The 57,128-nt window shown below is 71.8% G+C and carries 48 protein-coding genes (1 of these 48 running past the window's edge); 22 read left to right on the top strand and 26 right to left on the bottom strand.

The window, feature by feature from the left end; all coding sequences use genetic code 11:
- Window positions 1-174: the 3' portion of a zf-TFIIB domain-containing protein gene (locus ABZX61_RS06855; RefSeq protein ID WP_350726654.1), read on the top strand. 87 nt of this gene lie to the left of the window's left edge; 174 of the gene's 261 nt are visible here — the last part of the coding sequence; its start codon lies beyond the left edge, outside the window; the stop codon is at window positions 172-174.
- Between the two features lie 68 nt (window positions 175-242).
- On the opposite strand, the gene ABZX61_RS06850 is transcribed toward ABZX61_RS06855, so the two are convergent.
- The 3 genes from ABZX61_RS06850 to ABZX61_RS06840 form a co-directional block, all read right to left on the bottom strand.
- A complete protein-coding gene (locus ABZX61_RS06850; RefSeq protein ID WP_355192128.1) occupies window positions 243-1,226 on the bottom strand; it encodes a hypothetical protein in 984 nt (327 codons plus the stop codon).
- A gap of 37 nt (window positions 1,227-1,263) precedes the next feature.
- Entirely contained in the window at window positions 1,264-2,928 is a 1,665-nt protein-coding gene (locus tag ABZX61_RS06845) for an ABC-F family ATP-binding cassette domain-containing protein (RefSeq protein ID WP_355192126.1), read from the bottom strand.
- Window positions 2,929-3,157: 229 nt separating this feature from the next.
- Window positions 3,158-3,679, bottom strand: coding sequence for a CGNR zinc finger domain-containing protein (locus tag ABZX61_RS06840; RefSeq protein ID WP_350726648.1), 522 nt, complete (start codon window positions 3,677-3,679; stop codon window positions 3,158-3,160).
- A 25-nt stretch (window positions 3,680-3,704) separates the two neighbouring features.
- On the opposite strand from ABZX61_RS06840, the gene ABZX61_RS06835 reads away from it, so the two are divergent.
- Entirely contained in the window at window positions 3,705-3,872 is a 168-nt protein-coding gene (locus ABZX61_RS06835; protein WP_355192124.1) for a hypothetical protein, read from the top strand.
- Here the strand turns inward: ABZX61_RS06835 and ABZX61_RS06830 are convergent.
- Window positions 3,851-6,001 (bottom strand): CehA/McbA family metallohydrolase, encoded by a 2,151-nt coding sequence (locus tag ABZX61_RS06830; protein WP_355192122.1) that lies wholly within the window; start codon window positions 5,999-6,001, stop codon window positions 3,851-3,853. The two genes, ABZX61_RS06835 and ABZX61_RS06830, sit on opposite strands and share 22 nt — an antisense overlap.
- A 299-nt stretch (window positions 6,002-6,300) precedes the next feature.
- Between ABZX61_RS06830 and ABZX61_RS06825 the strand changes: the two genes are divergently transcribed.
- A complete protein-coding gene (locus tag ABZX61_RS06825) occupies window positions 6,301-6,921 on the top strand; it encodes a TetR/AcrR family transcriptional regulator (RefSeq protein WP_350726638.1) in 621 nt (206 codons plus the stop codon).
- A 116-nt stretch (window positions 6,922-7,037) separates the two neighbouring features.
- Here the strand turns inward: ABZX61_RS06825 and ABZX61_RS06820 are convergent, their stop codons facing one another.
- On the bottom strand, window positions 7,038-8,144 hold the full coding sequence (locus tag ABZX61_RS06820) for an RNA-guided endonuclease TnpB family protein (protein ID WP_355192120.1): 1,107 nt from the start codon (window positions 8,142-8,144) through the stop codon (window positions 7,038-7,040).
- A gap of 146 nt (window positions 8,145-8,290) precedes the next feature.
- Here ABZX61_RS06820 and ABZX61_RS06815 point away from each other — a divergent pair, with 146 nt between their 5' ends.
- Window positions 8,291-9,364, top strand: a complete 1,074-nt coding sequence (locus tag ABZX61_RS06815; RefSeq protein ID WP_355192118.1) for an acyltransferase family protein — start codon at window positions 8,291-8,293, stop codon at window positions 9,362-9,364.
- Here ABZX61_RS06815 and ABZX61_RS06810 read toward each other — a convergent pair.
- The 3 genes from ABZX61_RS06810 to meaB form a co-directional block, all read right to left on the bottom strand.
- Entirely contained in the window at window positions 9,282-9,734 is a 453-nt protein-coding gene (locus tag ABZX61_RS06810; RefSeq protein WP_355192116.1) for a thioesterase family protein, read from the bottom strand. The genes ABZX61_RS06815 and ABZX61_RS06810 overlap by 83 nt on opposite strands.
- A complete protein-coding gene (locus ABZX61_RS06805; RefSeq protein ID WP_355192114.1) occupies window positions 9,731-11,497 on the bottom strand; it encodes a long-chain fatty acid--CoA ligase in 1,767 nt (588 codons plus the stop codon). Before ABZX61_RS06805 ends, ABZX61_RS06810 begins: the two co-directional genes overlap by 4 nt.
- An 86-nt stretch (window positions 11,498-11,583) precedes the next feature.
- Window positions 11,584-12,543, bottom strand: a complete 960-nt coding sequence (meaB, locus tag ABZX61_RS06800; protein WP_350726632.1) for a methylmalonyl Co-A mutase-associated GTPase MeaB — start codon at window positions 12,541-12,543, stop codon at window positions 11,584-11,586.
- 110 nt (window positions 12,544-12,653) lie between these two features.
- Here meaB and ABZX61_RS06795 point away from each other — a divergent pair, with 110 nt between their 5' ends.
- On the top strand, window positions 12,654-14,774 hold the full coding sequence (locus ABZX61_RS06795) for a protein kinase (protein WP_355192112.1): 2,121 nt from the start codon (window positions 12,654-12,656) through the stop codon (window positions 14,772-14,774).
- On the opposite strand, the gene scpA is transcribed toward ABZX61_RS06795, so the two are convergent.
- The 5 genes from scpA to ABZX61_RS06770 all read right to left on the bottom strand — a co-directional run bounded on the left by scpA (window position 14,768) and on the right by ABZX61_RS06770 (window position 23,364).
- On the bottom strand, window positions 14,768-16,915 hold the full coding sequence (gene scpA / locus ABZX61_RS06790) for a methylmalonyl-CoA mutase (protein ID WP_355192110.1): 2,148 nt from the start codon (window positions 16,913-16,915) through the stop codon (window positions 14,768-14,770). The genes ABZX61_RS06795 and scpA overlap by 7 nt on opposite strands.
- Window positions 16,912-18,642: a methylmalonyl-CoA mutase subunit beta gene (locus ABZX61_RS06785; protein ID WP_355192108.1), complete on the bottom strand. Its 1,731-nt coding sequence runs from the start codon at window positions 18,640-18,642 to the stop codon at window positions 16,912-16,914. The genes scpA and ABZX61_RS06785 overlap by 4 nt, the downstream gene beginning before the upstream one ends.
- A gap of 114 nt (window positions 18,643-18,756) precedes the next feature.
- Entirely contained in the window at window positions 18,757-20,460 is a 1,704-nt protein-coding gene (locus ABZX61_RS06780; RefSeq protein ID WP_355192106.1) for a peptidoglycan-binding protein, read from the bottom strand.
- Window positions 20,461-20,541: 81 nt separating this feature from the next.
- Entirely contained in the window at window positions 20,542-21,480 is a 939-nt protein-coding gene (gene mtnA / locus ABZX61_RS06775; RefSeq protein ID WP_350726623.1) for an S-methyl-5-thioribose-1-phosphate isomerase, read from the bottom strand.
- An 18-nt stretch (window positions 21,481-21,498) separates the two neighbouring features.
- A complete protein-coding gene (locus tag ABZX61_RS06770) occupies window positions 21,499-23,364 on the bottom strand; it encodes a potassium transporter TrkA (protein ID WP_355192104.1) in 1,866 nt (621 codons plus the stop codon).
- A 94-nt stretch (window positions 23,365-23,458) separates the two neighbouring features.
- On the opposite strand from ABZX61_RS06770, the gene ABZX61_RS06765 reads away from it, so the two are divergent.
- Window positions 23,459-24,913, top strand: a complete 1,455-nt coding sequence (locus tag ABZX61_RS06765; RefSeq protein WP_355192102.1) for a serine/threonine-protein kinase — start codon at window positions 23,459-23,461, stop codon at window positions 24,911-24,913.
- Between the two features lie 66 nt (window positions 24,914-24,979).
- On the top strand, window positions 24,980-26,089 hold the full coding sequence (locus tag ABZX61_RS06760; RefSeq protein WP_355192100.1) for a DUF5925 domain-containing protein: 1,110 nt from the start codon (window positions 24,980-24,982) through the stop codon (window positions 26,087-26,089).
- Between the two features lie 33 nt (window positions 26,090-26,122).
- Here the strand turns inward: ABZX61_RS06760 and ABZX61_RS06755 are convergent, their stop codons facing one another.
- Both ABZX61_RS06755 and ABZX61_RS06750 read right to left on the bottom strand, forming a co-directional pair.
- Window positions 26,123-28,855, bottom strand: a complete 2,733-nt coding sequence (locus ABZX61_RS06755; RefSeq protein ID WP_355192098.1) for a hypothetical protein — start codon at window positions 28,853-28,855, stop codon at window positions 26,123-26,125.
- Window positions 28,852-30,192 carry an SWIM zinc finger family protein gene (locus ABZX61_RS06750; protein WP_355192096.1) on the bottom strand — a complete coding sequence of 447 codons (1,341 nt, stop codon included), beginning with the start codon at window positions 30,190-30,192 and terminating at the stop codon, window positions 28,852-28,854. Before ABZX61_RS06750 ends, ABZX61_RS06755 begins: the two co-directional genes overlap by 4 nt.
- Before the next feature lie 93 nt (window positions 30,193-30,285).
- On the opposite strand from ABZX61_RS06750, the gene ABZX61_RS06745 reads away from it, so the two are divergent.
- The 3 genes from ABZX61_RS06745 to ABZX61_RS06735 are packed head-to-tail and all read left to right on the top strand — an operon-like array spanning window position 30,286 to window position 34,461.
- Window positions 30,286-31,338 (top strand): C39 family peptidase, encoded by a 1,053-nt coding sequence (locus ABZX61_RS06745; RefSeq protein WP_355192094.1) that lies wholly within the window; start codon window positions 30,286-30,288, stop codon window positions 31,336-31,338.
- Window positions 31,339-31,342: 4 nt separating this feature from the next.
- On the top strand, window positions 31,343-33,202 hold the full coding sequence (locus ABZX61_RS06740; protein WP_355192092.1) for a prolyl oligopeptidase family serine peptidase: 1,860 nt from the start codon (window positions 31,343-31,345) through the stop codon (window positions 33,200-33,202).
- Window positions 33,199-34,461, top strand: coding sequence for a M20/M25/M40 family metallo-hydrolase (locus tag ABZX61_RS06735; RefSeq protein WP_355192090.1), 1,263 nt, complete (start codon window positions 33,199-33,201; stop codon window positions 34,459-34,461). The genes ABZX61_RS06740 and ABZX61_RS06735 overlap by 4 nt, the downstream gene beginning before the upstream one ends.
- On the opposite strand, the gene ABZX61_RS06730 is transcribed toward ABZX61_RS06735, so the two are convergent.
- On the bottom strand, window positions 34,458-36,086 hold the full coding sequence (locus ABZX61_RS06730) for an FAD-dependent monooxygenase (protein ID WP_355192088.1): 1,629 nt from the start codon (window positions 36,084-36,086) through the stop codon (window positions 34,458-34,460). The genes ABZX61_RS06735 and ABZX61_RS06730 overlap by 4 nt on opposite strands.
- Window positions 36,087-36,173: 87 nt before the next feature.
- On the opposite strand from ABZX61_RS06730, the gene ABZX61_RS06725 reads away from it, so the two are divergent.
- Both ABZX61_RS06725 and ABZX61_RS06720 read left to right on the top strand, forming a co-directional pair.
- The gene (locus tag ABZX61_RS06725) at window positions 36,174-36,827 is read left to right on the top strand and encodes a TetR/AcrR family transcriptional regulator C-terminal domain-containing protein (RefSeq protein WP_355192086.1); all 654 of its coding nucleotides are present in this window, start codon (window positions 36,174-36,176) and stop codon (window positions 36,825-36,827) included.
- A 56-nt stretch (window positions 36,828-36,883) separates the two neighbouring features.
- Window positions 36,884-37,486 (top strand): TIGR03086 family metal-binding protein, encoded by a 603-nt coding sequence (locus tag ABZX61_RS06720; protein ID WP_355192084.1) that lies wholly within the window; start codon window positions 36,884-36,886, stop codon window positions 37,484-37,486.
- Window positions 37,487-37,496: 10 nt separating this feature from the next.
- Here ABZX61_RS06720 and ABZX61_RS06715 read toward each other — a convergent pair whose 3' ends face one another.
- The 3 genes from ABZX61_RS06715 to ABZX61_RS06705 all read right to left on the bottom strand — a co-directional run bounded on the left by ABZX61_RS06715 (window position 37,497) and on the right by ABZX61_RS06705 (window position 39,667).
- Window positions 37,497-38,240: a DUF427 domain-containing protein gene (locus ABZX61_RS06715; protein ID WP_350726602.1), complete on the bottom strand. Its 744-nt coding sequence runs from the start codon at window positions 38,238-38,240 to the stop codon at window positions 37,497-37,499.
- A 60-nt stretch (window positions 38,241-38,300) separates the two neighbouring features.
- Window positions 38,301-38,888: a hypothetical protein gene (locus tag ABZX61_RS06710; protein WP_350726600.1), complete on the bottom strand. Its 588-nt coding sequence runs from the start codon at window positions 38,886-38,888 to the stop codon at window positions 38,301-38,303.
- 353 nt (window positions 38,889-39,241) lie between these two features.
- The gene (locus ABZX61_RS06705; protein ID WP_355192716.1) at window positions 39,242-39,667 is read right to left on the bottom strand and encodes an adenylyltransferase/cytidyltransferase family protein; all 426 of its coding nucleotides are present in this window, start codon (window positions 39,665-39,667) and stop codon (window positions 39,242-39,244) included.
- 217 nt (window positions 39,668-39,884) lie between these two features.
- Between ABZX61_RS06705 and ABZX61_RS06700 the strand changes: the two genes are divergently transcribed.
- A complete protein-coding gene (locus tag ABZX61_RS06700; RefSeq protein WP_355192081.1) occupies window positions 39,885-40,328 on the top strand; it encodes an ATP-binding protein in 444 nt (147 codons plus the stop codon).
- Here ABZX61_RS06700 and ABZX61_RS06695 read toward each other — a convergent pair whose 3' ends face one another.
- Complete coding sequence (locus ABZX61_RS06695; RefSeq protein WP_350726594.1) at window positions 40,329-41,300, bottom strand: LuxR C-terminal-related transcriptional regulator; 972 nt, start codon at window positions 41,298-41,300, stop codon at window positions 40,329-40,331.
- 245 nt (window positions 41,301-41,545) lie between these two features.
- Between ABZX61_RS06695 and ABZX61_RS06690 the strand changes: the two genes are divergently transcribed.
- From ABZX61_RS06690 to ABZX61_RS06680, 3 genes are read left to right on the top strand one after another with little or no spacing between them, the layout of a single operon-like run.
- Entirely contained in the window at window positions 41,546-43,552 is a 2,007-nt protein-coding gene (locus tag ABZX61_RS06690) for a TRAP transporter fused permease subunit (RefSeq protein ID WP_355192079.1), read from the top strand.
- Window positions 43,549-44,496 (top strand): TAXI family TRAP transporter solute-binding subunit, encoded by a 948-nt coding sequence (locus tag ABZX61_RS06685; protein WP_355192077.1) that lies wholly within the window; start codon window positions 43,549-43,551, stop codon window positions 44,494-44,496. The genes ABZX61_RS06690 and ABZX61_RS06685 overlap by 4 nt, the downstream gene beginning before the upstream one ends.
- Before the next feature lie 35 nt (window positions 44,497-44,531).
- The gene (locus ABZX61_RS06680; protein ID WP_355192075.1) at window positions 44,532-45,014 is read left to right on the top strand and encodes a DUF1850 domain-containing protein; all 483 of its coding nucleotides are present in this window, start codon (window positions 44,532-44,534) and stop codon (window positions 45,012-45,014) included.
- On the opposite strand, the gene ABZX61_RS06675 is transcribed toward ABZX61_RS06680, so the two are convergent.
- Complete coding sequence (locus ABZX61_RS06675; RefSeq protein WP_355192714.1) at window positions 44,992-45,828, bottom strand: magnesium transporter CorA family protein; 837 nt, start codon at window positions 45,826-45,828, stop codon at window positions 44,992-44,994. The two genes, ABZX61_RS06680 and ABZX61_RS06675, sit on opposite strands and share 23 nt — an antisense overlap.
- A 134-nt stretch (window positions 45,829-45,962) precedes the next feature.
- Window positions 45,963-46,670 (bottom strand): DUF72 domain-containing protein, encoded by a 708-nt coding sequence (locus tag ABZX61_RS06670; RefSeq protein ID WP_355192073.1) that lies wholly within the window; start codon window positions 46,668-46,670, stop codon window positions 45,963-45,965.
- A 47-nt stretch (window positions 46,671-46,717) separates the two neighbouring features.
- On the opposite strand from ABZX61_RS06670, the gene ABZX61_RS06665 reads away from it, so the two are divergent.
- On the top strand, window positions 46,718-48,001 hold the full coding sequence (locus tag ABZX61_RS06665; protein WP_355192071.1) for a YibE/F family protein: 1,284 nt from the start codon (window positions 46,718-46,720) through the stop codon (window positions 47,999-48,001).
- Window positions 48,002-48,014: 13 nt separating this feature from the next.
- Here ABZX61_RS06665 and ABZX61_RS06660 read toward each other — a convergent pair whose 3' ends face one another.
- From ABZX61_RS06660 to ABZX61_RS06645, 4 genes are all read right to left on the bottom strand, one after another.
- Window positions 48,015-48,872, bottom strand: coding sequence for an NAD(+)/NADH kinase (locus ABZX61_RS06660; protein ID WP_355192069.1), 858 nt, complete (start codon window positions 48,870-48,872; stop codon window positions 48,015-48,017).
- A 56-nt stretch (window positions 48,873-48,928) separates the two neighbouring features.
- Complete coding sequence (locus tag ABZX61_RS06655; protein ID WP_355192067.1) at window positions 48,929-50,251, bottom strand: enolase C-terminal domain-like protein; 1,323 nt, start codon at window positions 50,249-50,251, stop codon at window positions 48,929-48,931.
- 6 nt (window positions 50,252-50,257) lie between these two features.
- Window positions 50,258-51,172: a 5-dehydro-4-deoxyglucarate dehydratase gene (gene kdgD / locus ABZX61_RS06650; RefSeq protein WP_355192065.1), complete on the bottom strand. Its 915-nt coding sequence runs from the start codon at window positions 51,170-51,172 to the stop codon at window positions 50,258-50,260.
- Between the two features lie 63 nt (window positions 51,173-51,235).
- Window positions 51,236-52,222, bottom strand: coding sequence for a LysR family transcriptional regulator (locus ABZX61_RS06645; protein ID WP_355192063.1), 987 nt, complete (start codon window positions 52,220-52,222; stop codon window positions 51,236-51,238).
- A gap of 135 nt (window positions 52,223-52,357) precedes the next feature.
- Between ABZX61_RS06645 and ABZX61_RS06640 the strand changes: the two genes are divergently transcribed.
- The 5 genes from ABZX61_RS06640 to ABZX61_RS06620 are packed head-to-tail and all read left to right on the top strand — an operon-like array spanning window position 52,358 to window position 57,084.
- A complete protein-coding gene (locus ABZX61_RS06640) occupies window positions 52,358-53,365 on the top strand; it encodes a tripartite tricarboxylate transporter substrate binding protein (RefSeq protein WP_355192061.1) in 1,008 nt (335 codons plus the stop codon).
- 22 nt (window positions 53,366-53,387) lie between these two features.
- The gene (locus ABZX61_RS06635; RefSeq protein WP_350726573.1) at window positions 53,388-53,894 is read left to right on the top strand and encodes a tripartite tricarboxylate transporter TctB family protein; all 507 of its coding nucleotides are present in this window, start codon (window positions 53,388-53,390) and stop codon (window positions 53,892-53,894) included.
- 9 nt (window positions 53,895-53,903) lie between these two features.
- The gene (locus tag ABZX61_RS06630; RefSeq protein WP_350726571.1) at window positions 53,904-55,424 is read left to right on the top strand and encodes a tripartite tricarboxylate transporter permease; all 1,521 of its coding nucleotides are present in this window, start codon (window positions 53,904-53,906) and stop codon (window positions 55,422-55,424) included.
- A complete protein-coding gene (locus ABZX61_RS06625) occupies window positions 55,421-55,816 on the top strand; it encodes a universal stress protein (RefSeq protein ID WP_350726569.1) in 396 nt (131 codons plus the stop codon). The genes ABZX61_RS06630 and ABZX61_RS06625 overlap by 4 nt, the downstream gene beginning before the upstream one ends.
- Window positions 55,813-57,084 carry a glucarate dehydratase family protein gene (locus tag ABZX61_RS06620; RefSeq protein WP_355192058.1) on the top strand — a complete coding sequence of 424 codons (1,272 nt, stop codon included), beginning with the start codon at window positions 55,813-55,815 and terminating at the stop codon, window positions 57,082-57,084. Before ABZX61_RS06625 ends, ABZX61_RS06620 begins: the two co-directional genes overlap by 4 nt.
- Window positions 57,085-57,128: the final 44 nt, after the last annotated feature.

Here is a 57,128-nt window from a genome sequence, read left to right as displayed (position 1 = left end):
TTCCTCGACTACGGCGAGCTCGAGACGCTGACCCGGATGGAGACTCAGTACCACACCTCTCCCCCGCCGCCCCCCGCCCCCGGCCCGGCCTGGGGCGCCCCGCACGGCGGCGGCCACTACGGCGGCCACCACCACCGGCAGCGCAGCTGGGTGGGCATGCTGTTCTCGACCTGACCGCGACGAGGGCCGCGCACCGGTGGGGGTGTGCGGCCCTCGCGCGTTCCGCGGTCCGGATCCGCGGGTCAGCCCGGGAAGTCGTCGGGGTCCACGGGCGAGGTGCGGGCGTTGCCGCCCGCGATCGCGTGCAGCGTGATCCGCCAGTCGTGCCAGCGGATCTGCGTGGCGGTGAACGTCGTCTTGAACTTCACCGACTTCTGGAACCTCTCGAAGCTGCAGTCACGCGTGAACGACTTGCTCTTGCCGTCCCAGTCCACGCCGTGCGTGAAGTAGACCTTGTAGCTGCCGTCGCGCACGCCCTTGACCTTGAACTTGGCGTTCTTGCGCACGTACACGCTGAAGGACTTGCTCCCGCCCTTCATGATGGTCACCACGGAGTCGCGGGTGCCGCCGTTGTCGATCTCCAGCGAACTGCGGCCGTTGAAGGTGGCCCTCTTGATGAACGAGCCGTTCTTCAGCCGCCTGGTCTGCTTCTTGCCGGCCTTCACGCTCACGACGTCGGCCGGGTAGTCGCCGGCGCTCTGCAGGGCCGCACCCGCCTTGTCGAGCGCGGCCAGCTTGGCGTCGAGGTCGATGAGGACGGCCGAGGACGTGCACAGGTTCCGCGCGCCGACCTTGCCCGCCGTGGAGCCGAGCTCGCCGGCGAAGTCGCGCAGGCTGGCCACGTACGCGTCGTGCTGGGTCCGTACGGCGTCGGGTGGGGTGATGGCGGCCAGCGCGTCCGCGGCCCCGCTCAGCGCCTGCTCAGCGCGGCCGACGCGCTGGTCCAGGGCCTTGACCCCGCGCGCGCCGGCCAGGGCGCTGATGGCGTCCGCCATCGACTTGTGCCTGCTCTGGAGCTCGCCCTTGTAGGCCTCGGCCGTGAGCGCGGCCGGGCTCGGGGTTTGCGCCGCCGTGCCGCCGCCGGCGGGCACGCCGCCGCCGTTGCCACCGGCCACCCCGCTGACCTTCGGCTCGCCTCCGGTCGGGGACGGTAACGCCGAGGAGCACGCGCTGAGCGTGAGGGTTGCCAGGGCGAGAACGCAGGAGATCAACCGGGGTCCAGCCACCTGTCACACTATCGTCCGGTTGATCCCTGCCCGTCAATCAGGATTCGGACAGTCCGGCATTGCGATCCTGTCGCAGCCACCGGGTGATCCCGATCGTCTCCAGGAACGGCACGTCGTGGCTGGCCACGACGAGCGCCCCCCGGTACGCGTTCAGCGCCTGGGAGAGCTCGCGGACGCTGGCCAAGTCCAGGTTGTTCGTCGGCTCGTCGAGCAGGAGCAGCTGGGGCGGCGGCTCGGCCGACAGGAGCGCGGCCAGCGTCGCCCTGAAGCGCTCGCCACCCGACAGCGTGCCGACGGCCTGGTTGGCCCGCTCGCCCCTGAACAGGAAGCGCGCCAGGCGGGCCCGGACGTCGTTCACGGAGGCGGACGGGGCCATGGCCCGCACGTTGTCCACCACGCTCAGCGCGTCGTCCAGGAGGTCGAGGCGCTGCGGCAGGTAGCGCACCGGGACGTGGGCGCCGTGCTCGACGATCCGCTTGAGCAGCGTGGTCTTGCCGGAGCCGTTGGGGCCCAGCAACGCGATCCGCTCGGGACCGCGGACCACCAGCGTCTCCAGCAGCACGCCGCGCCCATCGCCCGCCACTTCGTCCTCGCCGACCTCGTGGTCCTCCGGCACGCGACGCCGTTCGGAGGCACCGGCTTCGGGAGTGCCGTGGCCCGGGGGCGGGGCGAGGGGAAGGGTCAGGACCGTGCGGCCCGCCGGGACCTCGGTGCCCGGCAGCTGGATGCGGATCTCCGCGTCGTCCCGCACCGCCTGCTCGGCCTCCGTCAGCCGCCCCCGCGCCTCCTCCAGTTTCTCGATGGCGAGGTTGCGCTGCTTGCCCGCCGTCACCTGGGCCTTCCGTTTGAGCGCGTTGGCGACGATCTTCGGCGCCTTCTTGTTCTCGAACGCCTTCCGGCCGGCCCGCTGGCTGCGGTCGATCCGGATGCGGGCGTCGATGAGCTCCCGCTGCTGGCGGCGGATCTCGCCTTCCGCGGTCCGTACCATCCGCTGGGCGGCCTCCTGCTCGGCGGCGACCTGCTCCTCGTAGGCGCTCAGGTTGCCTCCGTACATGCGCACGGCGCCGTCGCGCAGTTCGGCGATCTGGTCCACCAGCTCCAGCAGCGCGCGGTCGTGGCTGACCACCACCAGCACGCCCGACCAGGCGGCGACCGCGGCGTAGAGCCGCTCTCGCGCGTCGAGGTCGAGGTTGTTGGTGGGCTCGTCGAGCAGCAGCACCTCGGGCCGTTTCAGCAGCTGGGCGGCGAGCGCGACCATGATGGTCTCGCCGCCGGACAGCGTGCCGACCGTGCGGTCCAGCCCCACGTGGTCCAGCCCGAGCCGGTCGAGTTCCGCGCGGGCGCGTTCCTCGACGTCCCAGTCGTCGCCGACGGCCGCGAAGTGCTCCTCGGCCACGTCCCCGCTCTCGATGGCGTGCAGCGCCGCCCGCGTCGCGCTGATCTCCAGCAGGTCCGACACGGTACGGCCGGCGCCCAGCGGGACGTTCTGCGGCAGGTATCCGATCTCGCCGGAGACGGACACGGATCCGGGCCGGGGGGCCAGCTCCCCCGCGATGACCTTCAGCAGGGTGGACTTGCCCGACCCGTTGGTCCCGATGAGCCCGGTGCGCCCCGCGGGGAACGCGGCGTCGAGCCCGTCGAGCACCTTGGTGCCGTCCGGCCAGCCGAAGGACACGTGATCTACAACAATGGAAAAAGACATAAGGCGGCTCCCGTCACAAAGATCGAAATTTCGTGACTTGGCGGGAAATCACCGCAAACGCGCGCAACACAAGCAGAGGATTCGGGACGACGAGGATCGCCACGAGGTCCAGGTGTGCGCGCATGCCCACGACAGGGCGGAACGGCGCGGTGCCCGCGACCTCAGATCCTCACGTCAGCTGCCCCCAGGGCTCGGCGATAAGACGTCCAAAGAGTATGCGACGCCTCGATCATCCCGCAAGGCCACGCGCCCGATGCGCCGCGACGTTGACCCGGTTGGCGCAGGCGGGAGAGCAGAACCGGCGCCGCCCGTTGCGGGAGGTGTCGACGAAGACGATCTCGCACCCGTCGCGGTCGCACCGCCCCAGCCGGTGCCTGCCCGCGAACGACATGGCCATGGCCAGCCCGCCGGCCGTGGTGTCCTTCGCCCTGGACACGACGTCCGCGCTGGGGTCGAAGAAGTGCAGGTGCGGCTCGCGCCCGTCGTGCGCGCTGACGTACGGCTTGGACGCGGTGACGTCGAGCAGATCGTTGATCAGCTTGATCTGCGTGTCCTGGTCCCGCTCCCCGAACACCGGCGACAGCCGCCCCGCCCACACCCGCAGCTCCTCGGCCTGCTCGGCCGTGACGACGGTGCGAACCAGGCGGTGCTCGGTCAGCATCGCCTCGACCGCCTCGGGGCTGAAGTCGGTCGCGTTCACCAGCTCCGCCGCGAGGGCCGCCCCGTTGCCACCGTAAGCGTTGAAATGCATAAGGCCATTACAGCAGATTGGAAGCATGCACTCCGGACACCTGCACGACCCCCTGGCCCTGGCCGTCGTCTCCTCCCACCGCACCTCCGAGGGCACGGTCTCCTACCTGCGGTGTGCCTGCGGCGTGTGGGAGGTGCGCACCTCGGGCACGGTCGCCACCGTCTCCATGCCTCACCTCAGCCGGGACCGGTAGACCGCCCTGGCCTGCTCCAGCAGGGACACGTGGTCGCCGAACTGGTAGGCGCCGGCCAGGCGGCCGTGCTGCCTGACGAGCCCCTCCAGCAGGTCGAGCCACTCCAGGCACCACACGACGTCCTCGCGCCGGGCGACCCGCCGCCCGTCCACCTCCACGTAGACGGGGCTGGTCAGGGCGTACCCGGTGGAGGCCAGGGTGCGGGGGTGCCGGTCGCACAGGACCTCGGCCACCAGGTACGTGGACGCGTCCATCGTGAGGTCGGCCGTCGCGATCAGCGGCTCGTCGGGGGCCCGCCCGGGTTCGTCCGTCAGCCGCGCGGCCCCGGCCCGCACGCCCTCCGCCGTGCGGATGCGCACGGCGGAGACCTCGGTGCCGACGGCGGTGGCCGTGACGCGGACGCGCTGCCCCTTACGGGCCTGGATCACGTGGCCCGGGCCGTGACCGGCCACCGACAGCTCCAGCCAGGGGCCGGTGGTGGCGAACGTCCGGCCCGCGCGTACGGCCGCCGCGAACGACCTGGCGGTCAGCGCGCCCTCGACCTGGGCGTAGACGCGGGCCCAGCCGGGCGGGTTCGACTGGTTGTCGGAACGGGTGAAGGAGATCATCGCGTCCGTGCCCGCGGTCACGGCGAGCCGGTTGCCCGCGCCGATCAGCCGCCGGTACACCGCCGCCGTGGACGGGATCGAGGCGTGCGTGAGCACGTCGAGGCTGTCCACGAGCCCGAGCGCGACGTCGGCGACCAATTCACGGGCGGCGCAGTTGCGCCACACGGGCGACACGATGCCCTTGGGCGGGTCGCCGTCGGCGATCGGCGTGCGGAAGGGATGGCTGTAGCCGACGAGCGCGCCGAGCCCGCGCAGCTCCCGCAGCCCGTCGGCGTTGGGCGGCCAGTCGGCGTCCCCCGCGAACCCGGTGTGGTAGCGGCCGGGCGCGGCGCGCGGCGCGAACGCGTAGACGTGGCCGAGCAGGTCGTTGCGGTACTCGACGCCCATCCTGGCCACGTGCGTGGCGTCGGACCACGGCAGGTCCACGTCCGTCCAGTGCTCCAGCGCCTCGCGGTCGTAGACGCGCCTGCCGGAGACGTTGCTGGCCAGGAGGTTGAGCACGTGCAGGTCCTCGCCGTGCTGTGCGGCGGCGGCGTCCGCGGGCGCGCCGACGAGGTCTCCCGCCCAGTTGAGGTGTACGTGCATGTCGCCGCCGTACCAGCCGCGCGCGGCCGCGTCGTAGATGCGCCGCGGGGCGAGCTCGACCAGGCGCTCCTCGCCCGGCCGCGGTTCGAGCTCCAGGCTGGCCTCGCCGTACTCCATGCCCCTGGCGACCGTGATCGTCAGGGGCACGCAGGGGATCTCCAGGACGATGTCGTCGCCGTGGAAGTAGGGGCGGCCGTGGTAGTCGTACCGGCTGGGGGTGTCGCGCGGGAACCAGCCGCTGCCGTCCTCGCTCGTCACGCTCCACCGGCACGGCATCCCCGCCACCAGCCGCAGCCTGGCCGCCTGGGTGGGGCGCAGGAGGGTGTCCAGCTCGATGCGCACGCCGTCCACCATGACCGAGCTGTCGTGATCCACCTCCACCAGCCAGGCGCCGCCGGGGTCGATCCGTCGATGCGTCTCGTTCACGCTGACCATGCAGGCCTCATCCCGCCTCGAGTCGATGAGCAGTGACATCCGCTCCTCGCCGCGTCCGGGCGGCGGCTCGGCGAGCGGGACGAACGGCAGCCTGCGCGTCCACCGCAGGCTGTTCCTCACGCGGCGGTTCGGGCGCGGCGGGAGCAGCACCATCCGCGGCGCCCCTTCGAGCCGGACCCCCTCGGGCCCGACCCGTACGGCGGCGAGGTGCCGGGGCAGCTCATCGCCGAGGGTGTCGCGCAGCACCCTGTCGTAGTCCGGCTCGGCCAGGTGGGCCCCGAGCCGGTCGTGCGGCTCGCCCGGATGGCTCTCGGCGACCGCCTCGACTACCAGCCGCCAGAACCGTTCGAACAGTGCGGACGGCAGCACCCTGCGCCTGGCGAAGAACTTCACGTAATGGATCTCCGGCTCACCCCAGGTGATGCCGTGCTCGGCCAGCAGCCGTCCGTACTCCTCCAACGCGCCCGCCACGCTTTCGGGCAGCACTGGCTCGGCACACATACGCGCCCCTCCCTGTCGCTCGCGCGTCATCGTGACATGGGTCACGAAAGGCAGTCCTTTGAGGCGAGTGCCAGGGATCGGAAACCTTGTCCTGGGGAGAAGATCTGTACTCCCGAGTATTCCCTTAGGCGCACTGAACACGGCAATAAGCGCCCCGACCACGATTTTCGCGCGCCTTGTCGGCTCGCCGGGCACGTGTCCCTGCTGGAACAGGCCAGGGCGGTCTATCGGTCCCGGCTGAGCTGAGGCGCGAAGCGCCGAGCGTCACCGTTTCTGGCCGCATGTGTTAAATTTTGGCCATGCGGTCAGAAATTGAACCGGACGGACAGAAGCGCCGTTCGTTCATCGAGGAGGCAAGGCGCGCGCAGATCGTGGCGTCGGCCGTGGAGGTGATCGCCGACGTCGGGTTCGCCCAGGCGTCCCTTGCGCGCATCGCCAAGCACGCGGGCATCAGCAAGGGCGTCATCTCCTACCACTTCGCCGGCAAGGACGAGCTGATGGAGGAGGTGGTCACCCGCGCCTACACGGAGGCCGCCGATCACGTGGTGGCGGCGATGGAGGGCGTGGAGGGGGCCGGCGCCCTGCTGCGGACGTACTTCGTCGCCAACGCCGCGCACATGCGCAAGCACCGCTCGAAGATCCTGGCGCTCGGCGAGATCTTCAACAACCTGCGTGGCGCCGACGGCAAACCCCGCTACGGCGTGCACACCAGCGAGGAGATCTACCGGGCAATCGAGATGATCTTCCAACTCGGGCAGCGCACCGGCGAGTTCAGGGACTTCGACCTCCGCGTCATGTCCGTCTCGGTGTCGGCCGCCATGGACAGCATGTTCGGCTACTGGGCCGCCTATCCCGACCACGACCTCGACGCGCACGCGCGCGAACTCGCCGACCTCTTCGAAAGGGCATGCAGGATTTGACTTCCTCCCTCGGTCGAGAGGGATTCTCACGGTCGCCCGTGAGGCTTCCTGTTTCACCGCCGGTTGCCCGCCCGAAAGGACTCTCGTTGAGGTCTTACACCAGCTCCGCAGGCGTTTTACTTGTCCGCCAGCCCGGCGGCCAAGACGTTTCTCGCGGCGTTGACGTCCCGGTCGTGGGAGGTGCCGCAGGCGCACGTCCAGGCGCGGACCTGCATCGGCATGCTTTCGGCGAGTGCCCCGCAGGCCGAGCACAGCTTGGAGGAAGGGAACCAGCGATCCACAACCACCAGTTCCCGCCCGTACCACGCTGTCTTGTACTCCAGCATCATCCGCAGGTCCCGCCAGGCCGCGTCCGAAATGGCTCGGGCGAGCCTGCTGTTCTTCACCATGTTGCGAACGGTGAGGTCCTCGATCACGACCGTTTGGTTCTCACGGACGAGCCGAGTCGAAAGCTTGTGCAGGAAGTCACGCCGCCGGTCGGCGATCCGCGCGTACACCTTGGCGACACGCAATCGGGCCTTGGCCCGGTTCGCGCTGCCCTTGACCTTGCGAGCCAGCGCCCGCTGCGCCTTGGTCAGACGCCGCCGGTCGGTCCGCGCGTGCCCCGGATTGGTGACCTTCTCACCGGTCGAGAGCGTGACCAGCGCGGTGATGCCCGCGTCCACCCCCACCTGAGTCTCCACCGGAGCAAGCGGGGAGATCCTCTCCTCGATGAGGAGGGACACGAACCAGCGTCCGGCCGCGTCTTGGGAGACGGTCACGGTGGACGGCTCGGCTCCCTCGGGGAGCGGGCGCGACCACACGATGTTCAGGGGCGCGTCCATCTTCGCCAGGGTGAGCCGTCCATCCCGCCAGCGGAAAGCCGAGCGGGTGTACTCCGCGGACGCGCGCGACTTCTTGCGGGACTTGAACGTCGGGTACTCGGCTCGGCGCGCGAAGAAGTTGCTGAAGGCCGCCTGAAGATGGCGAAGCGCCTGTTGCAACGGAACCGACGAAACCTCGCCCAGGAACGCCAGCTCGGGCGTCTTCTTCCACGCCGTCAGAGCGGCCGAGGACTCCACGTAGGAGACGCGCTTGCCTTCCAGGGTGTAGGCACGGGTCCGTTCCTCCAAGGCTTTGTTGTAGACCACGCGGACGCAGCCGAACGTCCGGGCGAGCTCTTCGGCCTGCCCGGGGATCGGGTGGAAGCGGTACTTGTAGGCCCGCTTCACGATCCGCGCCACGCCTCATTTTATCGCGAGATCAGTTAACGCCGCCCCTGATCTGGTGAACGGCGGTTCGCTCGATGGCGAAACGCCTGCCCCTGCTCTGCTCCCCAGAGGTCCGATTTCTCCCCCACCTCAAGGTGGGGTTTCCTTGGAGGTTCCTGATGAAGACCGAGCCGAGGACCCGGCTCCACTCGATCGACAACCTGCGGATCGTGCTGACCGCGCTGGTGGTGGCCCACCACGCCGCGGTCACGTACGGGAACATCCCCCTGTGGTTCTACATCGAGCCCGCCAAGGACCCGTCGGGGGTCGCGCTCGACATCCTGGTGGTGTTCAACCAGGCGTTCTTCATGGGGTTCTTCTTCCTCATCTCCGGCTTCTTCACCCCCGGCTCGTACGACCGCAAGGGCTCGCGCGCCTTCATGCGGGACCGGCTGGTGCGGCTGGGCATCCCGCTGCTCGTCTTCCTCGTCCTGCTGCGGCCGCTGGTGAACTTCGGCGGGCTCGCGCAGCGCCCGGAGCTGCCCTACTGGCAGTACTACCTGGGTTCGTGGGACCCGGGGCCCATGTGGTTCGCCGAGGTGCTGATCGTCTTCGCGCTGGTGTACGCGTGGTGGCGGAGCCGGCGGCCGGCGGCCGATCCGAGCCCCGAGCCGCTGCGGCTCCGGTCGGTCGTGCTGTTCGTCCTGGGCCTGTCCCTCGCCACGTTCCTGTGGCGCCTCCTGGTGCCGACCGGCACGTACGTGCCGGTGCTCGGGTTGCCGTCGCCGGACTTCCTGCCGCAGTACGTCGCCATGTTCGCGCTCGGGTGTGCGGCCTTCAGGCGCGGCTGGTTCGAGACGCTGCCCGCGCGGGCGGGGCACCTCGGGTTCGTCGTGGCGGGTGTGTCGAGCGCCGTGCTGCTGCCGCTCTCGCGGATGACCGGCGGGCCGCTCTCGTCGGCGCTGACGGCCACCTGGGAGTCGGCCTTCGCGGTCGGCATGATCATCGGGCTGTCAGTGCTCTTCAGGGAGCGCTTCGCCGGGCAGGGGCCGCGCGGGAGATTCCTGTCCGACCACGCCTTCACCGTCTACATCATCCACCCGCTCGTGCTGGTCGCCATCGGCTACGCGCTGCGCCCGCTGGAGGCGGTCGCGGTCGTCAAGTTCGCGATCATGCTGGTGGTGGCGCTGCCGCTGTGCTGGTCGCTGGCGTACCTGGTGCGGTCGCTGCCGGGGGCGAAGCGGGTCCTCTGAGGATTTCGGGCAGCGGGGCGGGGTGGCCGTCGCGGACGCACACGTACGTGACCGTGCCGACGGCCACCAGCTCGTCCCCGCGCCGCATCGTGAACGTCATCGTGATCGACGTGGTGCCGACCCTGGCCGGCGCGCTCTCCACGGCCAGCACGTCGCCGAGGCGGGCGGGCGCGTGGTGCTCGCACCCGCTCGCCTTGACCACCAGGTCCGCGCCCTCCCGCCGGAGCCGGTCGTAGCCGCCGCGGGCCCCGATCCAGTCGAGGAACGCGTCCTCGATGTACTCGTAATAGCGGGAGGCGTGCATCATGGCCTGGGCGTCGCAGTGCCTCGGCCGCACCGGCAGGTGGGAGATCACGACGGGATCGCTCACCCGTCGTAGAAGGAGTCGAGGGTCTTGCCGTGGCGCTCCTCGACGGCCTTGCGCTTGATCTTGAGGCTGGCCGTCAGCTCGCCCGTCTCCACGGTGAAGTCCTCCGCCAGGATCGCGAACTTCTTGACCGTGGCGTAGCTGGCCTGGTCGGCGTTGACCTGGTCGATGGCCCGCCCGACCTCCTCGCGCACGCGCGGGTGCTCGCGCAGCTCCTCGGGGTCGGACGGCAGCCCCTCGGCCTGGGCCCACGGCTTGACGACGTCCATGTCGAGCGTGACCAGCGCCGTGACGTAGTTGCGCCGGTCGCCGTGCACGAAGACGTGCGACGCGTACGGGCAGGCCGCCTTGATCCGGCCCTCCAGGTACGTGGGCGCGACGTACTTGCCGCCCGAGGTCTTGATCAGCTCCTTCTTGCGGTCGGTGATGCGCAGCCGTCCGGCCTCGTCGAGTTCGCCGATGTCACCGGTGTGCAACCAGCCCTCCTCCAGCGCCCCGGCCGTCTCCTCCGGCAGCCCGTGGTAGCCGCGCATGATGCCGCGCCCGCCGATGAGCACCTCGCCGTCGTCGGCGATGCGGACCTCGGTGCCGGGCAGCGGCGGCCCGACCGTGCCGAACTTCACCGACTCCGGCCGGTTGAGGAAGCTGCCCGCCGACGACTCGGTCAGCCCGTACCCCTCCATGATCGTCAGGCCCGCCGCGTCGAAGAACTCGGCGATGTCCTGCGAGAGCGGGGCGGCGCCGGAGATGAAGAAGCGGATCCGGCCGCCGAACCGGTCGCGGAGCTTGGCGAAGACCAGGCGGTCGGCCAGGGCGTGCTCGATCCGGGTGGTGACCGGGATGTCCGCCCCGCGCTGGCGGGCCCTGACGACCCGGATGCCGGTCCGCTTCGCCCAGTCGAAGATGCGCAGCTTGATCCCGCCCTCGCGGCGCACGGTGGCCACGACCGTGTTGTGGATCTTCTCGAAGATGCGCGGCGCGGCGGCCATGAACGTCGGCTTGACGACGCCGAGGTTCTCGGCGATCTTGTCGAGGCGGCCGTCGATCGCGGTCGGCACGCCGATGTCGATCATGACGACCTCCAGCAGCTTGCCGAACGAGTGCGACAGCGGCAGCCACAGGAAGTGCAGGTCGGACTCGGAGAGTATGCCGAGCCCGCGGACGGCCTCGGAGACGTAGAGCCAGTTGTCGTGGGTCAGCTCCACGCCCTTGGGGCGGCCGGTGGTGCCCGAGGTGTAGATGAGGGTGGCCAGGTCGTCCCGGGCGATGGCGTCCACCATGGCGTCGTAGTCGCCCCCGCCATCGACCGCGCCGCCGAGGGAGGCGAGCGTGACCACCCAGCCGTCGTCGCTGGGCGAGCCGTCGACGACCACGACGTGGGTGACGTCGGGCAGCTCCTTCTGGACGGACCTGAGCTTGGCCACCTGGTCGTCGTTCTCGGCGATGACGATCGTGCTGCCGGAGTCGGTGATGACGAACGCCGACTCGGCCGCCGTGTTGGACGGGTAGATCGTGGTCGTGGCCGCTCCGGTCGCCAGCACCGCGAGGTCGGCCAGGATCCACTCGACCCGGGTCGAGCAGAGGATCGACACCCGCTTGCCGGGCCCGGAGCCCAGCCCGGCCAGGCCCAGGGCCAGCCCGCGCACGCGGTCGCCCACCTCGCGCCACGACAGCGAGGCCCAGCCGTCGTCCGAGGGGAATCGGTACGCCTCCGCGTCGGGGGTCGCCGCGATCCGATCGCGCAGCAGGGACGGAATGCTGGACATGCCTGAACCTCCTGGACGGTGTTGACGCCGACTCTAAAAGCAATCCCACCATTTGGGATAGACCAGCGCGCCGTGTGCTTCCCGTCTCAGGGGCGTTTGAAGGCGGACAGGAGCCGGTCGGCCGCGAGCGCGGGCGTCAGCTCGCCCGCCAGGACCTCCCGCTCGATCTCCTCGGTGATCGCCGCCACCTCGGGGTCGTGGCGCAGCTCGGACAGCAGCCGGTCGCGCACCAGCGTCCACGTCCACCCGACCTGCTGCCCGCGGCGCTTGGCGGCCAGGTCGACCGACTCCTGGTGGGTCAGCACGTGCCGCCAGAGCTTGTCCAGCCCGTCGCCGGTGAGCCCGCTGCACGTGAGCACCGGCGGCGGCGTGGAGTCGGAGCGGAGCATGCGCAGCGCGCCGGCCAGCTCCCGCGCGGCCTTCCTGGCGGGCAGCTCGTGCTCGCCGTCGGCCTTGTTGACCGCGATGACGTCCGCGAGCTCCAGCACGCCCTTCTTGATGCCCTGGAGCTGGTCGCCGGTGCGGGCCAGCGTGAGCAGCAGGAACGTGTCCACCATGTCGGCCACCGCGGTCTCCGACTGGCCCACGCCGACGGTCTCGACCAGCACGACGTCGAAGCCGGCGGCCTCCACGACGACCATGGCCTCCCTGGTCGCCTTGGTGACGCCGCCCAGGGTGCCGGAGGTGGGCGAAGGACGGATGAACGCGGCGGGGTCGACCGACAGGCGGGCCATGCGGGTCTTGTCGCCGAGGATGCTGCCGCCCGTCCTGGTGGAGGAGGGGTCGACGGCCAGCACGGCCACCTTGTGGCCCTGCGCGGTCAGCATCGTGCCGAGCGCGTCGATGAACGTGGACTTCCCCACGCCGGGCACGCCGGAGATCCCGATCCGGCGCGCGTGGCCGGACAGCGGGGTGAGCTCGACGAGCAGGCGCTGCGCCAGGACGTTGTGGTCGGGCCTGGTCGACTCGACCAGCGTGATCGCGCGGGCGATCCACGTACGGGACCCGGCCCGTACGCCTCGGGCGTAGTCCTCCAGCGAGTGCACCCGGCTTACCCCTTTCTTCCCAGTTGATCAGCTAATCTCTGACAATTCTTGACTTTTGCCAGTAGGGTGCTGGAGTTCTGATCTCAGCCGTCACAGGAGTCACTCCCCTCATGCCCAACGTCGAACCCCTCCGCGAGGGCGACCCGGCAACGGTGGGACCCTACCGGCTGGTCGGTCGGCTCGGCGCGGGCGGCCACGGTGTCGTCTACCTCGGCCAGGCCCGCAACGGAACCCCGGTCGCCGTCAAGGTGCTGCGTGAGGGGCTCTCCGTCGACGGCCGCCTCGCCACGGAGATCGCCGCCGCGCGCAAGGTCGAGCCCTTCTGCCTCGCGCAGGTGCTCGACGCCTCGACCAGCGGCAGGCCGTACATCGTGTCCGAGTACGTGGACGGACCCTCGCTCGAGCAGGTCGGCCGGCTCGGCGGGGCGGAGCTGCAGCGGCTCGCCGTGGCGACCGCGACCGCGCTGGACGCCATCCACCAGGCCGGCGTCGTGCACGGGGACTTCAAGCCGGCGAACGTCCTGATCGGGCCCGACGGGCCGCGGGTGGTGGACTTCGGCATCGCCGGAGCGCTCGGCACCGGCGTGAAGGCGACCGGCACCTTCGTCGGCACGCCCGCGTTCATGGCGCCCGAGCAGCTCGCCGGGCAGGCGGGCGGGGCGGCGGCCGACGTGTTCGCATGGGGGTCGGTGATGGTCTCCGCGGCCACGGGGGTGCCGCCGTTCGGGGACGACTCGCTGCCCGCGGTGATCAACCGCATCCTGAAGGACGAGCCGCGCATGGGCGAGCTGCGCGGGCCGGTACGCGAGATCCTGCTGGCCTGCCTGGCCAAGGATCCCGGCTCCCGCCCCGCGATGCGTGACGTGCTGCTGCGGCTGACCGCGCCGTCCCGCCGGCAGACGGCCCCGTACCAGACCCAGCCGCACCGGCCCGATCCCCCGCTGGCGGCCTGGCACGACACGCCCGACGCCACCCTCGACCAGGACACGCCGCCGCGCCGGGCCCGCGCCCAGGAGCCGGCCGCGGAGCAGCCCGCGGCCCCGCTGCCGCGCCGGACCTCGCGCCAGAGCCACGGCACCGACCCCCAGTCCCTGGGCCAGCCCGTGGCGGGCCAGCCCTTGTCGGGACAGCCCGTGGTGGGACAGCCCGCTCCGCCCGCGCACCACGGCCAGGGCCCGCACTTCGGCCAGAACGCACCCGCACATCTGGACCAGGGCCAGCCCTTCGGCCAGGCCGCGCCCGCCCACGTCGATCAAGGCCCGCACTTCGGCCAGGGCGCGCCCGCGCACTTCGACCAAGGCGTGGCCGCGCACCACCAGGGTGCGACCGCGCCGCACGGCCAGGGGCCGGGGACGTTCCCGATGGCGGCTCCGGTCGAGGCCCCGGTTCCCCCCGCCTTCCAGCACCACGCGCCCGCCGAGCCGCCGCCGGGCTTCCCGCCCGCCGAAGGGCCGGGCGCCGGGCAGGTCGTGGCCGAGCCCTCGGTGGCCCAGCACTCGGCGCTGGTCGACCTCCTCGTGCCGGGCACGCCCCAGCCCCAGCCCCAGGCCCCGCCCCGGGCGCCCGAGCCGCCGCGGCGGTCCGGGCGGCGGCGGGTGAAGATCGTGCTCATCGCGGGCGTCGCCGGCGTGTCCGCGCTGGCGCTGGCCGGCGCCATCATGTGGCTCACCCCCACCACGCCCACCCCCAAGGCCAAGAACGTCTCCGACGTGACCACCGCGCCCACGACCGAACCCACCGCTGGGGCGGCGACCACGCCCACCACGCGCCCGAGGCGATCGCGTACCCCCAGGCCCAGCCCGCAGACCGTCGGCACCCCGAGCAATGTCCCGACGGCGGGATCGACGGCGGACCCGACCGGGGACCCGACCGGGGACCCGACCGGCGACCCGACGGCGAGTACCACGCCCGCCGCCGACCGGCTCAGGCTCGTCTACGTCCGCCCTGGCGGCGCCAAGAACGGCGACTGCTGGACCGGCGGCGAGGTCACGCTCCAGGCGATGGTGCAGCGCACGGGCCGGCCGCTGACCTTCCGCTACACCTGGTACATCGACAACGTCGCCGTGGGCCGCTCGTCGGCGCTGGTCACCGAGAACGGCCAGCGCTTCCTGACCTCGCCGCAGAGCCTCAAGAGCACGGGCGGCGTCCATCGCGTCACGCTCCGGATCACGTCCCCGGTCGCCACCCAGCGGACGATCTCCGTCACGATGTGCGACCGGGGAACTTACTGACGGTTCCTCAGCTGGTCGAGCAGGTCGAGGGCGGCGTCGGCGATCACCGTGCCGGGCGGGAAGATCGCGGCGGCGCCCGCGGCCCGCAGCTCGTCGTGGTCGCCGGGCGGGATGACGCCGCCGACCACGATCATGACGTCGCCGGCGTCGAGGTCGGCCAGCGCCCGGCGCAGCGCGGGCACCAGCGTCAGGTGCCCGGCGGCCAGCGACGACACGCCCACGATGTGCACGTCGGCCTCGACCGCCTGCCTGGCGACCTCTTCCGGCGTCTGGAACAGCGGGCCGACGTCCACGTCGAAGCCGAGGTCGGCGAACGCGGTGGCGATCACCTTCTGGCCGCGGTCGTGCCCGTCCTGGCCCATCTTGGCCACCAGGATGCGCGGGCGGCGGCCCTCGGCCCGCTCGAAGTCGGCGCACGCCCGGCGGACGCGCTCGATGTTGTCGGAGGGGCCTGACTCGTCGCGATACACCCCAGAGATGGTACGTACCTGCTCGGCGTGCCTGCCGAACACCCGCTCCAGGGCATCGGAGATCTCGCCCACGGTCGCCTTGGCCCGGGCGGCGTCCACGGCCAGCTTGAGCAGGTTGTGCTCCAGGCCGGGTGCGGGGTTGTCGGCGGCCTTGGTGAGCGCGTCGAGCGCGCGCTGCACGGCGCCGGGGTCGCGTTCGGCCCTGAGCCGGGCCAGCTTGTCGAGCTGCTGGGCGCGTACGGCGCTGTTGTCGACCTTGAGCACCTCGACGGCCTCGTCGCTCTCGGCGCGGTACTTGTTGACGCCGATCACCGGCTGGCGGCCCGAGTCGATGCGGGCCTGCGTACGGGCGGCCGCCTCCTCGATGCGGAGCTTGGGCAGGCCCGCCTCGATGGCCCTGGCCATGCCGCCGGCGGCCTCGACCTCCTGGATGTGGGCCCAGGCGCGTTCGGCGAGGTCGTGGGTGAGGCGCTCGACGTAGTAGGAGCCGCCCCACGGGTCGATCACCTTGGTGGTGCCCGACTCCTGCTGGATGAGCAGCTGGGTGTTGCGGGCGATGCGGGCGGAGAAGTCGGTGGGCAGCGCGAGCGCCTCGTCGAGGGCGTTGGTGTGCAGGGACTGCGTGTGGCCCTGGGTGGCGGCCATGGCCTCGACGCAGGTGCGGGCCACGTTGTTGAAGACGTCCTGCGCGGTCAGCGACCAGCCGGAGGTCTGGGAGTGCGTACGGAGGCTCAGCGATTTCGGATTTTTCGCGTTAAATCCAGAAACTAGGTTGGCCCACAGCAGCCGGGCGGCCCTGAGCTTGGCGACCTCCATGAAGAAGTTCATGCCGATGCACCAGAAGAACGACAGGCGCGGCGCGAACCGGTCGACGTCCATCCCGGCGCCGACCCCGGCCCGCAGGTATTCGACGCCGTCGGCCAGCGTGTAGGCCAGCTCCAGGTCGCACGTCGCCCCGGCCTCCTGGATGTGGTACCCGGAAATGCTGATGGAGTTGAATTTCGGCATCTTCTCGCTCGTATAAGCGAAAATATCCGAAATAATCCGCATCGACGGCGTCGGGGGATAAATGTAGGTGTTGCGGACCATGAACTCTTTGAGGATGTCGTTCTGGATGGTCCCCGCGAGCTGCTCCGGCGCGACCCCCTGCTCCTCCGCCGCCACGATGTAGAGCGCGAGGACGGGCAGCACGGCGCCGTTCATGGTCATCGACACGGACATGCGGTCGAGCGGGATGCCGTCGAACAGCTGCCGCATGTCGTAGATGGAGTCGATCGCCACGCCGGCCATGCCCACGTCGCCGGCCACGCGCGGGTGGTCGGAGTCGTAGCCCCGGTGCGTGGCCAGGTCGAAGGCCACCGACAGGCCCTTCTGCCCGGCGGCGAGGTTGCGCCGGTAGAAGGCGTTGGAGTCCTCGGCCGTGGAGAAGCCCGCGTACTGGCGGATGGTCCAGGGCTGGTTGACGTACATGGTGGGGTACGGGCCGCGCAGGTAGGGGGCCACGCCCGGGTAGGTGCGCAGGAAGTCGATGCCTTCGAGGTCGTGGGCCGTGTAGAGCGGCTTGACCCCGATGCCCTCCGGCGTCTCCCACACCTCACCGGCGTGCTTCGGCGCCTGCGGCCCGTCCTTGGGCAGGGCGTTGAGCGGGATGCCGGAGAAGTCCGGGATCATCGGGTCACCTCCAGGTCGTCGAAGGTCTCGCGGAGCACGGCCAGCGCGTCGCAGCCCGCGTAGAGGTTTCCGTCCACGCCTTCGTACTCCCCCTTCCCCGCCAGCCAGACTTTCCTCGCACCGGCCTTGCGCAGTGCGGTGGCGACGGCGGCGGCGTGCTGGGCGTAGAGCTTGTCGGTCGAGCACAGGCAGGCGACGGAGGCGCCGCTCACGGCGAACGCGGTGGCGATCTGCTCGGGATCGGCCCCGGGACCGGCGGTCTCGGTGTCCAGCCCGCCCGCCTGGAACAGGTTGGCGGCGAACGCGGCCCGCGCGGTGTGGGCGGCCACGGGCCCGATGGTCGCGAGGAACACCGTGGGCCGCTCGGGCCGCGCGTCGGCCAGGTCGCGCAGGGCCTCGAACTCCTCGGCGTAGCGGACCCGGGGCAGGCCGCCCATCTCGGAGGCGGCCTGCGCGGGCGTGGGCGGTCGTACCGGCTTCTCGTGCACGTTCGGGAACTCGCTCACGCCCGTGATGGGCAGGCGGCGGTGGGCGACGTCGTCGGCGCGGCGGGCGCGGGTGGCGGCGATCCGGTCCGCCACGAGCCCGGCGGCCCGGGTGATCCCGCCGGCCGCCTCGATGTCCTGGAACCAGGCCCACGCGCGTTCGGCGAGGTCGGCGGTGCGGCGCTCGACGTACCAGGAGCCGCCGGCGGGGTCGATGACGCGCCCGAGGCCCGACTCCTCCAGCAGCAGCGCCTGCGTGTTGCGGGCGATGCGCCGCGAGAAGGCGTCCGGCAGCCCGAGGCAGGCGTCGAACGGCTGCACCGTGACCGCCTCCGCGCCGCCGACGCCGGCGGCGAAGCAGGCCAGGGTGGTGCGCAGCATGTTCACCCAGGGGTCGCGGGCGGTCATCATGGCCGAGCCGGTCACCGCGTGCTGCCGCTGGCCGCCGTGCCCGGCGGCGCCACACACCTCGGCGACCCTGGCCCACAGCCGGCGGGCCGCGCGCAGCTTGGCGATGGTGGCGAACTGGTCGGCGGTGGCGGCGTACCGGAACTCGATCTGCCCTAGCGCTTGCTCGACAGAGAGCCCGCCGTCCGTGAGCGCCCGCAGCTCGGCGACTCCCTGGGCGATCGAGCAGCCCAGCTCCTCGGCGTCGCTGCCGCCCGCGTCGTGGTACGGGGTGGCGTCGACGGTGACGGCCCCGAGCCCCGGGAACCCGTCGACGCAGCGCCTGGCCAGCTCCAGCCCGGGACCTCCAACGGCGGAGGCGCCCAGGTTGCCCCGGACGGCGCTCCCGCGCCCGAACAGGACCTCGGCGGCCTCGCGTACCCGGTCCCCGGCCTCCAGCACGACCGGCGCCAGGTCGAGGTAGACGTCCTTGAGCACGGCGCCCAGCGCGTCCACCGGGATGGCGCCGTCCCCGACGACGAGCCACAGCGAGGTGACCCCGTTCTCCAGATCGGCCAGCACCGCCTCGGGGTCGGCCACGGCGTGCCGCTGGCGCACCTCCCAGCCGGGAGTGCCGCGGGCCCCGCGCACGTACGGCGCCTCGCCGGGCAGCCCGGGATCGCCGGGCAGGTCGTCCAGGTCGTAGAGCGGCGCGACCGTCACCCCGTCATAGGTGGCGGTGGACAGCGCCTCCTCCGGCGCCTCCGTCTCGATGCCCGACTTGCGGAGGACCTCGACCGCCAGCGCCCGCCAGCCGTCTCGCGAGATGGACTCGAACCCCGTGGCCAGTTCCATGGTCGGATACTAGGCGGAGCTCCGAAGGCGCGGTAACCCCGGGTCCACCCCAGGCTCGGTGTGTCGCCGACCCCGGTCCACCCCAGATTCAGGGCCCAGATTCAGGGCCCAGATTCAGGACGCCGGCGCCTCCCACGTCAGCCGCCACGTCAGGGGGCCCACGACGCCGTCGTCCTCGAGGCCCTGCCGCCGCTGGAACCTGCGGCACACCTCGCGCGACCCGGCGCCGTACGCCCCGTCCGCGGCCAGGTCGAAGCCGCGCTTCTTCATCTGCGCCTGCCAGGTGCGCACGTCCTCGCCGTGCATGACCGGCGGATACTTCAGCAGCCGCCCGGGGAACGGCGGCGCGGCCGGCTCCGCGGGCGGGGTCCCGCCCGGCCGGGGCGCGCCCCGGCGGATCCAGTCGTAGAGCGGGTCTCCGGGGCAGTCGGTCGAGTAGCCGTCGCGGTGCCCCTTGATCTCCTTGCCCGCGCGGCCCTTGTCGCGCAGGTACTGGATGGCGTCCAGGATCGCGTGCAGCACCCCGTCGGGCGGCTGGACGAGCCCCGCGTTGCCGACGAGCCCCAGCACCGCGTAGTGGCCGGCGTTGAGCCCCGGGCCGTTGGCGGCGGGCAGGTGGTGCAGACCCCGTCCCTCGAACACCTTGCGGTGCGGGCAGGCGACCACGGTGTTGCCGGTGAAGTAGACGGTCCCCTCCCGGCGGGCCAGCCAGCTCTGGTTCTCGGTCCGGGGACACCAGATCCGGCCGCGGTAGGTCTCCCTCCGGATCCTCAGGGCCGGTCGGGGCATGACGGAGTGCCGGCGCCGGATCGTGGTCAGCCACATGCCCGTCTCCGGCAGGCGGCTCATGGCCGCTCCCGACCCCGACAGCAGCGCGGCGAACATGAACGCCTCCGCCGCCGCCCGGTCCGCGCGGGCGAGCCTGTCGCGCCCGGCGTCGCCCGCCGTCAGGGAGGTCTCCAGGAACAGGGAGAGCTGGGCCCGGGTCAGCGACAGGAGGAATGCGTACCCCGGCACCCTGCCGGGCGCCACCTCGACCAGCTGCCGTCCGGCGTCGGCCGGGAGCCGGAACTCGACGAGATCGTCCTTGACCGTCTCCCTCCAGCGGGACGCGCCCGCGGCGGGAGGGCCGAAGACCCCGTGGAGCGCGGCGCGGACGCGCATGAGATGGGCCGGGTCCCGCCGCGACCGGTGGATCGCGACCCCGCTCGCGCTCGACGCGCCCTCGGCCGCGAACCACGCGACCAGCTCCACGAAGGCGTCCGACCACTTCGCCTCGGCCGGCAGGTCGGCGCAGGGCGCCGCGACCGGGATGCGGTCCCGGTGACCGATGGTCTCGGTGGTCACCCACAGCCGCCGCGTGTCCTCCCCCGCCTGGCGCTCCACGGGCCAGCGGTGATGGGGGGTGGTCAGGGAGGAGTGGGCGGGCCCCTCCATCCGGATCATCTCCCGCTCCGTCGCGGGGAACACGCACACCTCTTGCACGGGCTGCCACTCGGACATGCCCGTGTCGTGGTCGAGCGTGAGCGCGACGTCGCCCACACGCAGGTCCCGGTACGACTTCCAGCCCTGCCGGGTGAGGAGCTCGGTCTCCTCGTCGACGCAGTAGCCGATGTCGATCCAGCCGTTGTCGTCCATGTGGAACGCCTGGATCGACCGCACCAGCGAGACGCACCCGCTGTGGTCGGAGACGATGCCGGGGTCGACCCTGCCGCCCGTGTAGTGGACCTTTACTCCCTTGGTGGAGTCGAGCTGCGTGTAGTCGCCGCGCGGCGAGCGGGCGTTCCAGTCTTTGCGTAACACCAGGTCGATGGCCACGGTGAGCTCCGAGAGTCGCTGTCGAGACCACCGAGCGTAACGCGGAGCATGCGGACAGGTCCTGAAGTTGGGTGATTTTACCTAGGGTCTGATCACCCGTTTGTCCGTCACGATCGCGGTGATGAGATCGTGCGGCGTCACGTCGAAGGCCGGGTTCAACGCCCGGGTGCCCTCAGGCGCCACGCGTACACCTCTGACCGTCACGACCTCGTCCGCCCCTCTGTCCTCGATCTCGATGTGCTCGCCGGTGGGGGTGTTCTGGTCGATGGTGGACTCGGGCGCGACCACCACGAACGGCACCCCGGCGCGCTCCGCGCCGAGCGCGAGGGCGTACGAGCCGATCTTGTTGGCGGTGTCGCCGTTGGCGGCGATGCGGTCGGCGCCGATGAGCACCGCGTCCACCTCGCCCTTGGCCAGCAGGTACGGCCCCGCCGAGTCGGCGATGAGCCGGTGCGGCGCGCCCATCCTGGCCAGCTCCCAGGTGGTGAGCCGGGCGCCCTGCAGCAGCGGGCGGGTCTCCAGCGCGAGCACCTCGGTCAGCCGCCCGCGCTCGTGGAGCGTCTGCACGACGCCGAGCGCGGTGCCGCGTTCGACGGCGGCCAGCCCGCCGGTGTTGCACACGGTCATGATCCGCAGCCGGTCGCCTTCGAGCAGGTCGGCCCCGCGCTCCCCCATGGCCACGCAGGCGGCGATGTCGTCGTCGCGCACGCGCAGCGCGGCCGCGAGCACGGACGCGCGGCCTTCCCGCAGGTGGGCGGCGGCCCGGTCGACGCCCCACGCGAGGTTGACGGCGGTGGGCCGGGCGGCGCGGAGCCTGGCGATCTGCGCGGGGTCGCCGTCGGCCAGCACCACGCCGAGCGCCCCCGCCACGCCGAGCGCGGGCGCGCCGCGCACGGCCAGCCGCCGGATGGCGTCCACCAGTTCGTCCACGGTCTGGATGCGCAGCGTCACGCACTTGTCGGGCAGCAGTGTCTGGTCGACGAGCTCGACGGCGCCGTCCACCCAGTCAATGGTCCTCACACGGCAAACTGTACGTTTTTACCGCTCGGCGAGGACGATCACCGAGTCGCCTTTGTTCAGGACGATGGGCTCGGACTTGTCGGGGTTGAGGACGATGCCGTAGTGCGGCGGGTCGTTGCGCGCCAGGGCGTTGCGGTAGCCGATGGCGGTCTCGCCCCTGCGCCTGGCCGACTCCACGACCGTGGAGAAGTGCACGCGCGTCCCCGTCTTGACGTAGGAGCCGGCGGGCCTGGGGTAGATCTCCGAGCCGCTCGAGTCGAACAGGTAGCCGAACACGTCCGCCAGGTGCCGGTTCTCGGCGAGCTGGGCGAGCAGCAGGCCGATGACGGTGTCGCTGATCACGATGTCGTCGGCCTCGGTGACCTCGGCCAGGGCCCGGTTGTTCTCGTCGTGCATCTCGCTGACGATCGAGTAGTGCTCGCCGAGCGTGCTCTGCATGTCGCGGAGCTGGAGCAGCGTCATGAGCGTGCGGGTGTCGGCGTGGTGGGCGGCGAAGCGGTCGTCGGAGAGCACGATGACGTGCTGGAAGAGGCCGACGCCGAGCGACTCCAGCGCGTACCTGTCGGTGGTGTCGCAGTCCTTGACGTTCACGGTGAGGTGGCGCAGGCCCGCCAGGCCGGTGCCGGCCTTGGGGTGGTCTGCGGCGATCTCCAGCACCGAGCCGGGGGCCACGTAGCCGTCGAGATAGCGGACGATCTGCTCGGCCCGGCCGTTCCAGTTGAGCAGGAGCGTGCGCTCGGGCTCGGTGGGCGGCGCCTCCGCCTCGACCAAGGCGGACTCGTCCATGGACGGCTTGCCGGCGGCCAGGCGGATGTGGGAGTCGTCGTGGGCGATGACGATGACCTCGTCGTCGGCCTTGATGACGGTGTCCATGGGCGGGTTCAGCACGACGCCGGTCGGCCGGCGCAGGCCGATGACAGAGGCGGTCTGGTACGCGTGCAGCGCATCGCCGTACGTGACGCCGACGAGCTTCTTGGGCGTGCGCAGGTAGATCTCGCCGCCGTCGAAGTTCAGCAGGTCCATGCAGACGACGGACATGCCCGACTGGCGCGAGGACTGCACGATGAGCCGGGAGGCGGTGTCGTCGGAGTCGACGAGGTGCACGTCCTCGCCGCCGGCCAGGCGGGCGGCGGCGATGTTGCGGCTGGAGGTGAGCCCGGCGACCACCGGCGGGTGGACGCCGCGGCGCTTGGCCAGCGCGAGCAGGATCTTGATGACGTGCGCGTCCGGGTCCTCGCCCTCGGGCGAGAGCACGACGACGGAACGGGCGGTGGCCAGGTTCATCATCGCGAGGTCGCGCGGCTCCGTGGGCCGCCCGGTGCGGCAGACCAGCCGGGTCCTGCCGAGGTCCCCGACGGCCTCGCGGATGTCGTCCTCCATGGCCAGCTTGTCGCGGTCCGCCAGGACGGCGATGACCGAGCCCTTCTGGCTGGCGTGCGCCTTGACCAGCTCGGCCACGATCGTGAACACCTGGTCCGACCAGCCGAGCACCACCGTGTGGCCGGACTCGACGATCCGCGAGCGTCCCCTGCGCAGGCGGTCCACCTTCTGCTTGAGCCCGTTGGACAGCAGGCCGACGAGCATGCTGACGATGAACAGGCCGCCGATCGACCCGGCGAACATCACGGCCATGTACGCGGTCGTGCCCTTGTCACTGGCGAGCTTGCCCGGGTTCAGCGCGTGCATGAGCGCGATCCAGAGCACATGTCCGGGGCCGTTCACGCCGTCGGGCTCGTTCGGCGCCAGCCAGAGCGTGAGCCCGGCCACGACCACGATCAGCCCCACCGAGACCACGGCCAGCCAGCCGATCAACGAGGCGGTCCCCCTGGACATGGTGTTGTCGAACCAGTAACGCGCCTTTTCACGGAACGTCGCCTTCGACACTTCCCCGATACCTCCGCTTAAGGTGTGATTTGCCCAACGCCCTAAGGTACCGGTGGATCTTCACAAGCGCATGGCGACCGGTAACGTATCGGCCATGGCGAGCCCCCTGCTACCGGACGACCCGCCGTCCCTGGGCGGGTACATCCTGTCCGGCCGGCTCGGGGAGGGCGGGCAGGGTGTGGTCTATCTCGCCCACAACGCCGCCGGCGAACCGGTCGCGGTCAAGCTGCTGAGCACCGGCGACCAGCAGACGCGGGCCAGGCTGGCGCGCGAGCTGGACGCGCTGGAGGGCATCGCCTCCTTCTGCACCGCGCGCGTCCTCGACGTCTCGGCCGACGGGCCCCGGCCGTTCGTGGTGAGCGAGTTCGTGGACGGCCCCTCGCTGGCCGACCGGGTGCGCGAGCGCGGCCCGCTGCGCGGCGGCGACCTCGAACGCCTGGCGGTCGGCACGGCCACCGCCCTGGCCGCCATCCACGCGGCCGGGATCGTGCACCGCGACTTCAAGCCGGCCAACGTGCTGCTCGGGCCCGACGGCCCCAGGGTGGTGGACTTCGGCATCGCCCGGGCCGAGGGGGCGGCCACGATGACCTCCGGCCTGATCGGCACCCCCGCCTACCTGGCGCCCGAGCAGATCAGCGGCTCGCCCGCCTCGCCCGCCTCCGACGTGTTCGCGTGGGCCTCGTCGATGCTGTTCGCGGCCACGGGCACGAGCCCGTTCGGCGCGGACACCGTGCCCGCCGTGCTGCACCGGGTGCTCCACGCGGAGCCGGACCTGTCGCCGCTGCCGCCGCGCCTGCGCGGGGTGATCGCGTCCTGCCTGGCCAAGGACCCGTCACGGCGGCCCACGGCCCAGCACCTGATGATGTCCCTGGTCAACCCCAACGCCCCGCACGGCCCTCCGGCGGCCCCTCTCCCGCGGGACGCCGCCGTACCCGAGGGACTTCGCACGGGACCGCGCCCCCAGGCCGCGATCACCACCCAGGGGACGCGGCGCCCCCGCTCGCGGGGCGTGCTCGTCGGCGGGCTGGCGGGCCTGGTCGCCCTCGCCGCGACCGTCGTCACGATCCTCGCCGTGAACAGCACCCCGACCCCGCTCGCGGACCAGGACGACAGCTCCCCCTCGGCCACCCCTCCGGCCACCCCGCCCTCGACCCCACCGGCCACCCCGACGGCGTCCGCGGGCAGCGCGACGCCCACCGCCTCCGGCGGGAAGCTCAAGATCCCCGCCGCCTACGCGGGGACGTGGACGGGCCGGACGGAGAGCACGAACCCCATGGACACCGACGGGGCCGAGAACACCGTGGTGCTGAAGCCGGGCGCGTCCACCGCGCAGTGGAGCGAGAAGGACGCCGGCGCGAGCTGCCGCGGCATGATCATCCTGACCCAGGTGGAGGCGGCGCGGCTGACGTTCTCGCTGGAAGCGATGGACGGCGGCTGCATCCCGGGCACCGTCTGGCTCGCCAAACAGGGCGACGCCCTCTCCTACACCTGGCGGGACGAGCCCGGCCCCGGCATCGTCACCCAGACCGGCACTCTGAACAAGAGCTAACCGATACCACGAATTTTCCGCAAAACCCTTCGACATGTGACGGCTGGACGCTGGATCATTAACGTTATGTCTGTGATGAGGGAGGTGCCGTTCCCCAGCCGGGAGTCTTCCGAGCTCCCCATGAACATCTGGATCGACGATGCCGACTCCGCGATCGACGTCATCGACGCCTTGGCGCTGTCGCCGTTCGCGACGGGTGCGCAACCGTGGTCCCGCCTTGCCAATCTGGAGCGCGTACGCCCTGACGCCCCGCTGAGCCCGGCCGACGGCCGCCTGCTGCGCACGGCGCGGGTCGAGGACGGCTCGGAGTCGCGGCTCATCGCCGGCGAGGGCTGGACCCTGCGCGTCGTGCGTCACCGCAACCGCACGGCCACCGTCAGCGTCACGGCCGTGGACGAGGACCTGGCCAAGAGCGTGCTCGCGCAGAGCATCGAGGGCGCCGAAGAGGCCATGCCGGAGGTGGACCACGTCGAGATGGGCTTCTGGTGGCGCGGCATGCACGGCGGCACCCGCTCGGAGAAGCCGATCACCGCCCAGCCCTGGGACGAGATCAACAAGAACTACTCGGCCAAGGTCCGCCCCGCCCTCGACCGGCTGATGTCGATCACCCCCGCCGACGTCAACGGCCGCCTGATCCTGCTGCACGGCGAGCCGGGCACCGGCAAGACCACGCTGCTGCGCACGCTGGCCAAGCAGTGGCACGACTGGTGCCAGGTGGACTGCGTGCTCGACCCCGAGCGGCTGTTCAACGAGCCGGGCTACCTGATGGAGGTGGCCGTCGGCTACGACTCCGACGAGGACACGCAGCGCTGGCGGCTGCTCGTCCTGGAAGACTGCGACGAGCTGATCAGCTCGGGCGCCAAGGCCCAGGCGGGCCAGGGGCTCTCGCGCCTGCTCAACCTGACCGACGGCCTGCTCGGCCAGGGGCGGGACGTCCTGGTGGCGATCACCACCAACGAGGACCTCGCCCGTCTCCACCCGGCCGTCGTCCGCCCCGGCCGCTGCCTGGCGCAGGTGGAGGTCGGGCCGCTGACCAAGGACGAGGCCGTCACCTGGCTGGGCTCCGCCAACGGGGTGAGCCCGTCGGGCGCGACGCTGGCCCAGCTGTACGCCCTGCGCGCGGGCCGCGAGTTCACCCCGCAGCCGGGCGACGAGTCCACGGGTCTGTACCTCTGACCGGCGCGCCGGCCAGAGGCGGTCACGTGGCGGTCACGTCAGGTAGGTGTGCAGGCGGCGGGCCTCGCGGACGAAGTTGTTCGACGCCCGCCGCTCGGCGATCTCCGCCACGCAGGGCACCGGCCCCCGCGCTCCGGCCCACCGGGCGGCGCGCAGCGCGAACGCGAGCACCTGCGTGTGCCGGGTGTGCGGCCGTTCCTGCGGCCCCGGCAGGAACACCGGCAGGAACCCGGTCATGATCCGCCACACCTCCCACTGCGCTCCTTGCTCGGCCGCGCTCTCCAGGGTCTCCAGGACCGGGCCGGGCTTGAACCACGTCCTGCGCAACAGCAGTCCGAGCTGCCGGCCGATCCCTTCGGCGTCCTCGTCGCCGCGCGCCGCCAGGTCCACCACCAGGCGAGCCCGCACCACGGGCAGCTTCGACCAGGACGGGTCGGCCAGGAAGAACGCCACCACGAGCGCCATCCCCTCGCCCCACGGACCGTCGGCCAGCGCGAGGGCGTACGCCTCGGGCGGCCTCGCCCCCTCCACCGGCCACCCGTACATCAGGTGCGGGACGACGTGCTGCGCGACGACCTCCCGGTGGGACGGCAGCACGTACGGCCACCACGACAGCAGCCCACCCTGCCCTGCCCGCCGCCGGCCGGGCTCGGTGAACAACTCGTCGACCAACGGCAGCCCCGTCGGCGCCACCCGGATCCTGGGCTCCAGATCGGGGATCCGGGTGGCGGCCGGATCCCGGTCGTCGCGGTATTCGCCGCCGGGGTCCAGCCGCCCGGAGGCGAGCCAGCCGACCTCCGTGACCGGCTCGGGACGGCCGCCGTCCATCCACCGGGCCGCCGCCCGCCCCGCCTCCGAGGTGAGCAGCCGCGCCCGCGCCACCACCTCGGGCGCCACCTCGCGCGGCAGCCGCAGCAGCGCCTGCTGCAGGTCCGCCGGCAGGGCCTCGGCACCGCGTCGCTCGTAGCCCGCCAGCCGCGCCACGAGCTCCCCGGCGTCCACGTGCCCGGTGCCCTCGGTGGGCTCGGCCAGCAGATACGGAGGAAGGCTGCCGTCCTGGAGCGCCGAGTGGACCTCGGCCCACCGCCGCAGCAGGAACAGGTGCGGCGCCGACACCGCGCCGCTCAGGGGGCCGCTCAGGGGGCCGCCCCGGGGCAGCCCGTCAGCCGCGGAGCCGCCCGTCAGGATCAGCCGGGCGATCTCCTCGCACCATTGCCAGACGTCCAGCCACGGCCGTTCGTGCGAGCGGGCGCCCAGCCGCCACTCCGACAGCCTCGCCACGAGCCCGTCCCGGTCGTCGTGGAGCAGCCGCACGACGCCCGCCAGCCACAGCTCGGCGGACTCCCATCCGCCCCCGCACGGTCCCAGCTCCACGGGCGCGGTCACCGGCCCGGGGAACGCCTCGGCGAAGCGCGGCGCGGGCAGCGGGGCGGGTGTGAAGGGCTCCGGCGGCTCCTCGGCGGCCTCCCCGCCGAACACCGCCACGAGGGTCTCCCCGAGCTGGTGCGGCAGCAGCCCGAAGGAGTCACGCAGGGCCTGCGCCCCCACCGGCGTGAACCGTTTGGCGTGCTTGACCGCGATCCGCACCGCCCGCCCCTGCACGTCGGCGGACTCGCAGGCGAACGCCGACCCCAGCGCGGGCGCCAGCTCGTCGAGGTCGCCCGGCCAGGCGCGGGCGACGGCGTCGAGCCAGGTCAGCCCGGCCGTCACCAGCTTGCGCTCCGCCCTGAACAGCAGCGCCCGCACCGCCTCCGACACGTCCGCGCGGTCCAGGTGGTCGAGCCCGCGCAGGTGGCGCAGCGCCACCTCCGCGACTGGCCCCGGCGCGGCGGGCAGCAGCCGCAGGTAGTCGGCGGCGTGCTTGCTCACCTCGTCGGGGGTCGGCAGAAGCAGCTCGTGCAGGCGGACGAAGAAGCGCAGGTCGGCGGCCTCGCCACCGCGCAGGAACCGCCGTACGCACCCGTCGAGCAGCAGGTCGCGGCGGCCCTGACCGGCCAGCCTCTTGAGCGCGGCCAGCCAGGTGCCGCGCGTCAGCGGCTCCGCGCGCTCGCCCCGCAGCACCGCGCCCACGCCCTCCGCCTCGAAGAGCCGGGGAAGGAGGTGGTCGAGCAGCGGGTCCTCGCGGACGGGCGGCCGGCGTACCCAGGCCACCACGAGGGGGTCGTGCTCGGGCGGGACCACGCCGGTGCGGCACAGCATGGCCAGGGCGAGCGCGTCCATCTCGTCCGAGCGGCGGCGCCGGCGGGGCGCCGGGCGCAGCCGCAGCGCGGCGCGGGTGGCGAAGTCCTCCTGCCACGCGGCCGGGCGGGCGGACAGAACGCGTTCGAGGATCGCGGCGGTGGCGCCGCTCGCCTCCCCGCGGTCCTGGAACTCGCGGCGGTTGAGCCAGGCCACGACGGCCGCCGCGCCGCCGATGGTGGCCGCGCCCGCGACCCGCAGGGAGTCGGCCCAGTTCTCCTCACGCTCGAGCGGCCAGGGCGGGCTCCAGGGGGTGTTCCACTCCCAGCGCTCGTACTCGTGGACGGTGCGGCCGGCGCGCTCGGCCCGGCGCACGTGCTCGCGCCAGGCGGCCTCGCTCTCGCGCTCCCGCCTGGCGATGCGCTCCAGCTCCCGGCCATGGGCCCGCTCCTCGGCCACGGCGACGTGGGCGGGAAGCAGGGCGGCCACCTCACGGCGTTCGCGCTCGCCCAGGGCGAGGACGCGTTCGGCGACCCACTGCGGGTCCCCGGTGTCGATGGCCGCCACCACCGTCTCCCATGCGGTCACGGAGCGACCTCTACGGCGACGCGGGCGGCGATCCTGGCCGCCAGCACGTGCTTGCACGGCCCCCGCGAGCCCCGGTGGTCGAACCACCACGGGCACGTGCACTCGCCGTCGGCGATCCGCACCCGCCGCACCCCGCCGTCGGTCGTCACCTCGGCCGTCTCCCCGAGCAGCCGTACGGCGCCGGAGTCCACCAGCGCGCGGGCGGCCGTCAGCCGGGGGTTGAGCTCCGCCACCTGGTCCCTGTCGTAGGGCAGCTCGCGGTGGAAGTGGGCCGCCTCGTGCAGGTCGTAGCCGACGCGCCCGGCCGTGCCGAGCTGGGTGAGCGCGGCGCGTACGCGTTCGATCGCAAGCCCGGAACGGTCGGCGAGCAGCCCCAGCTCGACCGTGGGCTCGAAGTTGAGCAGCATGCCCACCACGTCGGCGTCGTCCGCGGCCTCGTCGGTCGCCAGGTCGGACAGCACCGCCCCCTCGCCGGAGAACCCGCGCCACGGCTCGGGCGAGACGGCCAGCGTGTAACGCATGCCGGGCAGCTCCAGCTCCCAGGCACTGGCCGTGGACGAGCCGTCGGCGGGCCCGTACACCCTCAGTGCCTTGGCGAACCTGAGCAGCGGCAGCAGCGTGGCCACCCGCCCGGTGCCCGACAGGCAGACCGCGCCGGTTTTCGGGCCGCGCGCAGGCCCTGAGGCCACGCGCAGGTCACGGCCCGAGGGGACGGCCCAGACGGTGGAGCGGGCGCCCTTCGGCAGGGAGCGCAGGAAGCGCACGGCGTGCGGCCCGGCCAGCTCGGCCCGCAGGTCCCAGCCGGACGCGATCACCTGCACCTCCGCGAACCCGCGCAGCCACCGCGACGGCAGCGGCACCTTCTTCTCCACGACCGCGCCGTCGAGCGTGGTGACCGTCAGCTCGTCGGGGCCGACGCCCAGGTGGAGCGGATCCCTGCCGCCCACCCTGGCCAGGGACTCGCGCAGCGGGCCGTTGACGTCGACGTTGGTGGTGCCCCGGTCGAGCACGTCGCCGTCGAGCTCCAGCACGTCGAGCCGGGCATAGACGCCGCCGCACGCCGAGAACGACTCGAACCGCAGCCGCCCGCCGTCACACGTCACCACCGGGTCGCGGGTCCAGCCCGGCCTGGGCTGGTGGTAGCGGGCGAGCGCCACGTCCGCCACCGCGAGCAGCCCGGCCGCGGCCGGAGCCGCGTGGGTGAGCAGCCCGCTGAAGAAGCGCGGGTGCGTCTGCGGCCCCGATAACGCCGTGCCACCGGAGGTCGAGAGACCGAGCCTGCCGTCGGTGAGCGTGGAGGGGCCCGCGTACGAATATGCCTGTACCGCCTGAGTCATGCCCCGAACCATAGAGATCACCACCGACACAAACGGGGCTGGTACGTAAACCATCCGATGTGCGACACAGGGTGCGAAACCACAATATGGCTGGTGCTCACCGTCGACCTGGCCCGCGTCGCCTTCACCCGCTTCGCCGTACCCGCGGGTTCGCCGCAGGCGGGCTCGTGGACGAGCGCGGAGCAGCGGATCGGGTTCGCGGCGACCCAGCTCATCCCCTCGTGGACCGCGCGCACCCCGCCGGGCTCGTGGATCGAGGTGGCGCTCCGGGCCAGGACCGAGCGGGGCGATCTCACCAAGTGGTACGTCATGGGCCGCTGGTCGGAACACGGCACCCCCCGCACCTCGGTGCCCGGTCAGGGCGACGAGGACGGGGACGTGGCGGTGGACACCTTCGTGGCCCGGCGGCCGGTCGTGGCGTACCAGGTGCGGGTCGCGACACACGGCGGGGACGCGCGGGTGACCGGGCTGGGCGTGATGGCCTCGGCCGTGCCGCGCCGCCCGGTCGAGCCGAGCCCCTTCGGCGCCACGGGGGCGGTGGAGCTGGCGGTGCCCGCGTACTCCCAGCACGCGCACGCCGGGCACCACCCGCAGTGGGACGGCGGGGGTGTCAACTGGTGCGGCCCGACCTCGGTGGCCATGGTGCTGGGTCATTGGGGCCGCGGTCCCGGGCCGGCCGAGCTGGCCTGGGTGGGGGGCGGCGACCCGGCCCCGTCCGTGGATCACGCGGCCATGGGCACGTACGACGAGAGCTACCAGGGCACCGGCAACTGGCCGTTCAACGTGGCGTACGCGGGGCGCTACGGCCTGGCCGGGTTCGTGACGCGGCTGCGGTCGGCGGTGGAGCTGGAGGCGTTCGTGCGGGCGGGCGTCCCGGTGATCACGTCGCAGTCGTTCAAGGCGGCCGAGCTGCCCGGTTCCTGCTATTCCACCAGCGGGCACATCCTGGTCGTCACCGGTTTCACCGTCGAGGGCGACATCGTCGTCAACGATCCCGCGGCTCCCGATGACGCCTCGGTTCGAAGGGTCTATCCGCGGGCAGCGTTCGAGAACGTATGGCTCAGGAGCTCGGGCAGCGGGGGCATCGCGTACATCCTTCACCCGCCTGACCATCCACTTCCTCCATGTACGAATGGCAATTGGTGACTTGATGAGCATTCGACCGATCGACGTGGCCCGTACCGACGGCGGCCCGCAGTGGGTGGAGGCGGTGGCCACGCCCTCCGGCGTCGAGGTCTGGTGGGACGAGCCACGCCCGGCCGAGGGCGGGCGCCGCTGCGTCGTGCGCCGCCTCCCTGACGGCAGCCGCGTGGACGCCCTGCCGCCGGGCTGGAACGCGCGCAACCGGGTGATCGAGTACGGCGGGCGCTCCTGGCGTCCGCTCCCGGGCGGCGGCCTGGTCTTCACGAACTGGGCCGACCAGCGCCTCTACCGCCTCGAGGGATCGGATCCGGTGGCGATCACCCCCGAGGGCCCGTACCGCTACGCGGACCTCTACCTCCCGCCCGGCCGGGACGAGGTGTGGGCGGTCCGGGAGACGGACGGCGTGCGGGACCTGGTGGCGGTGCCCCTGGACGGCGGCCCGGTCAGGGTGATCGTGAAAGCCCAGCACTTCCTGATGAACCTCCGCCTGTCCCCCGACGGCCGCCACGTCGCCTGGATCGGCTGGGACCACCCGAACATGCCCTGGGACGGCACCGAGCTGTGCGTGGCCCCGCTGGGCGAGGACGGCACGGCGGGCGCGTACCGGGTGGTCGCCGGCGGCCCCGAGGAGTCGGTGGCCCAGGCCGAGTGGCGCGACGACGGCAGCCTGTACGCCGTGACCGACCCCACCGGCTGGTGGAACGTCCACCTCGTCCCCCTCGACGGCTCCCCCGCCACGAACCTCACCCCCATCGAGCAGGAGTTCGGCGCCGCCGCGTGGAAGCCGGGCATGACGTACCTGGACATCGCGGACACAGGCGAGCTCGCGGTCGTGTACGGCACCCCGGACCTGCGCCGCCTGGGCGTGCTGAACCCGAAGACCGGCGACATCAGGGACATCGGCGGCACGGCCACCTACTGGTCCTCGACCGTGTCGGTCGCGGGCGGCAAGGTGGCGGCCGTGGGCGCGACTCCGTACACGCCGCTGGAGGTCACCCTCGTCGACCTCGCGGACGGCACCCACGAGGTCGTGTCGCCGCGCAAGCCGCTGCCGGACCGCGACCTGCTGCCCACGCCCGAGGCCGTGACCATCGAGGGCGTGCACGCGCACCTCTACCCGCCGTCCGGCGGCCGGAGCGGCCCGAACCCGTACGTGATCTTCGTGCACGGCGGCCCGACCGGCAACCTCCCGGTCGTGCTCGACCTGGAGATCGCGTACTTCACCAGCAGAGGGCTCGGCGTGGCCGTGGTCAACTACGGCGGATCGACAGGGTACGGCCGCGCCTACCGCGAGCGGCTACGCCACGAGTGGGGCGTGGTGGACGTGCAGGACTGCGCCAGGGTGGCGCGCGGCCTGGTCGAGATGGGCCGGGCCGACGCCGCGAAGATCGCCATCCGGGGCGGCAGCGCCGGAGGCTGGACGACGGTGGCGGCGCTCGTGCACAGCGACGTGTTCGCGGGCGGGGTCGCGCACTACGCGATCACCGACCCGGAGAGCTGGGCGGCCGAGACGCACGACTTCGAGTCCCGCTACCTGGACGGACTGGTGGGCCCGCTGCCCGAGACCCGCGAGCGCTACACCGAGCGCTCACCGCTCCTGAACGCCTACCGCGCCTCGGGCCCGTGCCTCATGCTGCACGGCCTGGAGGACGCGATCGTGGACGTGAGCCAGGCCGAGCGATTCACCGCCGAACTGGACAAACATGGCAAAGAGTGGGCCCTGCTCACCTACCCCGGCGAGCAGCACGGCTGGCGCAGGGAGGAGACTATCGTCTCGGTGCTGGAGGCCGAGCTGGCCTTCTACGGGCTGATCTTCGGCATGGAGACACCCGAGGTGCCGCCGCTGATACTGAAGGGGAGAGCGTGAAGAGCGTCGCCGAGATCTGCTCGGATCTGATCAGGTTCGACACCACCAACCCGGGCTCCGGTGAGCGGCCGGCGGCCGAATACGTCGCCACGCTGCTGGCCGACGCGGGGATCGAGCCGGTGGTGTTCGAGTCGGCTCCGAAGCGGACCACCGTCGTGGCCAGGATCGACGGCGACTCTCCCGACGCTCTGTTGATCCACGGCCACCTGGACGTGGTGCCCGCCGACCCGGCCGAGTGGCAGATGGACCCGTTCTCGGGGGAGATCGTGGACGGCTGCGTGTACGGGCGCGGCGCGGTCGACATGAAGGGGTCGTGCTCGATGACCCTCGCGACCGTGCTCGACCTGGCGGCCCGCGGCGTGCGCCCGAAGCGTGACCTGGTGCTGGCGTTCCTGGCGGACGAGGAGGCGACCGGCGACTACGGCTCGCGGCACGCCGTCACCGAGCACCGGGAGCTGTTCGACGGCGTCACGGAGGCGATCAGCGAGTCCGGTGGCTTCAGCGTGGCCTCCGGCGAGCACCGGGTGTACCCGATCGCCGTCGGCGAGCGCGGCACCGCCTGGATGAAGCTCACCGCGCACGGCGTGGCCGGGCACGGCTCCCGTCCGCCGGTGGACAACCCGGTCGCCACGCTGGTACACGCCCTGTCGCGGGTGGCCTCCCACCAATGGCCCGTACGCCTGACGCCGTCGGTGGCCGCCCTCATCCAGAACCTGTCGGAGATCACCGGCCGGCCGATCGACCTCGACCGCCTCGACGCAGAGGCCGCCCGGCTCGGGCCGCTGGGCGGCCTGTTCAAGAGCCAGATCCGCAACTCGGCGAACCCGACGATGCTCGACGCCGGCTACAAGGTGAACGTGGTGCCCTCCACGGCGGAGGCGCACGTGGACGGGCGTTACCTGCCGGGGTCGCAGGAGGAGTTCCTGGAGACGATCGACGCGCTGCTCGGGCCGAAGATCAGCCGGGAGTTCGTCAACCTGGAGGACGCGCCCGACGCGCCGTACCCGTCGGCGTTCTTCGACACGCTGGCGGGCACGCTGGTGGCCGAGGACCCGCTCGCCCGGCCGGTACCGTACGTGATGGCCGGCGGCACGGACGCCAAGTCCTTCGCCCGGATCGGCATCAAGGGATACGGCTTCGCGCCTCTCATGCTCCGGCCGGACCTGGACTACTTCGGGATGTTCCACGGCAAGGACGAGCGGGTGCCGGTGGAGGGGCTCGAATTCGGCACCCGGGTCCTCACCCGTCTCCTCGCCTAGCCCCTGGGCGGGCCGAACCACGTGGTGAGCGCGTCGGCGACCTCGTCGCGCCCGCCCGCCCACGCGACATAGCCGTCGGGTCGCACCAGCAGCACCTCCGCATCTCCCTCGCTGGGCCCATCGCCGGGCCCAGCGCCAGCCAGGGCCACCGCGACCGCGTGCGCGACCCGCACCCGGTCGCGGTGGCCCGCCACAGCGGCATCGAGCCCGCCGTCGCCGGGCGCCCCCTCTCCGTCCCCGCCCTCTCCGTCCCCGCCCTCGCCGGTCGCGTCCGAGAGGACCAGTACGAGGCCGCGCCCGTCCCGCAGCAGCTCGGCGACCGTCCGGGCCTTCGCGGGAGTCGGCTCGGGAACCGTCTCCAGGCGTGCGAAGGGGACAGCCTCCAGGCGTGGTGCGAACCGCCCGACGAGGGGGTGCGCCGAGCCGGGCGCGTAGTCCGCCTCCGTCCCGTCGGCCATCCCCGTGAAGTGCCGCTTGGCGTCCGGCAGCTCGATCACCTCCGCCAGCACCTCCCGCAACGCCTCCACCTGCGGCCCGGGCCGCATCAGCGCCACCTGGGCCCGGGTGTTGCGCAGCACCCTGGCCGCCACCGGGTGCCGTTCGGCGGTGTAGGTGTCCAGCAGCGCCTCGGGCGCGAGCCCCCGGGCCACCAGGGCCAGCTTCCACCCGAGGTTGACCGCGTCCTGCAGCCCCAGGTTGAGCCCCTGGCCGCCGATCGGCGAGTGCACGTGCGCCGCGTCCCCCGCCAGCAGCACCCGCCCCTGGCGGTACGTGCCCGCGTGCCGGGTGTTGTCGCTGTACCGGATGCCGGTCTCCAGCCGCTTGACCACCACGTCGTGCCCCGTCACCCGCCGCAGGCTGTCCTCCAGCTCCTCGGCCGTCATCGGCGCGTCCCGGTCGCCGGGCCCGCCGTCGAACTCGATGGTGGCGATCTCCCCCGGCACCAGCGACAGGTTCACCAGCCCGCCGGGATGGCGCAGGGACGACGTCACGGCCTCGGCGGAGGCGAGTTCGGCCACGGCGGTCCGCCCCGTCATGGTCGCCGGCGTCCCCTCGAACGCGAACCCCGACCGCTTGCGCACCAGGCTCCGCCCGCCGTCGCACCCCACGAGGTACGCGGCCCGCACCGTCCGCCCGTCGGCGAGCGTGGCGACGGCGGCGGACTCGTCCTGCGCGACGTCGCTCACCGCGCACCCCTGCCAGATCCGCACCCCCATGCCGGCGGCCCGCTCGGCCAGGACGGCCTCCAGCCGGTCCTGCTTGAGCATGAGGTATTCGGCGTCTCCGGCCTCGCCCAGCAGCGGCAGCCCGCCGAAGTGCCCCCTGATCAGGCCCTCCTGGAGCAGCTCCACCATCATGGCGACCAGGTCGGCCCCGGCGGGCTCGCGGCGCGCGGCCAGCTCGTCGAGCATCGCCCACTGCTCCCCCGCCACCGGCTCGACCAGGTCGCGCAGGGCCAGCGACTGCACGGTGCGCGCGTTGAGCGAGCGCAGGCCGAGGCTGCGCGTCCGGCGCTCCTCGCCCGTGGCCGCCTCCAGGACCAGCGGGTCGGCCCCGCCCAGCTTGAGCTCGCACGCCAGCAGCAGCCCGACCGGCCCGCCGCCGACGATGATCACGTCGGTCATCTCCGCTCCTCTACTTACGTAGTAAGCTTACGTAGTAAGTAGAACACATACACCGTAAGCTTTGTCAATCCGGGAAAGGAGCACCGAATGGCACGGCGGGAGCCGCTGAACAGAGAGAGGGTCCTGGACGCGGCCCTGGAACTGGCCGACAAGGAGGGCCTGGAGGGCCTGACCATGCGGCGGCTGGCCAAGGCGCTCGGCGTCGAGGCGATGTCCCTCTACAACCACGTCTCGAACAAGGCCGACATCCTCGACGGCGTGGCCGAGCGGGTGTTCGAGCAGGTCGAGCGGCCGGACCCGGCGCTGCCGTGGCAGGAGCAGGTGCGCGAGGTGGCGCTGAGCATGTACCGGGTGTTCAGCCGCCATCCGGCGGTGCCGCTCGCGCTGGTCACCGACCAGTCCAACCCGACCTCCGTACGGGCGCTGGAGCCGCTCGACGCGCTGGTGGGGGCGCTGTTCCAGGCGGGGTTCGACGACCTGGGCGCGTGGCGGGCGCTGACCGCCGTGAACAGCCTGGTGTTCGGCTCGCTGGTACTGTCGACGGGCGGCTTCACCGGCGACCCCGGCGTGCACGCGGGCGAGCAGGGGGTCAGCGCGTACGTACGCGAGATGGATCCGGCACGGCTGCCGCATTTCAGCAGGCTGCTGCGGAGCACCCGGGAGGGCGTGGACCCCCTGGCGGACTTCGAGCAGGCCCTGAACATGCTGATCCACGGCCTGGCGGCCGAGGTCCCCAAATAGTGGAACAAAGCATTCCGTTCTGCTATGCTGAAAGCACCACGAAAGGGGGCTCACCAATGAGCGACACCACTGTCAGCGGCTGGGACATCCTCGACGGCTCGCACGAGGCGCTGCGCCGGGTCGTCGGCGCCGTGCCGGCCGGGGCCTGGCAGCTGCCGACGCCCTGCGCGGCCTGGAACGTCACCCAGGTCCTCCAGCACGCGGTCGGCGACCAGATCGGCTTCGCCGCCGCGCTGACCGGCGAGCCCGGCCCCACGTTCAACCCGTTCGAGCCGTCGGGCGCGCCGGAGACGGACCCGACGGCCTTCACCGAGGACGCGCTGGTCCGCTCGGCCCGGGCATGGGCGGGCGTCGACCGCAGCGCCGTGGAGGTGCCGACGCCGGTGCCGCCGCACAAGATGTCGCCGTGGTCCGGCTCGACGGCGTGCGCGCTGGACGCCGCCGTGCACGCCTGGGACATCGCGGTCGCGACCGGCCAGGCCTCGCCGCTCACGCCGGAGCTGGCCAGGCCCCTGCTGAAGGTGGCCATGGAGATCGTCGAGCCGCTGCGCGCCTGGGGCGCGTACGCCCCGGCGCTGGACGCGGAGCCGGGCGACGACGACGTGGCGGCGCTCCTGCGCTACCTCGGCCGCGACCCGCGCTGGACCCCCTCCTCCTGACCGCGGCGGATCAGGAGAACTTCGACTTCGGGCGCTCCTGGAGCTCGCCGTCCACGTAGATGTCGAGCTTCTCGTTGTAGAACGCGATCAGCCCGGCGACCTTCGCGCTCTCCGGCAGCGGCGTGCGGTACGACCAGGCCAGGTCCTTCTGGCCGTTGACCGTCCAGTATTCCGCCGTGCCCTTGTAGGGGCAGTGGGTGGCGGTGTCGGTGTGTTCCAGCAGGTCGAGCCGTACGTCCGTCTTCGGCAGGTAGTAGCGGGCGGGCAGGCCCGTCTCGAAGAGGATGCGCGGGCTGCGGGAGTCGGCCACGGTCACGCCGTCCACCTCGACCCGCACGTGGCGCGAGCTCGCCAGGATGTCCACCCGCGTGTACGGGTCGCGCGGGTGGAAGTAGACCTCCTCGTCCTCCTCGAACCAGGCGTCCATGGCGTCCCACTCGAAGCGGACGTGGCCGCGGATCTGCTCCAGCGGCGAGTCGGGATAGACGAGCGCGGCGTCGGCCGCCTCCGCCGTGCCCGAGGTGACGGTGTGGACCAGGCCGTCTCCCCTGCTCGGGGAGTGCTTGGTCGCGCCGGTGGCCTTGAGCGCGGACTCGTCCACGTCGGCCGCCGGGAAATAGTAGGTGGGGTAGTACGGGACCTCCCACACCAGGAGGGCGGAGGTGGAGTCGGCCACCACCCGGCCGCCGAGATAGGTCCTCACACGCTTGGCCGTGGGCTCGACGCGTACCCGGCCGCGGTTCGTGACATCCATGTCAGCGCCAACCCCGGACGCGGCACCGCTATTCCGGTCCTGCGTGCGGGCGCCCGGGGCTCAGCTCAGTCCGAACGCGGCCAGCGTCGCCCACGTCGCGGCCGTGCCGACCACCGCTCCGACGATGACCTGGGGCCAGGTGTGGTGCGTGAGGCGTACGCGTGCCCAGCACACCAGCGCGACCACGGCGGCTCCGGCGATCGCGGCCGGCCAGGCGGGCAGGACGTGCGCGAACACGACGACCGTGCCCGCCGAGACGGCGGCGTGGAAGGAGATCTTCCAGCGCAGCGTCACCGGCACGGTGACGGCCAGCGCGACCAGCATCGCGGTCACGGTGGCGACGAGCAGGGTCGGGGCGCCCATCACCACCAGCAGCGCCAGCGCGACCAGCACGGCCGCCACGGCGGCGAGCAGGGGGCCGGTACGGCGGGCGCGGTCCACGATGTGGTGGGAGTCGAGGCGGCCTGTGCGCACGCCGGCCGCGATCACCGCCGCCGGCACGCCGCCGCAGATCGCCGAGGCCACCAGACCCCATGCCGCGCCGCCCCATCCCTGGGCCAGCAGGCCGACGACGGGCGGCATGGCGATCACCAGCACCTGGGGTGCCAGCAGGTTCGTCACGCGCTTCGCCACGAGGTCGGCTGTCATGTCACGAAAGAGTACGCGATCATGCCCGCCCACCCCACCCACCCCTTCCACCCCACCCGCGGCACCTCCGAGGGGCCGGTGGCGTGACAGATCCGTCGCCCCTCAGGCGCGGCACCATCGCAGGCGCGGCACCATCGCAGGCGCGGCTCTCACGGGCGCGGCTCTCACGGGCGCGACACCGTCCCGGCACGGCTCCCTGAGAGCGCGTCTCCGTCACGGGCGCGACACCCTCGTGGGCGCGGCACGCGGGTCGCATCCGGACGCGGCCCGTGAAGGACGCGGCCCGTGAAGGACGGTGCGCTTGGTGGCGTGGGCAGCGGTGGTGGGACCGGCGGGCGCGAAGGGGCCGGTTGTCAGCCCTTGCCGGCCGCGTTCACGATCCGGGTGGTGGAGCGGCCGGGGATGGAGGCCATCTCCCAGCACTCGGTCCCCAGGATCGCCGCCGCCGCCGCGCGGGCGCCCGCGTGCGGGTCGCCGGCCGTGTGCGCGAGCGCCCCCGGCCGCATCGGGGCCAGGAGGTCGATGTAATCCTCCGGCCCGTGCGCCTCGGGCGGCCCCGTCACGATGAAGACGCCGGTCACGAAGCGGAGCGCGGCCAGCACCTCGGCCCGCTCCTCCGCCGGGTTGAGCGGGCGGCTCGGCCCCTTCCAGGCCCGCACCCGGGGATCGTCCTCCACGCCGACGACCAGCGGCAGGCCGCGGTCGGCCACCGCACCCAGGTAGCGCACGTGGCCGACGTGCAGGATGTCGAAGACGCCGGTCACGACCGCCGCCCCCATCCGGTCGTACGGTTGCACCCAGACGGCCTCCAGGCTGCTCACGCGACCTCCCACGCTCTCCCCTATAGGCCTAGACGACTCGTCGATCGCAGCGTACTCGGTCGGCGTCCGCGGTCGTGCAGCCGACCTCGGGCAAGGTCATTCCTACCTTTTCGCGATAATCTCCGGCCCCCTGTCAGCGCGTCTCATAACGTCACCGGATTTGGGGGAGGTCGCCGTGGCACCGCCGGACTTTCACAGCGTCGACGGAGGCGACTCCCGTGATCTCGTGGCCCGGCTCCCGGGCGTGCCGTCGCAGGTGGCCAGGGCCCGGGGGCTCGTGACGGCCGCGCTCGGCCGCGACCATCCCCTGTACGACGACGCCGCACTGCTCACCAGCGAACTGGCCACGAACGCGATCCTGCACACCAGGTCCGGGGCGGGCGGTTCGTTCACGGTGACCGTGAGCAGCTCGGAGACGGCGGTGCGGGTGCTCGTGTCGGACGCCGGGTCCGACGGGCCGCCGTGCGTGTGCCGTACGAGCGCGCAGTCCACCAGCGGGCGCGGCCTGCCGCTGATCGAGGCGCTCAGCCACCGCTGGGGCTTCACCCGCGAGGACGGCACGACGACGGTCTGGTTCGAGCTCCTGTGGTCCCACCTCTCGGCCGGGATGGCCGTCTGACTAGACGTCCAGGCGGCACAGGCCCTCGGCGAGGGCCTTGGTGGTCAGGCGGGTACGGCTGTCGCAGCCGAGCTTGGCGAAGATGTGCTCCAGGTGGGTCGTCACGGTGCGGACGCTGAGCACCAGCGCGGCGGCGATCTGCGGGTTGGAGTCGCCGGCCGCCACCCGGGTGAGCACGTCCACCTCCCGCCCCGTCAGGTCGTACGGCAGCGGACACGGCCGCTCGGCCACCACCGCGCCCTGGAGCGCCCCCTGGAACCCGACCCCGGCCCTGAGCAGCCGCAGCTCGTGCCATCGCCCCTTGCGGTCGAGCCAGAGCCCGTGCCTGCTCAGCTCCCGCGAGTCGATGAACGCCCGGGCGAACGCGGCCATCGCCGGATCCTCCCGCAGCACGGCCGACGCCTCGTGGCCCGGCACCTGGCGCCGCGTCCCCACCCGGTCGAAAGCCACCGCCCGGAAGTCCGGCGGCAGCCCGACCGGGTCGATGACGCACCTGGTCAGGTCGGTGACGTGGGCGAGCATCGGGCTGATCGCGACGACCAGCGCGCCCGTGAGCCGGGGGAAGGAGTCCTTCGTGGCCAGGTGGAGCAGCCCCGTGTAGCGGCCCTCGCTCAGGAACAGCGGCGCCGTCAGCCCCGCCCGCCAGCCGTAGGGGGCGAGGTGACGCCGGAAGTAGCGTGCGGTGCCCGGCTCCGGCATGATCACCGGCGCGCGGGTGGCGATGGCCCTGCGGCACGCCTCCAGCCCCGCGTATTCCTCGGCCGCGTCGTGGTCGATGCGGCGGTGACCGTCGGACACGACGCTGTGGTGCCGCCCCGTGGCCGGATCGAACGCGACGAACTCGTAGGCGTCCACCGGGACCACCCGGCGCAGCGCCGCCATCGCCGCGTGGGCGCCGCCGCTGGCCGCGACCTGGTAGCCGACCTCGGCGAACGCCTGGAGCTGGCGGACGTCAAGGGTGATCTCGGCCACCGAGCCTTTATATCATTTGCCAAACCTTGAGGTCCTCTTGAAACTTTTTTTCACGAGCACCCGGACGCGCCGGTGAGGGGCCCACCGCCGCCGGGATCGGGGCGCCCCAGGCTCGCCGCGGGGCGGCGAGCGGATTCGCGACCTTTGTTCCGGGGCTTGGAGATCGAATAGATAACGGCCCCTTCCCTCCGCGCATAACCGGCTCGTAAAGTCCGCTGCAACGCCGTGTCGGGGGAGGATGTGTCTTGACCGAGCTGAGCGACCGTGAGGCCGAGCTTGTTTCCGCGCACGAACAGGAACGCCCGGCGCGGCAACTCGGCGGGCCTCTGCGGCTCGGCGTGTGGATCGTGGGCGGGCTGCTGTCGGTCTATTCGCTGGTGGTGGTGTTCCGGCCGGTGGAGGCATTGGAACACCGGATGACGTTCCTGGCGGTGGCGCTGCCGCTGGTCTTCCTCTGCTACCGGTCGGGCTGGTCGTCATTCCTGCCGCGGCTGTTCCGGCGCGGCACCGCCGCGAGCCCGTCCCCTGAAACACCGGCGGACGGCGAGCCGGAGGGGACGCGGCGGTCCGAGCGGCCGTCCGTGGCCGACTGGCTGCTCGCCGCCGCCTCGCTGGCCGTGCTGGTCTACCCGCTGCTCGACATCGACGGGTTCCGCAATCGGGGCTCCGGCGCCGCGCTGACGGACCTCGACGTCGTGGCGGGCCTGGCGCTGACGGTGCTGCTCCTGGAGGCGGTACGGCGCACCGTCGGCTGGTCCCTGACCATCATCTGCATAGTTTTCCTGATTTATGCCTATTACGGCGCATATTTGCCGATTGACTGGACTATCGGGCATCGCGGCTTCGACCTCGGCCAAATCGTGTCCCAGCTCTTCACCGGCACCGAGGGCTTCTTCGGCGTCCCCATGCAAGTGGCCGCCAGTTACATCATCCTTTTCACGATTTACGGCGCCGTGCTCGACTATTCGGGCGCGAGCAAGTTCTTCATCGACCTGAGCTTCGCCGCCTTCCGCAAGTCCCGCGCCGCCCCCGGCCGTACCGTGACCACGGCCGGCTTCCTGCTCGGCACCGTGTCGGGCTCCGGCGTGGCCACCACGGTCAGCCTGGGCAGCGTCGCCTGGCCGGTGCTGCGGCGGGCCGGCTATCCGAAGGAGCCGGCGGGCGGCATCCTCGCGGCCGGCGGCATCGGCGCCATCCTGTCGCCGCCCACGCTGGGCGCGGCGGCGTTCATCATCGCGGAGTATCTGAGGGTCAGCTACCTCGAGGTGCTCCTGTACGCGACGATCCCCACGCTCCTGTACTACCTGGGCATCTTCCTGGCCATCGAGATCGACTCGCGCCGCTTCAGCACCCACGCCGTGCAGGTGGACGCGCCCAAGGCGGGCAAGCTGCTGCTGCGCTTCGGCTACCACTTCAGCTCGCTCATCCTCATCATCGTGCTGATGGCGCTGGACCGCTCGGCGTTCCAGTCCGTGGTGATCGCCACCGCCATCGCGTTCGCGCTGTCGTTCCTCGACCCGCAGCACCGCATGGGCCCCAAGCGCGTCGGGCAGGCGCTGGCCAAGGGCACGCTGGAGGTGCTGCCGGTGACCGCGGTGTGCGCGGCGGCGGGCATCATCGTCGGCGTCATCACGCAGACCGGCCTCGGCCTCAACCTCAGCGCGATCATCGTGGACTTCGCCGCGGGCAACCTCGTGCTGACCACGCTCATGTCCGGCATCGCGGTCATGCTGCTGGGCCTGGCCGTGCCGGTGACCGCGAGCTTCATCATCGCCGCGGTGATCATCGGCCCGGCGCTCACGACGCTCGGGGTGACGCAGGCCGAGGCGTACATGTTCGTCTTCTACTATGCGGTCCTGTCGGAGGTGAGCCCGCCCACGGCGCTGTCCGCGGTCGCGGCGGCGGCGATCACCGGCGGCAACACGTACAAGACGATGATGATGACCTGGCGCTACACGCTGCCGGCGTTCCTGGTGCCGTTCGCCTTCGTGCTGACGCCCAACGGGCAGGCGCTGCTCGGGCAGGGGCCGATCGGCACCGTGCTGCTGATGACGGCCGTCTCGGCCGTCGCCGTGGCGGCCCTCGCGCTGGCGACCGGCGGCATGAGCGGATGGCCCGAGCGCGCGCTCGCGGCGATCGCCGCGGTGCTGCTGCTCTTCCTCGAACCCGTTCCCATCGTCGCCGGTCTGGCCGTCCTGGCCGTGGCCGTAGCCGTGCACCTCGTCAGAAGCAGGAGAAGGGACCCAGCGTGAAGCGGATCTTTGCGATAGTGGCCGTCGCCGTCCTGACCGCGGCCGGCTGCGGCGGAGGTGGCGCGGGCGGATCCGGCAACCGGCTGTCGATCGCCACGGGCGGCACGACGGGCGTCTATTACGTGTACGGCGGCGGCCTGGCCAAGCTGCTGTCGGCCAACATCCCCAACACCCAGGCCACGGCGTCGGTCACCTCGGCCTCCGTCGAGAACATCAAGCTGCTCGCCTCCGGCAAGGCCGACATCGGCTTCTCCCAGTCCGACACGGCGGCCGACGCGGTCAACGGCAAGGACACCTTCACCGCGAAGCAGCCCATCAAGGCCATCGCCCGCATCTACGACAACTACACGCAGCTCGTCGTCGCGCCCGGCGTCCGGGCCGCCAAGGTGGCCGACCTGAAGGGCAAGCGCGTCTCGCTCGGCCCGGCCAACTCCGGCACCCAGGTCGTGGCCAGGCGGGTCCTTCAGGCGGCCGGGATCAACCCGGACAACGACATCACCAAGCAGCAGCTGTCGATCAACGAGTCGGTGCAGGCCGTCAAGGACGGCACGATCGACGCGTTCTTCTGGGTCGGCGGCCTGCCCACGGCCGGTATCACCGACCTGGCCACGAGCAAGCCGGACGTGAAGGTGCTCGACACGAGCGACGTGCTGACGACCATGCAGTCGACGTACGGCCAGCAGTACGTCGGCCTCGACGTGGACCTGTCCCTCTACAAGCTGTCCGGCTCGATCAAGACCGTCGGCATCGCGAACGTGCTGCTGGTGCCCGACAAGATGAGCGACCAGCTCGCCTACGACATCACCAAGACCCTGTTCGAGAAGAAGGCCGAGCTGGCGGCCGTGCATCCGGAGGCCAAGAAGCTCGACGTGATGCTGGGCCAGCAGGTGGCGCCGGTCGAGCTGCACCCGGGCGCGGCCCGCTACTACAAGGAAAAGGCCTGACGAGACTGCTCGCGGCCCTCGCGGCGGCGCTCACGGTGGTGGTGGCGCTCTGCTCCGGCGGGAGCGCCGGCCTCCTCACCGTGAACGGCCTGCCCGTCGTCGCGGGCGCCTTCTCGATCGGGTACGTGCACTCGATCTACCGGGCGCCCTCCGCGGAGGTGTTCACCGTGGAGGGCCGCCGGTTCACCATGCGGGCGGTCGTCTCGACCAACGAGAGCGTGCTGGAGTACTACGCGCTCGACGGGACGCGGGTGCGGACCCCGGAGGGCATGTGGGTGCTGCGCCTGGCCGTGCCCGCCACGTACGAGGAGCTGTCCCTGCTCACCACGTCGATCGGCCGCCGTACCCTCATCTCGGGCGGCCGCTGCCTGCCCCTGTTTCCGGCGGCCGGCGCCGCGCGGGTGCGGCTGGCCGTGGAGGAGCGGCCGGACGCGCGGAGCGGGCCCTGCGGCCCGCCCTACGACCTGGCCGCGCTGCGATGGGCCCCGAGGGCGCTCACAGCCAGTCCTTCTTCTTGAACACCACGTACAGCATCACCGACAGGCCGGCCACCAGCATCGTGGAGATCCAGAACCCCCACGGCTGCCCTTCGCCCGGGTAGGGCACGTTCTGCCCGTAGTAGCCGGTGATCGCGGTGGGCACGGCGATGATCGCGGCCCAGCTGGTGAGCCGCTTCATGATCTCGTTCAGCCGGAAGCCCTGCTGGGCGAGGCGGGTCTCGCGGGCGTTCGCGAGCATGTCGCGGATGGTCTCCACCCATTCCGCCACGCGCTGCACGTGGTCGTTGACGTCCTGGTAGTAGGGGACCATGGCGGGCTCGGCGATGAAGTCCTGGTCGCGGTGGAGCAGGGTGCCGACCACCTCGCGCATCGGCATCGAGATCTTGCGCAGCCGGGCGGTGACCTTGCGCAGCTCGTACATCCTGCGCTGCAGCGCCCTGCCGTCATGGGGGCCGTCCTCGTCGAACAGCGACTCCTCCAGCGCCTCCGCCTGCGCGTCGAGGTCCTGCACCAGGTCGAACTGGCTGTCGACCACGTAGTCGAGCAGCCCGTGCAGCAGGAACGACACGCCGTGGCCGGCCAGCCGGGTGTTGGCGTCCCAGCGCTTGACCACGTCGCGGATGTCGAAGTGGTCGTTCTCGCGGACGGTGACCAGGGCGTTCCTGGTGACGAAGATGTTCACCTCGACGGGGTCGAGCTGCCCGTCGTCGAAGTGCACCCCATAGACAGTGATGAACAAGTGATTGTCGTATATATCGACCTTCGGCCGCTGATGGTCGGACAGCACGTCCTCGACCGCCAGCTCGTGCAGTCCCAGCTCCTCACTGATCACGCCGAGGTCGGCGGGCGAGGGGCAGCACAGGTCGAACCAGACCGTGTTGCCGGGATCCTCCACATAGTCGGAGACCTCCTCGATCGGGAAGCCTTCCTTCTCGAGGGCGCCGTTCCTGTACAGACGTGTGTGCACTAGCCGAGTCTGGCAAATCGTCTCGCGTTACGCACAGCCGCTCCCCCAGGATCGTTGTTGAAATAGACGTAGACGTCCCGCCAGCCCGCCTCATGCAGGCGCTTCGCCCACGTCTTCAACGCGGTGTCGCCGTACGACCAGCCGGACGGCCCCTCGTGCAGGCGCACGTAACCCCAGTCCGCCGTGCGCCAGAGCGGGCTCTGCGGCTTTCCCAGCCGGTCGGCCCAGCACAGCGCGGCCTCGTGCGCGCTCAGCAGCTCCCGGATGTCCTCCGTCCACCACGACTCGTGCCGCGGCTCCACGGCCACCCGGACGCCCGCCGGGAAGCAGCGCAGGCATCGGTCGAGCCGGTCCGCGTCGGCCTTCAGCGTGGGCGGCAGCTGCAGCAGGACCGGCCCGAGCTTGTCCTTCAGCTCCGATGCGCGGCTCATCAGGCGCCCCACCGGCTCCTCGGGGTCGGCCAGCCTCTTGATGTGGGTCAGGAACCTGCTCGCCTTGACCGCCATCACGAACCCGTCCGGCGTGCGGTCCCGCCAGGCCGCGAACGTCTCGGGGCTCGGCAGCCGGTAGAACGCGTTGTTGCTCTCGACGGTCGGGAACTCGGCCGCGTACTCCTCCAGCCAGAGCCGCTGCGGAACGTCCTGCGGATAGAGCACCCCGCGCCAGTCCTTGTACTGCCACCCCGAAGTGCCCACCAGCCACGACATGCTTTTACGCCTACCCAGGGGACCGGGGTGCAGTACTGTCGTCAGCCATGGGCGCCAATCACGGGCATCCCCCCAGCTCCCGGCGTACGGTGATGGCCGGTCTGGCCGTGCTCGTGCCGCTGGCGATCATCACCCTCGCCGGCCTGCTGTGGCTCTGGCCGGACGGGAAGGTGAGCACCGGCACCGCCCAATCCGGTGAGCAGTCCAGCGTGCAGCGGGTCACCGGGACGATCACCGGTGTCACGCTCAAGAAGTGCCCCGCCGCCTCGGAAGGCGCGCCCCAGCCCGACCCGGCCACGTGCGGCAACGCCGACGTCCGCGTCGAGGGTGGCCAGAGCGTCACGCTCCGGCTGCCCAGCGGGCCCGGGGCCCAGCACTTCGCCGCGGGCGACGACGTGATCCTGCTGCGCGACGCGGACGGCGAGCACCAGATCTCCGACCACGACCGGTCGACGCCACTGTGGCTGTTCGGGGCGGCCTTCGCGCTGGCGGTCATCGCCTTCGGCCGCTGGCGCGGGGTGACGGCGCTGGTGGGGCTGGCGGTGACGTTCGTGCTGCTGCTGGCGTTCGTCATCCCCGGCATCCTGGAGGGCGAGCCGCCCCTGCTGGTGGCCATCGTGGGGGCCTCGGCGATCATGCTGCTGGTCCTCTACCTCACGCACGGCTTCTCGCTGGCCACGTCGATGGCCGTGCTGGGCACGCTGGCCAGCCTGGCGCTGACGGGCCTGCTGTCGTACGGGGCGCTGGGGTTCGCCCGGCTCAACGGCATCACCGACGACAGCGCGCTGGCGCTGGACATGAGCCTGAAGATCGACACCCAGGGCCTGCTGCTGGCCAGCATCATCATCGGCGCGCTGGGGGTGCTCGACGACGTCACGGTCACCCAGGCGGTCACGGTGGCCGAGCTGGCCCACGCCAACCCCTCGTACGGCTTCGCCCGCCTCTACCGGGCGGCCGGCCGCATCGGCCGGGCGCACATCGCGTCGGTGATCAACACGATCATCCTGGCGTACGCGGGGGCGTCGCTGCCGTTGCTGCTGCTGTTCAGCATCGGGCAGCAGCCACTGGGGGACGTGCTGACGACGCCGGTCATCGCCCAGGAGATCGTCCGCAGCATCGTCGGCACGCTGGGGCTCATCGCCGCCGTGCCCATCACCACGGCGCTGGCGGCCCTGACGGCTTCCCGCCACCACCCGGAGGAGGACGCCCACGAGCCTCCCGTCCGGCAGGACGAGCAGGAGAGCTTCTTCACGCCGCACGCCCACCAGCACGACCCCGCCCAACACGCGGGCGAGCGCCCGGCCCGGCACCGCCGGCGGACGCGCACCTGATCGCGGCCGCCCGTCAGAGGGCTTCGGCGCTGCCGTCCACCCGCAGCTTCCGCCGGGCCCGCTCGTAGAACGTGGTCCCCAGCCGCACGACCTTCGCCGCCCCCGGCCACGCGGCCACGGTGACGGTGTCGCCGGGGCACAAGTGGGTCACCACGGCCCCGTCGACCTCCACCGCCAGCCGCCCGCTGGTGGGCAGCACCTCCAGCGTGACCTCCTCGTCGGCGGGCAGCACCAGCGCCCGGTTGAACGACGAGTGGGCGGCGGCGGGCACCACCAGCACCGCCTCCACCCGGGGCGACACGATGGGACCGCCGGCCGAGAAGCTGTAGGCGGTCGAGCCCGTGGAGGTCGCCACGATCACCGCGTCGGCCGCGAAACGCACGAAGTCGCTGCCCGCCGGGGTGACGGCGATCGCGGCCAGCCCTTCCCCGGGGATCCGGACCAGCGCGATGTCGTTGAACGCGGTCACGTCCGCGCCGCCGAGCCGGCTCTTGATCGCCATGCGCGGCTCGATCGTGTAGCGGTGGGCGTCGATGGCCGACAGCGTGTCCGCCAGCTCGTCCACGTCGATCTCGGCCAGGAAGCCGAGTTTGCCGAGGTTGACCCCCAGGATGGGGGTGGGCCGACCGGCCAGCAGCCGCATGGTCCGCAGCATCGTGCCGTCGCCGCCCAGCCCGACCAGCAGGTCGGCCCGCTCGACGAGGGCCTCGGCGTCCACGGCCACGGCGGAGCAGTCGATCCGCCCCACTTCCTCGGGCAGCCCGAGCACGGTGGCGCCCTTGTCACCGGCCCAGCGCAGGATGGTGTCTATCGCCTTCTTCGAGTCGCGCCGTGGGTGCAGCACCAGCCCGACCGTACCGACCATGCCCATGAGGCCAACACTAGGCCAGCCGCCATGGGCCTGTCGGCAGGGACCTGCCGAAGTCGTCAGCGGACGAGGCAGGGGCGCTTCGGGTCGAAGACCCAGTCCTTCAGCAGATACTGCATGGCCACGGAGTCGTCGCGGGCGCCGAGGCCGTGGCGCAGGTAGAGCTCGTGGGCCTCGGCCAGGGCCGCGCGGTCGAGCTCGACGCCGAGCCCGGGGGTCGTCGGCACCTCGATCGCGCCGTCCGTGATCCGGAACGGGCTGGTCGTCAGGGCCTGGCCGTCCTGCCAGATCCAGTGCGTGTCCAGTGCCGTGATCTCCCCCGGGGCCGCCGCCCCGACATGGGTGAACATCGCCAGCGAGATGTCGAAGTGGTTGTTGGAGTGAGAGCCCCAGGTCAGCCCGAAGTCGTGGCAGAGCTGGGCGACGCGGACCGACCCGGCCATGGTCCAGAAGTGCGGGTCGGCCAGCGGGATGTCCACCGCGCCGGCGCGTACGGCGTGGGCCATCTCCCGCCAGTCGGTGGCGATCATGTTCGTCGCGGTGGGCAGCCCGGTGGCCCGCCTGAACTCGGCCATCGTCTCCCGGCTGGAGAAGCGGCCCTCGGCCCCGCACGGGTCCTCGGCGTAGGCCAGGACGCCGCCCAGCCCGCGGCACAGCCGTACGGCGTCGGCGAGCAGCCAGCCTCCGTTGGGGTCGAGGGTGACGCGCGCCTCGGGGAAGCGGCGGGCCAGCGCCGTGACCGCCTCGATCTCCTCCTCGCCCGTCAGCACCCCGCCCTTGAGCTTGAAGTCGGCGAAGCCGTACCGCTCCTGGGCGGCCTCGGCCAGCGCGACCACCGCGTCGGGTGTGAGCGCCTCCTGGCGGCGCAGCCGCGACCAGCGGTCCTCGCCCGCGTCGTCCACCCGGTAGGGCAGGTCGGTCCTGCCCGGGTCGCCGACGTAGAAGAGGTAGCCCAGCATCGGCACCCGGTCCCGCTGGCGGCCCTCGCCGAGCAGGTCGGCCACCGGCAGGCCCAGGTACTGGCCGTGCAGGTCGAGCAGGGTGGACTCCAGGCCGGTGACCGCGTGCACGGTGGTGCGCAGGTCGAAGGTCTGGGCGCCGCGCCCGCCCGCGTCCCGGTCGGCGAACCGCTCGGACACCGACCGCAGCAGGCTGCGGTACCGGGCCACGGGCTCGCCCGCCAGCAGCGCGCCCGCCTCCTCGACGGTCCTCCGGATCGCCTCGCCGCCGGGCACCTCACCGAGGCCGGTGCGCCCGTCGGAGTCGGTGGTGATGACGATGTTGCGGGTGAAGAAGGGGCCGTGGGCGCCGCTGAGGTTGAGCAGCATGCTGTCGTACCCGGCCACCGGGACGACCTCGACGCGCTGGATGGTGGGAGACATGGCGCCCTAGCTGATCTTGTTGATGAGGGCGGCCAGTTCGGCGGACTCGCCGTCGGTGAGGTTCTGCAGCGGCGGCCGGACGGGGCCCGCCGGGCGCCCGACGGCGGCCAGGCCCGCCTTGATGATCGAGACGGCGTACCCCTTCTGCCGGTCGCGGATGTCCAGGTACGGGATCACGAACTCCTTGATCCGCCGGTAGACGGCGTCCCGGTTCTGGGCGCGGACGTCGGCGTAGAAGTCGAGCGCGTACTGCGGGACGAAGTTGAAGATCGCCGAGGAGTACGTGCTCATGCCGAGCTGAAGCAGCGGCAGCGCGAACGTCTCGGCCGTGGGCAGGCCGCCGATGTAGGCCAGACGGTCGCCGACGGTGGCGTAGATGCGGGTGAGGTGCTCGATGCTGCCGACGCCGTCCTTGAACCCGACGAGGTTCGGGTTGCGGTCGGCCAGGGCCTCGACGGAGCGGTCGTTCAGGATCGCGTTGGCCCGGCTGTAGACGATCACACCGAGGTCGGTGGCGCGGCACACCGCGGAGACGTGCTCCACCAGGCCCGCCTGCCCGGCCTCCGTGAGGTAGGGGGGCATGAGCAGCAGCCCGTCGGCCCCGGCGGCCTCGGCGGCCTGGGCCTGCGCGACGGCGTTCGCGGTGCCGCCGGTGGCGGGGGCCACGACCGGCAGCCTGCCGTTCACCTCGCTAACCGCCGCCCGCACCACCCGGTCGATCTCGGCGGGGGTGAGCGAGAAGCCCTCGCCGGTGCCGCCCGCGGCGAACAGCCCGGCCACGGGGTACGCGCTCAACCAGGACAGGTGGTCACGGTAACCCGCCTCGTCGAACTCCAGCTCCTGCGTGAAATGGGTGACAGGGAACGACAGCAGGCCGCTCTTGAGCTGGGCGGCGAGCTCCTGGGGCGAGAAATTCGGCATGACCGTCCTCTGTTGACACGCGGCCCGTGGGATCCCCCGCACCGCCGGTAAAGGTTGATGCCGTCAGGCTAGGAAGGAGGGTGGATTCCTGTCCAAGCCCGATTCTGTATCTGGCGATACCGAACGAGCATCGTCACGCCCGGGATCGGGCAGCAGCTCCAGAACGCGCCACAGGGCGGGGTTGGTGGAGCCGTGGTCCCAGATGACGTGCAGCTCCACCGGCTTGCCCGCGACGCCGTCACCCTCGTCGAGCGGGTCGCCGCCGCCCCGTACCAGGTCGCAGAAGACGATGCCGTCGATGCCGAGCGAGCGGGCGCTGGCCGGCGCCAGCGCCACGCCCCGGCCGGCGGCCACGAGCAGGGCGGCGGTGAGGATCTGGTGCACCTGCTGCTCGATCCTGGGGTGGGCGTTGGTGAGGAAGCGGACGGTCAGCTCGTGGAAGTAACGCGACTGCACGGGGTTGTAGCTGATGACCGGAATGCCGTCGAAGTCGTCGGGCGCGAGCGGCCGCCCCAGGCCGGCCAGCGGATGGCCGACGGGGACCACCGCGCACAGCGGCTCGCGGAAGACCACGCGGGAGTCGAGCGTGGCGATGTCGAAGGGCGGGCGGGCCAGGCCCAGGTCGAGCTCACCGCGCAGGATGCCGTCCACCTGCCCGGCGGTCACCCGCTCGTGGAGGATGACGTCGATCTCCGGCAACTGCTCCGTGAGGCGGCGCAGGATCGTGCCGAGCATGCTGATGGCCGAGACGGCGGTGAAGCCGAGCCGTACGGTGCCCGTGGCGCCCTTGGCGATGCGGCGGGCCCGGTCGCCCGCGGTGTCGACGAGGGAGAGCATGCGCCGCGCGTCCTCCAGGAAGCCGCGCCCGGCGTCGGTGAGCACGACGCGCCGGTTGTCGCGTTCCAGGAGGGTCACGCCGATCGCGCGCTCCAACTTCTGGATGTGGCGGCTGAGCGGCGGCTGCGTCATGCGTAGCCGATCGGCGGCCCGGCCGAAGTGGAGCTCCTCGGCGACCGCCACGAATGCCCGGATCTGATCCAGTGTTAGCATGATGCCCGCAGAGTATCACCTGATACCGAATTGAGCCTGGACAGGCATCGAGGCAGGTCCCTAGTCTCCGGAGACTACAGAGCGGAAACAACCCCGTAACCTCCATAGACGCCGCTCGCACATAAGGAGAAGTCCATGCCGACATCACGGACGACCCGCCGCCGCCTTCTCGCGGGTGTCATCGGCGGCGCCGCCGCGCTCGCGCTGACGGCGTGCGGTGGCGTCAAGACCACGTCCTCCGGCGGCGGTGACGGTAAATATCCGACGGGCAACATCGAGTTCAGCGTGGGCGCGTCCGCGGGCGGCTCGACCGACCTCATCACCCGGGCGCTGGCCCAGGGCATGGGCAAGGACCTCGGCGTCTCCGCCCCGGTGCTCAACAAGCCCGGCGCGAACGGCGCGCTCAACGCCAAGGAGCTCCAGGCCGCGAAGGCCGACGGCTACAAGATCGCCGTCCAGAACGCGTCCCTGTTCACCATCACGCCGCTCACGGTCTCCCCCGCCGAGGCCACGAAGATCGACTCGTTCGACGTCATCACCGGCGTCTCGCGTGACGACTACGTCATGGCGACCAACTCCCAGTCCGGCTACAAGTCCATCGAGGACATGAAGAAGGCCGGCAAGACCATCCGCTACGGCACGACCGGCGTCGGCACGGGAGCCCAGCTCGCCTCCGCGCTGACCTTCAAGACCGCCGGCATCGAGGCCACGGCCGTGCCCTTCGACGGCGGCGCCCCCGCGCTGACCGCCCTGCTGGGCAACCAGGTGGACGTCTCCACCATGCAGATCGGCGAGGCCATCGAGAACATCAAGGCCGGCAAGCTCGTCCCGCTCGCGGTCTTCTCCGACCAGCGCATCCCCTTCCTGCCGGACGTGAAGACGGCCAAGGAGCAGGGCTTCGACGTCCTGGTGACGCAGTACCGCTTCCTGACCGCGCCCAAGGGCACGCCCGAGGACGTCAAGACCCGCCTGCTGGACGCGGCGAAGAAGACGTTCGCCACGCCGGAGTACAAGAAGTTCAACGAGGACAACTCGCTCACCCCGATGGAGGTCTCCCCGCAGGAGGTGCTCTCTTCCCTGCAGAAGGACACCGCCACGTACAAGGAGCAGCTGAGCAAGTACGGCATCAGCCTCGCCGGATAGTCCCCTAGGAGCGAGCATGTCCATGTCTGACCCTCTTGAGGCCGGCCCTCTCGAGTCCGGCCCTGAGGTCGCCGACGACACCCGGCCACCGCACGCCGGCCCTCTCTCGCAGATCTCGGCGGCCCTGGTGGCGCTGGCGGTCGGCGTCGCCGGGGCGATCGGCTCCCTCGCGCTCGGGCTCGGCCGCATGACCCAGCCGGGCCCCGGCCTGTGGCCGTTCGCCATCAGCGTCGTCATCGTCGTGCTGTCGGCGGTGCTCGTCGTCACCGGCCGCAAGCTCGAGGACACCGAGCGGTTCTCCAAGGCGAGCCTGCTCACCGCGGCCGGCCTGGTGACGCTCATCATGCTGGCCTGGCTGCTGCCGCTGATCGGCTTCGAGATCCCTTCCCTGCTGCTGGTGTTCGTCTGGCTGCGCTGGCTGGGCAAAGAGTCGTGGCGCACCTCCATCGTGGTCAGCGTGCTGACGGTGGCGGCGTTCTACCTGCTCTTCGTCGTGCTGCTCCAGGTCCCGCTCCCGCGCCTCATCTGAGAAGACCCCATGGACATCTCCCCCATCCTCAACGGCTTCGGCGTCGTCATGGAGCCGGCCAACCTGCTCTACTGCCTCATCGGCGTGATCATCGGCATGCTCATCGGCGTGCTGCCCGGCCTCGGGCCCGGCGCGACGATCGCCATCCTGCTGCCGATCACGTACGGCATCGGGCCGGTCTCCGCGATCATCATGCTGGCCGGCATCTTCTACGGCGCCCAGTACGGCGGGACCATCACCTCGGTCCTGCTCCGCCTCCCCGGCGAGGCGTCCTCCGTCGTGACCGTCTTCGACGGGTTCGCCCTGGCCAGACAGGGCAAGGCGGGCACCGCGCTCGGCATCGCCGCCATCGGCTCCTTCGTCGGCGGCACCGTCTCGATCATCGGCCTGACGATCCTGGCCCCGGTCGTCGCCGGCTTCGCGCTCGACTTCGGCCCGCCCGAGTACGCGGCGCTGGGCGTGCTCGGCGTGCTGCTGATCTCCTCGGTCGGCAACGGCAACAAGCTCAAGGCGATCATCGCGGCCTGCGTCGGCCTGCTCATCGCGACCGTCGGCCGCGACACCTTCACCGGCGCCGAGCGGTTCACCTTCGACAGCCTGAACCTCGCCGAAGGCATCGACTTCATCCCGATCGCCATGGGTCTGTTCGGCCTCAGCGAGATCCTCTACAACCTCGAGGAGCGGCACAACCAGGTGCACGCGCCGGCCAAGGTCGGCAACGTGTGGCCGTCGCGCCAGGACCTCGGCCAGGCCAAGGGCGCGATCGGGCGCGGCTCGGTCATCGGGTTCGTGCTGGGCGTCCTGCCCGGCGGCGGCGCGGTGCTGTCCTCGCTGGCGGCGTACGCGTTCGAGAAGCGCCGCGCCAAGCAGCCCGAGCGCTTCGGCAAGGGCGCCGTCGAGGGCGTGGCCGCTCCCGAGACCGCCAACAACGCCGCCGCCACGTCATCGTTCATCCCGCTGCTGACGCTGGGCATCCCGGCGAACGCGACGATGGCGCTGATGTTCGGGGCGCTGCTCATCCAGGGCATCCAGCCGGGGCCGCAGCTCGTCACCGAGCACCCCGACGTCTTCTGGGGCGTCATCAACTCGATGTACATCGGCAACATCCTGCTGCTCATCATGAGCATCCCGATGGTCGGCGTCTTCGTGAAGATCCTGCGGGTGCGTCCCGCCATCCTGGCCCCGATCACGGTGCTCATCACGCTGCTCGGCGCGTACACCGTGAACAACAACGTGTACGACATCTTCCTGGTCATCGCCTTCGGCCTGCTGGGCTACCTGATGAAGAAGTTCGGGTTCGAGCCCGGGCCGCTGGTGCTCGCGTTCGTCCTCGGCTCGATGATCGAGAACTCGTCGCGCCAGGCGCTGCTCATCTTCGGCGGCGACCCGACCGGGTTCCTCACCCGCCCGATCTCCGGCACGGTGCTCGCCCTGGTGGTGCTCGTCGCCGTCCTGCCGCTCATCCGCAAAGCCGTACGCCGCAAGACCGCCGCCGCGGACCGCGTTCCAGTTGAGGAGAAGACGCCATGACGATCCTCGTCGGTTACCTGCCCACCCCCGAGGGCGAGGCCGCGGTCGACGCGGGTCTGCGCGAGGGCGCGCTGCGCTCCGAGCGCGTGATCATCGTGAACTCCCCGCGCCGCGGCGCCCCCGTCGACGAGCACAAGATCGACGACGACGCCTCGACCGCGCTGCTCGCCCGGGCGCGGGCCGCCGGCGTGGACGCCGAGGTACGCCAGCCGCTCCACGACGACGACCTGCCGGAGACGTTCGAGGAGCTCGTCAAGGAGACGGGCGGCACCCTCATCGTCATCGGGCTGCGGCACCGGTCGCTGGTGGGCAAGTTCATCCTGGGCAGCGAGGCGCAGCGCATCCTCATGGAGGCCAGCGTGCCGGTGCTGACGGTGAAGGCACCCCGATGAGCCTTGACGGCGGGCGGATCAGCCGCGTCTCGGTCACGCCGGTCGCCTTCCGCGACCCGCCCCTCCTCAACGTCGTCGGCGTCCACCAGCCGTTCGTGCTGCGCGCGATCGTCCAGGTGCACACCGACTCGGGGCTGGTGGGGCTGGGCGAGACGTACGCCGACCAGGCCCATCTCGACCGGCTCGACGCCGTGGCCGCCGCGCTGCCCGGCCTGGACGTGTTCGACGCCCATGGGCTGCGCCGCGTCGTCGAGGAGACGCTCGGCCGCTCCACCGGCGGCGCGGGCGCGAGCTTCGGCGGGATGCTGGAGGTCTCCAGCGCCGTGGACACCGTGGCCGCGCCCTTCGAGGTCGCGCTGCTCGACCTGCAGGGCAGGACGCTCGGCCGCCCGGTCAGCGACCTGCTCGGCGGCGCCGTACGCGACCGGGTGCCGTTCTCCGCGTACCTGTTCTACAAGTGGGCCGGTCACCCGGGCCAGGACGAGGACTCGTGGGGCGAGGGCGTCACGCCCGAGCAGATGGTCGCCCAGGCCCGGCGGATGGTCGACGAGTACGGCTTCACCGCCATCAAGCTCAAGGGCGGCGTCTTCGAGCCCGGCCACGAGGTCGAGACCGTCGAGGCACTGGCCACCGCCTTCCCCTCTCATGCCCTGCGCATCGACCCCAACGGCGCCTGGACCGTGGACACCTCGATCAAGGTGGCGCACCGGCTGGCCGGGGTCCTGGAGTACCTCGAGGACCCGACGCCCGGCATCGACGGCATGGCGCGGGTCGCCGAGCACACCGACCTGCCCCTGGCCACGAACATGTGCGTCATCGCCTTCGAGCACCTCAAGCCCGCCGTCGCCGCGGACGCCGTGCAGGTCGTCCTCTCGGACCACCACCTGTGGGGCGGCCTGCGCCGCTCGGCCCTGCTGGGGGGCATCTGCGAGACGTTCGGGATGGGGCTGTCGATGCACTCCAACTCCCACCTCGGCGTGAGCCTCGCCGCGATGACCCACCTGGCCGCCGCGACCCCGAACCTCACCTACGCCTGCGACACCCACTACCCGTGGAAGACCGAGGAGGTCATCAGGCCGGGGGCGCTGGAGTTCCGCGACGGCAGCGTGGCCGTGCCGGCCGGGCCGGGGCTCGGCGTGGAGCTGGACGAGGACGCGCTGGGCGCCCTGCACGAGCAGTACGTGCGGTGCGGGCAGCGCGGGCGCGAGGACACGGCGTACATGCGCACGGTCGAGCCCGGCTTCACCCCCAACACGGCCCGCTGGTAACCCGACGACCACTGGGCCTGGAGACGAGCACGCGGGGCAGGACG

Origin of the sequence: Nonomuraea sp. NPDC003709 (genome assembly GCF_040610775.1) — a bacterium.
GTDB classification, from domain to species: Bacteria; Actinomycetota; Actinomycetes; order Streptosporangiales; family Streptosporangiaceae; genus Nonomuraea; species Nonomuraea angiospora_A.
This window is presented reverse-complemented; position numbering and strand designations above follow the sequence as displayed.

Excerpts from the sequence above, each read along its gene's own strand:
- ABZX61_RS06725 (WP_355192086.1), top strand. The coding sequence starts at position 36,174 with ATGGCACGGCGGGAGCCGCTGAACAGAGAGAGGGTCCTGGACGCGGCC.
- ABZX61_RS06670 (WP_355192073.1), bottom strand. The coding sequence starts at position 46,670 with ATGTCGTGGCTGGTGGGCACTTCGGGGTGGCAGTACAAGGACTGGCGC.
- ABZX61_RS06830 (WP_355192122.1), bottom strand. The coding sequence starts at position 6,001 with ATGTGTGCCGAGCCAGTGCTGCCCGAAAGCGTGGCGGGCGCGTTGGAG.
- ABZX61_RS06645 (WP_355192063.1), bottom strand. The coding sequence starts at position 52,222 with ATGCTAACACTGGATCAGATCCGGGCATTCGTGGCGGTCGCCGAGGAG.
- ABZX61_RS06630 (WP_350726571.1), top strand. The coding sequence starts at position 53,904 with ATGGACATCTCCCCCATCCTCAACGGCTTCGGCGTCGTCATGGAGCCG.
- ABZX61_RS06660 (WP_355192069.1), bottom strand. The coding sequence starts at position 48,872 with ATGGGCATGGTCGGTACGGTCGGGCTGGTGCTGCACCCACGGCGCGAC.
- ABZX61_RS06760 (WP_355192100.1), top strand. The coding sequence starts at position 24,980 with ATGTCTGTGATGAGGGAGGTGCCGTTCCCCAGCCGGGAGTCTTCCGAG.
- ABZX61_RS06835 (WP_355192124.1), top strand. The coding sequence starts at position 3,705 with ATGCACTCCGGACACCTGCACGACCCCCTGGCCCTGGCCGTCGTCTCC.
- ABZX61_RS06785 (WP_355192108.1), bottom strand. The coding sequence starts at position 18,642 with ATGGAACTGGCCACGGGGTTCGAGTCCATCTCGCGAGACGGCTGGCGG.
- ABZX61_RS06635 (WP_350726573.1), top strand. The coding sequence starts at position 53,388 with ATGTCTGACCCTCTTGAGGCCGGCCCTCTCGAGTCCGGCCCTGAGGTC.
- ABZX61_RS06750 (WP_355192096.1), bottom strand. The coding sequence starts at position 30,192 with ATGACTCAGGCGGTACAGGCATATTCGTACGCGGGCCCCTCCACGCTC.
- ABZX61_RS06705 (WP_355192716.1), bottom strand. The coding sequence starts at position 39,667 with ATGGGGGCGGCGGTCGTGACCGGCGTCTTCGACATCCTGCACGTCGGC.
- ABZX61_RS06625 (WP_350726569.1), top strand. The coding sequence starts at position 55,421 with ATGACGATCCTCGTCGGTTACCTGCCCACCCCCGAGGGCGAGGCCGCG.
- ABZX61_RS06715 (WP_350726602.1), bottom strand. The coding sequence starts at position 38,240 with ATGGATGTCACGAACCGCGGCCGGGTACGCGTCGAGCCCACGGCCAAG.
- ABZX61_RS06720 (WP_355192084.1), top strand. The coding sequence starts at position 36,884 with ATGAGCGACACCACTGTCAGCGGCTGGGACATCCTCGACGGCTCGCAC.
- ABZX61_RS06840 (WP_350726648.1), bottom strand. The coding sequence starts at position 3,679 with ATGCATTTCAACGCTTACGGTGGCAACGGGGCGGCCCTCGCGGCGGAG.
- ABZX61_RS06640 (WP_355192061.1), top strand. The coding sequence starts at position 52,358 with ATGCCGACATCACGGACGACCCGCCGCCGCCTTCTCGCGGGTGTCATC.
- ABZX61_RS06795 (WP_355192112.1), top strand. The coding sequence starts at position 12,654 with ATGCCCAACGTCGAACCCCTCCGCGAGGGCGACCCGGCAACGGTGGGA.
- ABZX61_RS06825 (WP_350726638.1), top strand. The coding sequence starts at position 6,301 with ATGCGGTCAGAAATTGAACCGGACGGACAGAAGCGCCGTTCGTTCATC.
- ABZX61_RS06815 (WP_355192118.1), top strand. The coding sequence starts at position 8,291 with ATGAAGACCGAGCCGAGGACCCGGCTCCACTCGATCGACAACCTGCGG.
- ABZX61_RS06620 (WP_355192058.1), top strand. The coding sequence starts at position 55,813 with ATGAGCCTTGACGGCGGGCGGATCAGCCGCGTCTCGGTCACGCCGGTC.
- ABZX61_RS06805 (WP_355192114.1), bottom strand. The coding sequence starts at position 11,497 with ATGTCCAGCATTCCGTCCCTGCTGCGCGATCGGATCGCGGCGACCCCC.
- ABZX61_RS06710 (WP_350726600.1), bottom strand. The coding sequence starts at position 38,888 with ATGACAGCCGACCTCGTGGCGAAGCGCGTGACGAACCTGCTGGCACCC.
- scpA (WP_355192110.1), bottom strand. The coding sequence starts at position 16,915 with ATGATCCCGGACTTCTCCGGCATCCCGCTCAACGCCCTGCCCAAGGAC.
- ABZX61_RS06765 (WP_355192102.1), top strand. The coding sequence starts at position 23,459 with ATGGCGAGCCCCCTGCTACCGGACGACCCGCCGTCCCTGGGCGGGTAC.
- ABZX61_RS06740 (WP_355192092.1), top strand. The coding sequence starts at position 31,343 with ATGAGCATTCGACCGATCGACGTGGCCCGTACCGACGGCGGCCCGCAG.
- ABZX61_RS06730 (WP_355192088.1), bottom strand. The coding sequence starts at position 36,086 with ATGACCGACGTGATCATCGTCGGCGGCGGGCCGGTCGGGCTGCTGCTG.
- ABZX61_RS06655 (WP_355192067.1), bottom strand. The coding sequence starts at position 50,251 with ATGTCTCCCACCATCCAGCGCGTCGAGGTCGTCCCGGTGGCCGGGTAC.
- ABZX61_RS06665 (WP_355192071.1), top strand. The coding sequence starts at position 46,718 with ATGGGCGCCAATCACGGGCATCCCCCCAGCTCCCGGCGTACGGTGATG.
- ABZX61_RS06845 (WP_355192126.1), bottom strand. The coding sequence starts at position 2,928 with ATGTCTTTTTCCATTGTTGTAGATCACGTGTCCTTCGGCTGGCCGGAC.
- kdgD (WP_355192065.1), bottom strand. The coding sequence starts at position 51,172 with ATGCCGAATTTCTCGCCCCAGGAGCTCGCCGCCCAGCTCAAGAGCGGC.